58 protein-coding genes (1 of these 58 running past the window's edge) are annotated in these 56898 nt (G+C 60.5%); 37 read left to right on the forward strand and 21 right to left on the reverse strand.

Annotated elements, in window-relative coordinates:
• The 16 genes from pyrH to GTP69_RS18475 form a co-directional block, all read left to right on the forward strand.
• Window positions 1–623 carry the 3' portion of a UMP kinase gene (pyrH, locus tag GTP69_RS18400; protein WP_161056221.1) on the forward strand. Its footprint begins 94 nt before the window's first position, so only the last 623 of its 717 coding nucleotides appear in the window; the start codon falls outside the window, past its left edge; the stop codon is at window positions 621–623.
• 33 nt (window positions 624–656) lie between these two features.
• Window positions 657–1217 (forward strand): ribosome recycling factor, encoded by a 561-nt coding sequence (gene frr / locus GTP69_RS18405; RefSeq protein ID WP_161056222.1) that lies wholly within the window; start codon window positions 657–659, stop codon window positions 1215–1217.
• 155 nt (window positions 1218–1372) lie between these two features.
• A complete protein-coding gene (uppS, locus tag GTP69_RS18410) occupies window positions 1373–2125 on the forward strand; it encodes a polyprenyl diphosphate synthase (protein WP_110849724.1) in 753 nt (250 codons plus the stop codon).
• Complete coding sequence (locus tag GTP69_RS18415) at window positions 2125–2964, forward strand: phosphatidate cytidylyltransferase (RefSeq protein WP_161056223.1); 840 nt, start codon at window positions 2125–2127, stop codon at window positions 2962–2964. Before uppS ends, GTP69_RS18415 begins: the two co-directional genes overlap by 1 nt.
• 10 nt (window positions 2965–2974) lie before the next feature.
• Window positions 2975–4168: a 1-deoxy-D-xylulose-5-phosphate reductoisomerase gene (gene ispC, locus GTP69_RS18420; protein ID WP_161056224.1), complete on the forward strand. Its 1194-nt coding sequence runs from the start codon at window positions 2975–2977 to the stop codon at window positions 4166–4168.
• The gene (gene rseP, locus GTP69_RS18425) at window positions 4165–5520 is read left to right on the forward strand and encodes an RIP metalloprotease RseP (protein WP_161056225.1); all 1356 of its coding nucleotides are present in this window, start codon (window positions 4165–4167) and stop codon (window positions 5518–5520) included. Before ispC ends, rseP begins: the two co-directional genes overlap by 4 nt.
• A gap of 39 nt (window positions 5521–5559) precedes the next feature.
• The gene (bamA, locus tag GTP69_RS18430; protein ID WP_161056226.1) at window positions 5560–7896 is read left to right on the forward strand and encodes an outer membrane protein assembly factor BamA; all 2337 of its coding nucleotides are present in this window, start codon (window positions 5560–5562) and stop codon (window positions 7894–7896) included.
• Between the two features lie 49 nt (window positions 7897–7945).
• On the forward strand, window positions 7946–8470 hold the full coding sequence (locus GTP69_RS18435; RefSeq protein ID WP_229258019.1) for an OmpH/Skp family outer membrane protein: 525 nt from the start codon (window positions 7946–7948) through the stop codon (window positions 8468–8470).
• A gap of 21 nt (window positions 8471–8491) precedes the next feature.
• Entirely contained in the window at window positions 8492–9544 is a 1053-nt protein-coding gene (gene lpxD / locus GTP69_RS18440; RefSeq protein ID WP_161056227.1) for a UDP-3-O-(3-hydroxymyristoyl)glucosamine N-acyltransferase, read from the forward strand.
• A complete protein-coding gene (gene fabZ, locus GTP69_RS18445; RefSeq protein ID WP_161056228.1) occupies window positions 9541–10041 on the forward strand; it encodes a 3-hydroxyacyl-ACP dehydratase FabZ in 501 nt (166 codons plus the stop codon). The genes lpxD and fabZ overlap by 4 nt, the downstream gene beginning before the upstream one ends.
• Window positions 10042–10043: 2 nt before the next feature.
• Window positions 10044–10835: an acyl-ACP--UDP-N-acetylglucosamine O-acyltransferase gene (gene lpxA, locus GTP69_RS18450; protein ID WP_161056229.1), complete on the forward strand. Its 792-nt coding sequence runs from the start codon at window positions 10044–10046 to the stop codon at window positions 10833–10835.
• Complete coding sequence (lpxB, locus tag GTP69_RS18455) at window positions 10819–11985, forward strand: lipid-A-disaccharide synthase (RefSeq protein WP_161056230.1); 1167 nt, start codon at window positions 10819–10821, stop codon at window positions 11983–11985. Before lpxA ends, lpxB begins: the two co-directional genes overlap by 17 nt.
• A complete protein-coding gene (gene rnhB, locus GTP69_RS18460) occupies window positions 11982–12602 on the forward strand; it encodes a ribonuclease HII (protein WP_161056231.1) in 621 nt (206 codons plus the stop codon). Before lpxB ends, rnhB begins: the two co-directional genes overlap by 4 nt.
• A complete protein-coding gene (locus GTP69_RS18465; RefSeq protein WP_161056232.1) occupies window positions 12599–13384 on the forward strand; it encodes a TrmH family RNA methyltransferase in 786 nt (261 codons plus the stop codon). Before rnhB ends, GTP69_RS18465 begins: the two co-directional genes overlap by 4 nt.
• Before the next feature lie 18 nt (window positions 13385–13402).
• Window positions 13403–14602 carry an EAL domain-containing response regulator gene (locus GTP69_RS18470; RefSeq protein WP_161056233.1) on the forward strand — a complete coding sequence of 400 codons (1200 nt, stop codon included), beginning with the start codon at window positions 13403–13405 and terminating at the stop codon, window positions 14600–14602.
• 64 nt (window positions 14603–14666) lie between these two features.
• Window positions 14667–17081 carry a catalase gene (locus GTP69_RS18475; RefSeq protein WP_161056234.1) on the forward strand — a complete coding sequence of 805 codons (2415 nt, stop codon included), beginning with the start codon at window positions 14667–14669 and terminating at the stop codon, window positions 17079–17081.
• 83 nt (window positions 17082–17164) lie between these two features.
• Here the strand turns inward: GTP69_RS18475 and ppsR are convergent, their stop codons facing one another.
• Entirely contained in the window at window positions 17165–18013 is an 849-nt protein-coding gene (ppsR, locus tag GTP69_RS18480; protein WP_161056235.1) for a posphoenolpyruvate synthetase regulatory kinase/phosphorylase PpsR, read from the reverse strand.
• A 154-nt stretch (window positions 18014–18167) separates the two neighbouring features.
• On the opposite strand from ppsR, the gene ppsA reads away from it, so the two are divergent.
• From ppsA to GTP69_RS18500, 4 genes are all read left to right on the forward strand, one after another.
• A complete protein-coding gene (ppsA, locus tag GTP69_RS18485; RefSeq protein ID WP_161056236.1) occupies window positions 18168–20597 on the forward strand; it encodes a phosphoenolpyruvate synthase in 2430 nt (809 codons plus the stop codon).
• Between the two features lie 142 nt (window positions 20598–20739).
• Window positions 20740–21162, forward strand: coding sequence for an NfeD family protein (locus tag GTP69_RS18490; protein ID WP_161056237.1), 423 nt, complete (start codon window positions 20740–20742; stop codon window positions 21160–21162).
• Between the two features lie 21 nt (window positions 21163–21183).
• Window positions 21184–22134, forward strand: coding sequence for an SPFH domain-containing protein (locus tag GTP69_RS18495; RefSeq protein ID WP_161046136.1), 951 nt, complete (start codon window positions 21184–21186; stop codon window positions 22132–22134).
• Between the two features lie 9 nt (window positions 22135–22143).
• On the forward strand, window positions 22144–22551 hold the full coding sequence (locus tag GTP69_RS18500) for a DUF4259 domain-containing protein (protein WP_161056238.1): 408 nt from the start codon (window positions 22144–22146) through the stop codon (window positions 22549–22551).
• A gap of 6 nt (window positions 22552–22557) precedes the next feature.
• On the opposite strand, the gene GTP69_RS18505 is transcribed toward GTP69_RS18500, so the two are convergent.
• The 5 genes from GTP69_RS18505 to GTP69_RS18525 all read right to left on the reverse strand — a co-directional run bounded on the left by GTP69_RS18505 (window position 22558) and on the right by GTP69_RS18525 (window position 26992).
• A complete protein-coding gene (locus tag GTP69_RS18505; RefSeq protein WP_161056239.1) occupies window positions 22558–23634 on the reverse strand; it encodes a TIGR03118 family protein in 1077 nt (358 codons plus the stop codon).
• Window positions 23635–23704: 70 nt separating this feature from the next.
• Window positions 23705–24400, reverse strand: a complete 696-nt coding sequence (locus tag GTP69_RS18510) for a TorF family putative porin (protein WP_371868006.1) — start codon at window positions 24398–24400, stop codon at window positions 23705–23707.
• Window positions 24397–25707, reverse strand: coding sequence for a S8 family peptidase (locus GTP69_RS18515; RefSeq protein ID WP_371868007.1), 1311 nt, complete (start codon window positions 25705–25707; stop codon window positions 24397–24399). Before GTP69_RS18515 ends, GTP69_RS18510 begins: the two co-directional genes overlap by 4 nt.
• A complete protein-coding gene (locus tag GTP69_RS18520) occupies window positions 25704–26429 on the reverse strand; it encodes a zf-HC2 domain-containing protein (protein WP_371868008.1) in 726 nt (241 codons plus the stop codon). The genes GTP69_RS18515 and GTP69_RS18520 overlap by 4 nt, the downstream gene beginning before the upstream one ends.
• An 8-nt stretch (window positions 26430–26437) precedes the next feature.
• On the reverse strand, window positions 26438–26992 hold the full coding sequence (locus GTP69_RS18525; protein ID WP_161056242.1) for an RNA polymerase sigma factor: 555 nt from the start codon (window positions 26990–26992) through the stop codon (window positions 26438–26440).
• A gap of 87 nt (window positions 26993–27079) precedes the next feature.
• Between GTP69_RS18525 and GTP69_RS18530 the strand changes: the two genes are divergently transcribed.
• Entirely contained in the window at window positions 27080–27916 is an 837-nt protein-coding gene (locus GTP69_RS18530) for an NAD-dependent protein deacetylase (protein WP_161056243.1), read from the forward strand.
• Here the strand turns inward: GTP69_RS18530 and GTP69_RS18535 are convergent.
• From GTP69_RS18535 to smpB, 3 genes are all read right to left on the reverse strand, one after another.
• On the reverse strand, window positions 27913–28467 hold the full coding sequence (locus GTP69_RS18535) for a FlgO family outer membrane protein (protein ID WP_161056244.1): 555 nt from the start codon (window positions 28465–28467) through the stop codon (window positions 27913–27915). The two genes, GTP69_RS18530 and GTP69_RS18535, sit on opposite strands and share 4 nt — an antisense overlap.
• Window positions 28467–29162, reverse strand: a complete 696-nt coding sequence (locus GTP69_RS18540; RefSeq protein ID WP_161056245.1) for a hypothetical protein — start codon at window positions 29160–29162, stop codon at window positions 28467–28469. The genes GTP69_RS18535 and GTP69_RS18540 overlap by 1 nt, the downstream gene beginning before the upstream one ends.
• A gap of 163 nt (window positions 29163–29325) precedes the next feature.
• Window positions 29326–29775 carry an SsrA-binding protein SmpB gene (gene smpB, locus GTP69_RS18545; RefSeq protein ID WP_161046128.1) on the reverse strand — a complete coding sequence of 150 codons (450 nt, stop codon included), beginning with the start codon at window positions 29773–29775 and terminating at the stop codon, window positions 29326–29328.
• Window positions 29776–29850: 75 nt separating this feature from the next.
• On the opposite strand from smpB, the gene GTP69_RS18550 reads away from it, so the two are divergent.
• From GTP69_RS18550 to GTP69_RS18560, 3 genes are all read left to right on the forward strand, one after another.
• Window positions 29851–30285 carry a type II toxin-antitoxin system RatA family toxin gene (locus GTP69_RS18550; RefSeq protein WP_161046127.1) on the forward strand — a complete coding sequence of 145 codons (435 nt, stop codon included), beginning with the start codon at window positions 29851–29853 and terminating at the stop codon, window positions 30283–30285.
• Window positions 30275–30565 carry an RnfH family protein gene (locus tag GTP69_RS18555; RefSeq protein WP_161056246.1) on the forward strand — a complete coding sequence of 97 codons (291 nt, stop codon included), beginning with the start codon at window positions 30275–30277 and terminating at the stop codon, window positions 30563–30565. The genes GTP69_RS18550 and GTP69_RS18555 overlap by 11 nt, the downstream gene beginning before the upstream one ends.
• A gap of 401 nt (window positions 30566–30966) precedes the next feature.
• Window positions 30967–31224 (forward strand): hypothetical protein, encoded by a 258-nt coding sequence (locus tag GTP69_RS18560; protein ID WP_161056247.1) that lies wholly within the window; start codon window positions 30967–30969, stop codon window positions 31222–31224.
• Here GTP69_RS18560 and GTP69_RS18565 read toward each other — a convergent pair.
• The gene (locus GTP69_RS18565; RefSeq protein WP_161056248.1) at window positions 31221–32432 is read right to left on the reverse strand and encodes an esterase/lipase family protein; all 1212 of its coding nucleotides are present in this window, start codon (window positions 32430–32432) and stop codon (window positions 31221–31223) included. The genes GTP69_RS18560 and GTP69_RS18565 overlap by 4 nt on opposite strands.
• Window positions 32433–32559: 127 nt before the next feature.
• Here GTP69_RS18565 and GTP69_RS18570 point away from each other — a divergent pair, with 127 nt between their 5' ends.
• Window positions 32560–33399 carry a substrate-binding periplasmic protein gene (locus GTP69_RS18570; RefSeq protein ID WP_161056249.1) on the forward strand — a complete coding sequence of 280 codons (840 nt, stop codon included), beginning with the start codon at window positions 32560–32562 and terminating at the stop codon, window positions 33397–33399.
• 42 nt (window positions 33400–33441) lie between these two features.
• On the opposite strand, the gene GTP69_RS18575 is transcribed toward GTP69_RS18570, so the two are convergent.
• The 6 genes from GTP69_RS18575 to GTP69_RS18600 all read right to left on the reverse strand — a co-directional run bounded on the left by GTP69_RS18575 (window position 33442) and on the right by GTP69_RS18600 (window position 41742).
• On the reverse strand, window positions 33442–35685 hold the full coding sequence (locus GTP69_RS18575; RefSeq protein WP_161056250.1) for a beta-glucosidase family protein: 2244 nt from the start codon (window positions 35683–35685) through the stop codon (window positions 33442–33444).
• A gap of 32 nt (window positions 35686–35717) precedes the next feature.
• The gene (locus GTP69_RS18580; RefSeq protein ID WP_229261034.1) at window positions 35718–38090 is read right to left on the reverse strand and encodes a GH36-type glycosyl hydrolase domain-containing protein; all 2373 of its coding nucleotides are present in this window, start codon (window positions 38088–38090) and stop codon (window positions 35718–35720) included.
• 9 nt (window positions 38091–38099) lie between these two features.
• A complete protein-coding gene (locus tag GTP69_RS18585) occupies window positions 38100–39443 on the reverse strand; it encodes an MFS transporter (RefSeq protein WP_161056251.1) in 1344 nt (447 codons plus the stop codon).
• A 96-nt stretch (window positions 39444–39539) separates the two neighbouring features.
• Complete coding sequence (locus tag GTP69_RS18590) at window positions 39540–40043, reverse strand: gluconokinase (RefSeq protein ID WP_229261035.1); 504 nt, start codon at window positions 40041–40043, stop codon at window positions 39540–39542.
• A 106-nt stretch (window positions 40044–40149) separates the two neighbouring features.
• Window positions 40150–41178, reverse strand: a complete 1029-nt coding sequence (gene gntR, locus GTP69_RS18595; RefSeq protein WP_161056252.1) for an HTH-type transcriptional regulator GntR — start codon at window positions 41176–41178, stop codon at window positions 40150–40152.
• A 75-nt stretch (window positions 41179–41253) separates the two neighbouring features.
• Window positions 41254–41742, reverse strand: a complete 489-nt coding sequence (locus GTP69_RS18600; protein ID WP_161056253.1) for a DUF4124 domain-containing protein — start codon at window positions 41740–41742, stop codon at window positions 41254–41256.
• Between the two features lie 142 nt (window positions 41743–41884).
• On the opposite strand from GTP69_RS18600, the gene GTP69_RS18605 reads away from it, so the two are divergent.
• Window positions 41885–42100 carry a hypothetical protein gene (locus GTP69_RS18605; RefSeq protein ID WP_161056254.1) on the forward strand — a complete coding sequence of 72 codons (216 nt, stop codon included), beginning with the start codon at window positions 41885–41887 and terminating at the stop codon, window positions 42098–42100.
• A gap of 28 nt (window positions 42101–42128) precedes the next feature.
• Here GTP69_RS18605 and GTP69_RS18610 read toward each other — a convergent pair whose 3' ends face one another.
• Window positions 42129–43808, reverse strand: a complete 1680-nt coding sequence (locus GTP69_RS18610; protein WP_161056255.1) for a LamG domain-containing protein — start codon at window positions 43806–43808, stop codon at window positions 42129–42131.
• A gap of 127 nt (window positions 43809–43935) precedes the next feature.
• Here GTP69_RS18610 and guaB point away from each other — a divergent pair, with 127 nt between their 5' ends.
• The 3 genes from guaB to GTP69_RS18625 all read left to right on the forward strand — a co-directional run bounded on the left by guaB (window position 43936) and on the right by GTP69_RS18625 (window position 48666).
• Entirely contained in the window at window positions 43936–45399 is a 1464-nt protein-coding gene (guaB, locus tag GTP69_RS18615) for an IMP dehydrogenase (protein WP_161056256.1), read from the forward strand.
• A gap of 59 nt (window positions 45400–45458) precedes the next feature.
• The gene (gene guaA, locus GTP69_RS18620; RefSeq protein WP_161056257.1) at window positions 45459–47069 is read left to right on the forward strand and encodes a glutamine-hydrolyzing GMP synthase; all 1611 of its coding nucleotides are present in this window, start codon (window positions 45459–45461) and stop codon (window positions 47067–47069) included.
• A gap of 400 nt (window positions 47070–47469) precedes the next feature.
• Window positions 47470–48666 carry a tyrosine-type recombinase/integrase gene (locus GTP69_RS18625; protein ID WP_161056275.1) on the forward strand — a complete coding sequence of 399 codons (1197 nt, stop codon included), beginning with the start codon at window positions 47470–47472 and terminating at the stop codon, window positions 48664–48666.
• Between the two features lie 5 nt (window positions 48667–48671).
• Here GTP69_RS18625 and GTP69_RS31855 read toward each other — a convergent pair whose 3' ends face one another.
• Complete coding sequence (locus GTP69_RS31855; protein WP_371868011.1) at window positions 48672–49016, reverse strand: helix-turn-helix transcriptional regulator; 345 nt, start codon at window positions 49014–49016, stop codon at window positions 48672–48674.
• Window positions 49017–49320: 304 nt separating this feature from the next.
• Window positions 49321–49593 (reverse strand): site-specific integrase, encoded by a 273-nt coding sequence (locus GTP69_RS18635; protein WP_161056259.1) that lies wholly within the window; start codon window positions 49591–49593, stop codon window positions 49321–49323.
• 137 nt (window positions 49594–49730) lie between these two features.
• Between GTP69_RS18635 and GTP69_RS18640 the strand changes: the two genes are divergently transcribed.
• The 8 genes from GTP69_RS18640 (at window position 49731) to GTP69_RS18675 (ending at window position 55434) form a co-directional block, all read left to right on the forward strand.
• Window positions 49731–50195, forward strand: a complete 465-nt coding sequence (locus tag GTP69_RS18640; RefSeq protein WP_161056260.1) for a hypothetical protein — start codon at window positions 49731–49733, stop codon at window positions 50193–50195.
• A 72-nt stretch (window positions 50196–50267) separates the two neighbouring features.
• Window positions 50268–50798, forward strand: coding sequence for an Imm42 family immunity protein (locus GTP69_RS18645; RefSeq protein ID WP_161056261.1), 531 nt, complete (start codon window positions 50268–50270; stop codon window positions 50796–50798).
• Window positions 50799–50862: 64 nt separating this feature from the next.
• Window positions 50863–51267, forward strand: a complete 405-nt coding sequence (locus tag GTP69_RS18650) for a hypothetical protein (protein WP_161056262.1) — start codon at window positions 50863–50865, stop codon at window positions 51265–51267.
• Between the two features lie 395 nt (window positions 51268–51662).
• A complete protein-coding gene (locus GTP69_RS18655; protein WP_161056263.1) occupies window positions 51663–51932 on the forward strand; it encodes a hypothetical protein in 270 nt (89 codons plus the stop codon).
• A 496-nt stretch (window positions 51933–52428) separates the two neighbouring features.
• Window positions 52429–52881, forward strand: coding sequence for a hypothetical protein (locus GTP69_RS18660; RefSeq protein WP_161056264.1), 453 nt, complete (start codon window positions 52429–52431; stop codon window positions 52879–52881).
• Window positions 52882–52964: 83 nt separating this feature from the next.
• Entirely contained in the window at window positions 52965–53375 is a 411-nt protein-coding gene (locus GTP69_RS18665; RefSeq protein WP_161056265.1) for an ankyrin repeat domain-containing protein, read from the forward strand.
• A 360-nt stretch (window positions 53376–53735) separates the two neighbouring features.
• On the forward strand, window positions 53736–54779 hold the full coding sequence (locus GTP69_RS18670) for a hypothetical protein (protein WP_161056266.1): 1044 nt from the start codon (window positions 53736–53738) through the stop codon (window positions 54777–54779).
• Window positions 54780–54876: 97 nt separating this feature from the next.
• Entirely contained in the window at window positions 54877–55434 is a 558-nt protein-coding gene (locus GTP69_RS18675) for a hypothetical protein (RefSeq protein WP_161056267.1), read from the forward strand.
• Window positions 55435–56061: 627 nt separating this feature from the next.
• Here the strand turns inward: GTP69_RS18675 and GTP69_RS18680 are convergent.
• Together GTP69_RS18680 and GTP69_RS31390 are read right to left on the reverse strand one after the other, a co-directional pair.
• Window positions 56062–56526: a tyrosine-type recombinase/integrase gene (locus tag GTP69_RS18680; protein ID WP_371868015.1), complete on the reverse strand. Its 465-nt coding sequence runs from the start codon at window positions 56524–56526 to the stop codon at window positions 56062–56064.
• A 102-nt stretch (window positions 56527–56628) separates the two neighbouring features.
• Window positions 56629–56898, reverse strand: a 270-nt coding sequence (locus GTP69_RS31390; RefSeq protein ID WP_229261042.1) for a hypothetical protein, incomplete at its 5' end; no start/stop codon positions are given.

Below are 56898 nucleotides of genomic sequence, written 5' to 3' on the forward strand. Positions count from 1 at the left end.
AACGGACGGTGGCCGACGTGGCCGAGGTCGCGAAACTGGGCGTGGAACTGGCGATCGTCATTGGCGGCGGCAATATCTTCCGCGGCGTGGCGCCTGGCGCCCAAGGCATGGACCGCGCCACCGCCGACTACATGGGTATGCTGGCCACCGTGATGAACGCGCTGGCCCTGGCCGACGCCATGCGCCACGTTGGCGTCACCGCGCGCGTGATGTCGGCGATCGGCATCGAGCAGGTGGTCGAGCCGTATGTGCGCCCGAAAGCGCTGCAGTACCTGGAAGAAGGCAAAGTCGTGGTATTCGCGGCCGGCACCGGCAACCCGTTCTTCACCACCGACACCGCCGCGGCGTTGCGCGGTTCGGAAATGAGCGCCGAGATCGTGCTGAAGGCCACCAAGGTGGATGGCGTGTACACTGCCGATCCAAAGAAAGACCCGAACGCGACGCTGTACAACTCGATCAGCTTCGATGAAGCGATTTCCAAGCACTTGCAGGTCATGGACGCCACCGCCTTTGCGCTGTGCCGCGACCAGAAACTGCCGATCAAGGTGTTCTCCATCACCAAGCCGGGCGCGCTGATGCGCGTCATCATGGGCGAGGATGAGGGTACACTGGTTCACGTTTAAATTTAGATATTTCAGATATACAGGAGAGCAGCAATGTCCGCAGCTGACGTTAAAAAGAACGCCCAAGACCGCATGACCAAATCGCTGGAAACCCTGCGCGGTGACCTGGCCAAAGTCCGTACCGGCCGTGCCCACACCGGCATCCTCGATCACGTGACGGTCGACTACTACGGTAGCCCGACCGCCATCAGCCAGGTGGCCAACCTGACCTTGGTCGACGCCCGCACCATCGGCGTGCAGCCGTTTGAAAAGAAAATGGCCGGCGCGATTGAAAAAGCCATCCGCGATGCCGACCTGGGCCTGAACCCGGCCGCGCAGGGCGACATGATCCGCGTACCGACCCCACCGCTGACCGAAGAGCGCCGCAAGGAAATGGTCAAGCTGGCCAAGGGCGAAGCGGAAGACGCCAAAGTCGCCGTGCGCAACATCCGCCGCGATGCCAACGAAGGCTTGAAAAAGCTGGTCAAGGACAAGGCGATTTCGGAAGACGACGAGCGTCGTGGCACCGATGAAGTGCAAAAACTGACCGACAAGTTCATTGCCGATATCGACAAGATGGTTGGTGAGAAAGAAAAAGAAATCCTGACGGTGTAAGCACCGCGTCGTTCCCGCGCAGGCGGGAATCCATAGGCCGCGTGGCGACACGCTCGGCATGGATTCCCGCCTTCGCGGGAATGACGTTTCTGTGGGCGCAACTTGTCTTTTTGCCTCACACCTGCAATACTTTATACTTTGGCATCGACGTTTTCATGAAATATACGAGTTCGACTACCGAGGTTCCAGACGCACCTGCCGTACCGCGCCATGTGGCCATCATCATGGACGGCAACGGACGCTGGGCAACCAAGCGCTTCCTGCCGCGGGTGGCCGGACACGCCAAGGGCGTGGACGCCGTGCGCACTGCTGTGGAGTCCTGCGCCCGCCGTGGCGTCGACTATCTGACCTTGTTCGCCTTCAGCTCCGAAAACTGGCGCCGCCCGGAAGAAGAAGTGTCCCTGCTGATGCGCCTGTTCGTGACGGCGCTGGAGCGCGAAGTCTCCAAACTGCACACCAATAACATCCGCCTGCGCGTCGTGGGCGACCTCAGCCGTGCCGACCAGAAGTTGCAAGGCATGATTGCCGCCGCCGAGCGCAAGACCGCCGCCAACACCGGCATGACGTTGACCGTCTGCTTCAACTACGGCGGCCGCTGGGACATCATGCAAGCCGTGGCGCAGATGGTCAAAGCCCATCCCGGCGCGAGCGACTTCAGCGAAGAGCAACTGGCGCCGCACCTGGTCATGGCCTACGCGCCCGAACCCGACCTGTTCATCCGCACCGGCGGCGAACAGCGCATTTCCAATTTCCTGCTGTGGCAGCTGGCTTATACCGAGCTGTTTTTCACCGACACGTACTGGCCGGATTTCTCCGCCGCGTGTCTCGACGAGGCGATCGCCTCCTACCAGCACCGCGAGCGGCGATTCGGCCGCACCGGCGCGCAACTGGCTGAAAAGACAAACTGATGCTGAAAACGAGGATTATTACCGCTCTGGTGTTACTGGCGGTGCTGCTGCCGGTCCTGTTCTTCAACTATTTCCCCGCGTTTGCCCTGGTGGTGACGCTGTTTGTCGGCGCCGCCGTATGGGAAGGCGCCCGTTTGTTCGGCTTGGGCGAAAGCCGCGCGCGCGTGGCCGGCTTCATCGGCGGCGTGCTGTTCGTCGCGCTGATGTACTCGGCCAAGCCGGGTGCGGTCAACGCGCTGTATGGCGTGGCCGCCTTGCTGTGGCTGATCCGCTATACGCCGACGCTGGGCCTCGGCCTGCCGCCGCTGGACGGCGCCGCCAACTGGTCGCTGGCGATCACCTTTACCTTTGCCGTGTTTGCCGCCTTCTTCGCGCTGGTCGGCCTGTACCTGAAGTCGCCGCTATATTTGCTGTCGGTGATGGTGCTGGTGTGGATCGCCGACATCGGCGCCTACTTCTCCGGCAAGGCCTTCGGCAAGCGCAAGCTGGCGCCGAGCATCTCCCCAGGCAAGTCGTGGGAAGGGGCGATCGGTGGCGCGCTTGCGGTGCTGGTGCTGGCTTCGCTGTCGATCATCCTGGCCAACGGCGCTGCGCCGTGGCTGCAAGACACCTTCGCCTGGAAGCTGCAAGCCCGCTTCGGCTGGGTTCCGGCGCTGCTGGTGCTGCTGGTGATCGTGGTGTTCTCCGTCATCGGCGACCTGTTTGAATCCCAACTCAAGCGCCGCGCCGGCATCAAGGACAGCAGCAACCTGCTGCCTGGCCACGGCGGCGTGCTGGACCGTGTGGACGCGCTGATCCCGGTGCTGCCGATGGCTGCGCTGGTCACGTCCTGGCTCTGAAAGAATTCCCATGCAACGTATTACCGTTTTAGGCGCCACCGGTTCGATCGGCGTATCCACGCTGGACGTGGTGGCGCGCCATCCCGGCCGTTACGCCGTCTACGCGCTGTCGGCGCATAGCCGGGTTGAAGAACTGGCCGCGCAGTGCGTGCAGTTCCGTCCGGCGCGCGCGGTGGTCGGCACTGCCGCCGCCGCCGACCGCCTGGCGGCGCTGCTGCGCGCCGCCGGCGTCAAGACCGAAGTGGAGTGGGGCGAGCAGGCCTTGTGCAGCATCGCCAGCGCGCCGGAAGTCGACAGCGTGATGGCCGCCATCGTCGGCGCGGCCGGCCTGGCGCCGACCCTGGCCGCAGCGCGCGCCGGCAAGAAGATCCTGCTGGCCAACAAAGAAGCGCTGGTGATGTCCGGCCAGCTGTTCATGGACGCCGTGCACGAATCGGGCGCCGTGCTGCTGCCGATCGACAGCGAACATAACGCCATCTTCCAGTCGATGCCGCAATTCGGCGGCCGCGTGCCGGCGGTGCGCGAGCAGGCGGCCGGCGTCGCCAAGATTCTGCTGACCGCTTCCGGCGGCCCGTTCCTGACGCGCGACGTCGCCACGCTGGACGCGGTGACGCCGGAGCAGGCCTGCAAGCACCCCAACTGGTCGATGGGCCGCAAGATTTCGGTCGACTCGGCAACCATGATGAACAAGGGCCTGGAAGTGATCGAGGCGCACTGGCTGTTCGGCGCGCCGGCCGACCAGATCGAAGTGGTGATCCATCCGCAGTCGGTGATCCACTCGATGGTGTCCTACGTCGACGGCTCGGTGCTGGCGCAGCTGGGCAACCCGGACATGCGCACGCCGATCGCCCACGCGCTGGCCTACCCGGAGCGCATCGCTTCCGGCGTGGCGCAGCTGGACCTGACCCAGATCGCCACGCTGCAATTTGAAAAACCGGACTTTACCCGCTTCCCGTGCCTGGCACTGGCGTTCGACGCGCTGCGCGCCGGCGGCACCGCACCGGCGCTGCTGAACGCGGCCAACGAAGTGGCGGTACAAGCCTTCCTCGACCGCAAAATCGGCTTCCGCCAGATCGACCGCGTGATCGCACAAGTGGTGGACACACTGCCGCACGGCGACGCCCACAGCATCGACGCGGTGCTGGCGCAGGACGCCGCCGCGCGCGCCGCCGCCGAAGCCTGCATCGCCGGACTGGCAGCATGATCTTCCTGCAAAAAGTGCTGGCGTTCGTCTTCTGCCTGGGTTCTCTGGTGGTGCTGCACGAGCTGGGACATTACCTGGTGGCGCGCTGGTGCGGCGTCAAGGTGCTGCGCTTTTCGGTCGGCATGGGACCGGTGGTGTGGTCGCGCCGCTTCGGCAAGGACCAGACGGAATGGGCGATTTCCGCGCTGCCGCTGGGCGGCTACGTCAAGATGCTGGACGCCCGCGAAGGCGAGCTGACCGGCTTGCCGGAGTCCGACCTGAAACGCGAATTCACGCGCCAGAACGTGTGGAAGCGCATCGCCATCGTGGCCGCCGGCCCGATCGCCAACTTCCTGGTTGCCATCGCGCTGTACGCAGGCCTGTTCATGCACGGCGTGGAAGAACCCACCAGCAAGATCAGCGTCAAGGCCGAGAGCCAGGCCTGGCAGGCCGGCCTGCGCAGCGGCGACAGCGTGGTGTCGATCAACGAACAGCCGGTGCACGTCTGGTCCGAACTGCGCTGGCAGCTGGTGCAGGCGGCCATCGACAAGCAGTCGGTGCGGGTGGCGCTGGAACGCGCAGGGCAGGGCCACGTCAACCTGACGCTGGCCGCCAGCGCGCTGCAAGGCTTGAACCTGGAAGGCGACGTGCCAGGCCAATTGGGCCTGGACGTGGCGCGGCCCTTGCCGGTGGTGCTGCGCGTGCTGCCGGGCGGTCCGGCCGAACGGGCCGGCCTGCAAGCTGGCGATCTGCTGACCGCCGTTGACGGCGTGGCGGTGGATAACAGCCCAGCCTTCATCGAAAAAATCAGCGCCGCCGCAGGCAAACCGGTGCTGCTGGCGATGCAGCGTCACGGCCAGCCGCTGACGGTCAGCGTGGTGCCGGCGGCGGTGGAAGCAAAAACCGCTCAAGGAACTGTAACAGTCGGTAAGATCAACGCGGAGATTGCAAACCGTCCGGATATGATCAAGGTGCCATCATCCCCTCCCGCGGCAGTCGCCAAGGCGGTCGCGCGGGTCTGGGAGACTTGTACGATGACGCTGAAAATGATCGGCAAAATGGTCACCGGCGAGGTCTCGCTGAAGAATGTGACGGGCCCGATCACCATCGCCGATTATGCCGGCCAGACCGCGCAGATGGGCATGGAGTATTACCTGAGCTTCGTCGCCTTCATCAGCATCAGTCTGGGTGTGATGAATTTGCTTCCGATTCCCGTTCTAGACGGGGGGCATTTGCTGTATTATTCGCTGGAAGTTTTAACTGGGCGTTCTGTGCCGGAGCGCGTTGGTGACATCGCGCAGCGTCTCGGCATGGGCTTGTTATTGAGCCTGATGCTGCTGGCGGTGTTTAACGACGTTGCCCGGCTGCTGTAGCTGTACTGTGTAGTTCTCGTTGATTAGCCATTGAAACCGATGAAAAGATATTCTGATCGTATTACCTCTACTTCCTTGCGCCGCAGCCTGATCGGCGCCGCTGTCCTGGCACTGTGCAGCGGCAGCGCGCTCGCTGTCGAGCCCTTCGTCATCAAAGATATCCGCATCGAAGGCATTCAGCGTACGGAAGCCGGTACGGTCTTCAGCTATCTGCCGGTGCGTGTCGGCGAAACCTTCAACGACGACAAATCGGTCACCGCCATCAAGGCGCTGTACGCCACCGGTTTCTTCAAGGACGTCAAGCTGGAACAGGACGGCCAGGTGCTGGTCGTCCTGGTCGAGGAACGCCCGGCCATCGCCAAGGTGGACTTCACCGGCACCAAGGAATTTGAAAAAGACACGCTGATCAAGGCGCTGAAAGACATCGGCGTCGGCGAAGCCAAGACCTTCGAAAAAGCCTCGGTCGATCGCGCCGAGCAGGAATTGAAGCGCCAGTATCTGTCGCACGGCCTGTATGGCGTCAAAGTCGAAACTACCGTCACGCCGCTGGAACGCAACCGCGTCAACATCAACTTCGTGGTGGACGAGGGCGAGATCGCCAAGATCAAAGAGATCAACATCGTCGGCAACAAGGTGTTCTCCGACAAAGAGCTGAAAGAAAACCTGGCGCTGAATACCGGCGGCTGGTTCAGCTGGTACACCAAGGCCAACCAGTACTCCAAGACCAAGCTGACCGGCGACATCGAGTCGCTCAAGTCTTTCTATCTGAATCGCGGCTACATCAGCATGAACATCGATTCCACCCAGGTCTCGATCACGCCCGACAAGAAGGACATCTACATCACCATCAACATCACCGAGGGTGAGCAGTACAAAGTCAAGAACATCAAGTTCGAAGGCGAGACCTTCGGCCGCGAAGAAGAACTGCGTTCGCTGGTGCTGCTGCGCAGCGGCCAGACCTACTCGGGCGAGCTGCTGACCGCCACCAACAAACTGATTTCGGACCGCCTGGGCACCTTCGGCTACGCCTTCGCCAACGTCAACGCGTCGCCGGACATCGATGTCGAGAAGCGCGAAGTGTCGTTCACCTTCTTCATCGATCCGGGCAAGCGCGCCTACGTGCGCCACATGAACATCGCCGGCAACACCTCGACCCGTGACGAAGTGATCCGCCGCGAGTTCCGCCAGTTCGAATCGAGCTGGTACGACGCCAACAAGATCAAGCTGTCGCGCGACCGCGTCGACCGTCTGGGCTACTTCAAGGACGTGACGGTCGATACGCCGGAAGCGCAAGGCACCTCCGACCAGGTCGACGTCAACCTGACCGTGACCGAGCGCCCGACCGGTAACTTCCAGATCGGCGGCGCGTTCTCGCAGTCGGAGAAGTTCTCGTTCCAGGCAGCGATCCAGCAGGCCAACTTTGCCGGTTCCGGCACCACGGTGGGCCTGGAGCTGAATACCTCGAAATACAGCCGCACGATTTCGTTCTCGCAGACCGACCCGTACTACACCGACGACGGCGTCTCGCGCGGCTACGAGCTGTATCTGCGCACGCAACAACCGCCGGCGCTGAACATCGGTTCCTACACGATTAAACAGCAGGGCGGCCGCATCAGCTACGGCGTGCCGTTCTCGGAAGTCGACACCGTGTTCTTCGGCATCGGCCTGGAACGCTCGAAGATCACCACCGACGCCACCTCGCCGACCCGCTTCCGCGAATACGTGACCACCATTACCGGCATCGCCAACGGTATCGGCACCGCCGCCACCAACGCCGTGCCGCTGACCATGGCGTGGGCGCGCGACAGCCGTGACTCGGCAGTGACGCCAACCATCGGCCGCTACCAGCGCGCCAACCTGGAGCTGGATCTGGTCGGCCAGCAGAAATACTACCGCGCCGTCTACGAGCAGCAGTGGTACAAGCCGCTGTTCTCGAAAGTGACGCTGGCATTGAAAGGCGAGTTCGACTACGGCCATGGCATTGGCAACAGCAGCTACCCGGTATTCAAGAACTTCTACGCCGGCGGTATCGGTTCGGTGCGCGGCTATCTGAGCTCGTCGCTGGGCGCGGTCGACTACACCTACGGCGATGCCCTGGGCGGCGCTTCGCGTATTATCGGCAATGCCGAGCTGCAGCTGCCGTTCCCAGGCTCCGGCCAGGACCGCAGCCTGCGCTGGTTCGGCTTCCTCGATACCGGCCAGGTCTATCAGGAAGGTCAGAAGATGCGCGCTTCCGAGCTGCGCTACTCGACCGGTCTGGGCATCAGCTGGATTTCGCCGGTGGGGCCGCTGAAACTGAGTTATGCTAAGCCGTTGAACGCCAAGACCGGCGACCGTCTGGAACGCTTCCAGTTCCAGATGGGTACGGGCTTCTAAGTTCGCTACTAATGCATAAAAGTAATATTTTTTATTTCGGAGAAATAAGTTGAAGACTGCATCCGCAACCATGACCAAATATTTCGCCATGCTGGCACTGGGCTGGTGTGCATTGGCGCCGGTGCAGGCCCAGACCTCGGCCTCGCGCATTGCCTGGATTAGCCCGGAGCGCATCTACAACGAATCCAAGCTGGCCAAGCTGGCCGAAGAAAAGTTGAAGGAAGAGTTCAAGGGCCGCGAGAAGGCCATGAGCGAGATGGCGGCGCGCCTGAAGACGGCGTCCGACAAGCTGGAGGCGGATGCGCCGACCTTGACTGAGGCCGACCGCATCAAGCGCCAGCGCGACGTGTTTGAACTGGACAAGGAATACCAGCGCCGCCAGCGCGAATTCCGCGAAGACGTCAGCCAGCGCACCAACGAGGAGCGCCAGGCGATCTCGGAAAAAGCCACCAAGATCATCAAGCAGCTGGCCAATGTCGAAGGCTTTGACATTGTGCTGCAGGATGCCGTCTGGGCCAGCAGCCGCATCGACATCACCGAGAAGGTGTTGGCTGCGCTGGATAAAGACAAGTAAAACTCAAGATTGGATCACCCGATGGGCACTCGACTAGGAGCATTGGTCGAACGCTTGGGCGGACAGCTGGTAGGCGATGCGAACCTGGAAGTCTCCGGGATCGCGCCACTGGCGGATGCCGGCGTTTCGCACATCAGCTTTCTCAGCAATAGCAAACTGCGCGCCGAGGCGTTGCAGAGCAAGGCGGCGGCACTTATCGTGTCGGCCGCCGATGACGCTTTTATCGCCGCCGGCTACCATGGTGCGCGCATCGTCGTCCCGAATCCGTATGTGTACTTCGCCCGCGCGGCCCAGTATTTCGAATCCTTGACGGCGATCGTGCCGTCGGCCGGCGTGCATGCGTCGGCGGTGGTGGCCGATAGTGCGCAGGTGGCGGCTTCGGCCCACATCGGCGCGCGCGCGGTGATCGAAGACGGCGCCGTGATCGGCGAGCACGCAGTGATTGGCGCCGGCTGCTATGTCGGCCGCGAGGCGGTGGTGGGCGAGGGCACGCAGTTCTTCGCCAACGTCACCTTCCACGCGCGCTGCCAGATCGGCAAGCGCGGCATCATTCACTCGGGCGCGGTGATCGGCACCGACGGCTTCGGCTTTGCCAACGAGGGCGGCGTCTACATCAAGATTCCGCAGACCGGCCGGGTGATGATCGGCGACGATGTCGACATCGGCGCCAACACCACCATCGACCGTGGCGCGCTGGCCGATACGGTTATCGAAGATGGCGTCAAGCTGGATAACCAGATCCAGATCGGCCATAACTGCCATATCGGCGCGCACACGGCGATGGCCGGCTGCGTCGGCGTGGCCGGCAGCGCCAAGATCGGCAAATACTGCACTTTCGGCGGCGCCGCCATGGTGCTGGGCCACCTGACCATCGTCGACAAGGTGCACGTGGGCTCAGGCTCGATGGTGTCGCGCTCGATCCTGGAACCTGGCCAGTACACCGGCTTCTACCCGCTGGCGAAAAACGCCGACTGGGAAAAATCGGCGGCGATTGTCCGCAATTTGTCCGCCATGCGCGATAAAATCCGCGCGCTGGAAAAAACCATTAAAACACGAACTGAAAACGAATCATGACCACTACTCCCGACACCGCCGCCGCCAAGACCATGGACATCTGCGAGATCAAGGCCTACCTGCCGCACCGCTATCCGATGCTGCTGGTCGACCGCGTGCTCGCGTACGAAGAGAACAAGTCCATCACCGCCATCAAGAACGTGACCGTCAACGAAGAATTCTTCAACGGCCACTTCCCGCACAAGCCGGTCATGCCGGGCGTGCTGATGATCGAGGCGATGGCGCAGACGGCGGCCCTGCTGTCGTTCAAGACCATGGGCATCAAGCCGGATGAGAACTCGGTGGTGTACTTCGTCGGCATCGACAACGCGCGCTTCAAGCGTCCGGTCGGTCCTGGCGACCAGCTGAAGATGGACATCGAAATCGTGCGCGTGTCGCGCGGCATCTGGAAATACAAGGCAGTCGGCACGGTCGACGGCCAGACCGCTGTCGAAGCGGATCTGATGTGCACCATCCGTAATGCGGCCGACGCATCGCAGCCGGCCGCAGGACAGTAATCATGGCCAAGATACACGCCACCGCTGTCGTCGACAGCAAGGCCGAACTGCACGACAGCGTGGATATCGGCCCGTATTCCGTGGTCGGCCCGAACGTCGTCATCGGTTCCGGCACGGTGGTCGGCCCGCACGTGGTGATCGAAGGCCACACGACCATCGGCAGTGACAACAAGTTCTTCCAGTTCTCGTCGATCGGCGCCGCGCCGCAGGACAAGAAGTGGAGCGGCGAGCCGACCCGCCTGACCATCGGCGACCGCAACACCATCCGTGAATTCTGCACCTTCAACACCGGCACGGTGCAGGACAAGGGCGTGACCTCGCTCGGCAACGACAACTGGATCTCGGCCTACGTCCACCTGGCGCATGACTGCGTGGTAGGCAGCAATACGATCTTCTCGAACAACGCGCAGATCGCCGGCCACGTGGAAATCGGCGACTGGGTGATCATGAGCGGTTTCGCCAACGTGCACCAGTTCTGCAAGATCGGCGCGCACGCGTTTGTCGGCATGAGCACCTCGCTGACCCAGGACGTGCCGCCGTTCGTGCTGTTGAACGGTAATCCGGCATCGGCCCATGGCGTCAATATCGAAGGCCTGAAACGGCGCGGCTTTACGCGTGAGCAGATCAACGGCATCCGCGCGGCCTACAAGATCATCTACCGCTCCGGCCACACGCTGGAAGAAGCCAAGGCGGCCCTGATCGCCGAAGAAGCGACGGTACCGGCCGACGTCGCGCTGCACATGCGCGCCATGCGTGAATTCCTCGATACCGCGAGCCGTGGCATCGTCCGCTGACACGCCGCTGTCCCTGGCCCTGGTGGCCGGCGAGCCGTCCGGCGACATGCTGGCGGCTCGTTTGCTTTCGGGCCTGCGTCCGCACCTGCCGGAAGCGCGCTTCCACGGCATCGGCGGACCGCAGATGATGGCGCAGGGCTTCGAATCGCACTGGCCGATGGACCAGCTGACCGTACGCGGCCTGCTGCCGGTGCTGCTGCGTTACCGCGAACTGAAAGGCATCCAGAGCGCGCTGCGCGACCAGTTGCTGGCCGACCGGCCGGCGGCCTTCATCGGCGCCGACTATCCGGGCTTTAACCTCGGGCTGGAAATGCAGCTGAAGGATGCCGGCATCCCGACCGTGCATTACATCGGGCCGCAGATCTGGGCCTGGCGCGGTGGCCGCATCAAGAAGATCATCAAGGCGGTGTCGCACATGCTGGTAGTCTTCCCGTTCGAGGAAGAGATTTATAAAAAGGCCGGCGTGCCGGTCAGCTATGTCGGCCATCCGCTGGCCGAACTGATTCCGCTGGCGCCGGACGAAGGCGCCGCGCGGCGCGCGCTCGGTTTGCCGGAAGACGCCAACGTGGTCACCATCATGCCGGGCAGCCGCATGTCGGAGATCAAGTACAACACGGTGGCCTTCGTGCAGGCGGCGCGGCTGCTGAAAATTCGCGACCGTTCCTTGAAGTTTGTCGTGCCGATGGCCGGCGAACGCCAGCGTGCGTACTTCCTTGAGCTGATCGCGCAGGCGGGCTTGCAGGACATCGAGCTGCAACTGCTGGACGGCCAGTCGCACACCGCGATTGCGGCGGCTGATGCGGTAATGGTGGCCTCCGGCACGGCGTCGCTGGAAGTGGCGCTGTTCAAGAAGCCGATGGTCATCGCCTACAAGATGGCTGAACTGGAGTGGCAGATCCTGCGCCACTTCGGCTACCAACCGTGGATCGGCATGCCGAATATCCTGGCGCGCGAATTCCTGGTGCCCGAGCTGCTGCAACACGCCGCCAACCCTGAAGCGCTGGCGGATGCGATGTGGAAGCAGCTGAGCGACGCGCCGCATCGCCTGCGGCTGGCGCAGCGCTTCACCGACATGCATCACAGCCTGCTGCGCAACAGCGCAGCGGAGAGTGCGGCGGCGGTGCTCCAAGTTATAGAAAGATCAAAGTGAACAACCAAAACCTCGGCCTGTTTGACGACCTGCCGGCATCGGCCGATGAAATCATTTGCGGCGTGGACGAAGCGGGCCGCGGCCCGCTGGCCGGCCCGGTGTTCGCGGCCGCCGTCATCCTCGACGTGTCGCGTCCCATCGAAGGCCTGCGCGACTCGAAAAAACTGACCGAAGCCAAACGCGACATGCTGGCGCCGCTGATCAAGCAGCACGCGCTGGCGTGGGCGATTGCCGAAGCGTCGGAAGAAGAAATCGACAAGCTGAATATCCTGCAAGCGTCGATGATGGCCATGCGCCGCGCGGTGGAAGCGCTGAGCACCGTGCCGACCCTGGCCCTGATCGACGGCAACCGTTGCCCGGTCATGAAAATCCAGAGCATCGCCATCATCGGCGGCGACGACAAGGTGGACGCCATCTCGGCCGCCTCGATCCTGGCCAAGACCGCGCGCGACGCCGCGCTGGTGGTGCTGCATCAGCGCTATCCAGAATACTGCTTCGACCAGCACAAGGGCTACGGCACCGCGCTGCACCTGGAGCGCCTGCGCGCGCACGGCCCGTCGCCGGTGCATCGCCGCTCGTTTGCGCCGGTGCGCAAGCTGCTGGAGGTGAGCCTGTGAAGACGATTACTTCGCGCGACAACGCGCAATACAAGGAACTGGTCAAGCTGGCCGGCAGCCAGTCGGCACGCCGCAAGGCCGGCCGCACGCTGCTGGACGGCGTGCACCTGTGCCAGTCCTTTCTGCAACTGCGCGGCATGCCGGAGCAGTGCGTGGTCAGCGAAAGCGCGCTGCACAATCCGGAAGTGATGGAGATTGTCGGCCAGCTGGAAGCGCAACGCGCGCACGTGCTGGCGCTGCCGGATGCCCTGTACAACGGCATCAGCCAGGTCGAACATGGCGTCGGCGTGATGTTCTCGATCGCCACGCCGGAACGCGAGGTGACGGCGCCGGTGAGCGTATCGGCGGTGCTGCTGGACGGCGTGCAGGACCCCGGCAACGTCGGCTCCATCCTGCGCAGCGCGGCGGCGGCAGGCGTGACGCAAGTATATTGCAGCGCCGGCACGGCCTTCTGCTGGTCGCCGAAAGTGCTGCGGGCCGCGATGGGCGCGCACTTCGTGCTGGATATCTTTGAAAACGTCGACCTGGCGGAGCTGGTGCGCAACGCCAAGGTGCAGACGCTGGCGACCAGCGGCTACGCCACCCAGCGCCTGTACGACGTCGACCTGCGCGCGCCGACCGCCTGGCTGTTCGGCCACGAAGGCCAGGGCGTGGCGGACGATTTGCTGTCGATGGCCACGCATCAGGTGGTGATCCCGCATCTGGGGCAGGTGGAATCGCTCAACGTGGCCGCCTGCGCGGCAGTATGCTTTTTCGAGCAAGTCAGGCAGAATCTGACGTAAGCACACATTGGAGCCGTCATGGATATCGCGCAGTTGCACTTTCTGGTAGCCGAAGGGGATCATGTTCAACGCCATGCGCTGGCTGATATCCTGGTGCACCTCGGTGTCGGACGGATCACGCAGGCGCCGGACGGCCACACGGCGCTGCGCCATTTCAGCGCCGGCATCACGCCGCCGGTGGACATCGCCATCATCGACCTGGCCTTGCCGGGCATGGACGCGCTGGAACTGATACGCCGCCTCGGCGAAGCGCACTGCAAGGCCGGCGTGATCGTGGTCGGCGCGCAGACCAACGCCGTGCTGTTCTCGGTGGAGACCATGGCCGACGCGTATGGCGTCAACGTGCTGGGTGCGATCGGCAAGCCGGTGATCGGCAGCCGGCTGGTGGCGCTGATCCAGAACTATCTGCAACCGTCCGAAGCGCATGCCTTGCACGAGGCGCCGCCGACGCTGTCGTTTGCGCAAGTGGGTCAGGGCTTGCAGAACCGCGAATTCGATCCCTTCTTTCAACCCAAGATCGAGCTGGAAACCGGGCAGGTAAAAGGCCTGGAGATGTTCGCCCGCTGGCGTCACCCTCTGTATGGCGTTCTGGGACCGGCGTCCTTCATGCCGGCGCTGGAAGAGGCGCGGCGCGTGGACTTCCTCGACTGGACCATGATCGAAAAATCGGTGCTCGCATGCCGCAAGCTGCATGACCTGGGCATACCGATTTCGGTCTCCATCAATGTGGACCACAGCACGCTGGCGCACCCGCAATTCATGGACCAGATCATGTCCTGCCTTGAGCGCCACCAGATCATGTCCGACTACATCACCTTCGAGATGACCGAGTCGGCGGTGCTGAGCACCGACGCCCACTTCCTCGAACGGCTGCTGCGCCTGCGCATGAAAGGCTTCGGCCTGGCCATCGACGACTACGGGACTGGCCGCAGCAACCTGCAACTGCTGGCGCGCATTCCATTTTCCGAGCTGAAGATCGACCGCAGCTTCGTGGACGGCGCCTCCAAGCGCGCCGCCATCGGCACCGTGCTGCGCTCCTGCCTGAACCTGGCGCGCAGCCTGGACCGCCGCTCGGTGGCGGTAGGCGTCGAGACCAAGCAGGATTGGGACTTCCTGCAAGGCCTGGGCTGCACCTACGCCCAGGGCTACTACATCGCCAAGCCGATGCCGGTGGAAGACTTCCCGGCCTGGCTGTCCGACTGGCAGCATTTCTTCTGACCGCAATCAAATACAGCTAGCGGCATCCGCGCACACTCGACCTCTGCCCACAATGGAGGTCGACATGGCTAAACGTAAATCCAACGGCGGCGCGCTGGACGGCGCCGGTTCCATCCTGAGCACAGTCGCCGGGCCGGCCGCAGCGCCGCATCCGTCGCGCCTGGGGCCACCCAATCCGATCGCCGACCAGCTGCTGGAGAAAGTCACCGGCGATGAGAAGCTGGCCGCCGAGATGCCGTTCAATCCCACCAAACCGCTGGAGTATGGCGAAGCGGCCTACACGCCGCATACCGGCGCCACCCACGCGCCGCTGACGCCCATCGCCACTGCCAGCACCAGTACCGAAATCGTCGGCTCGGAGAAAGTCGGCGACGGCCAGCCGGACATCGGTGACAACGCCATCAATCGCCCGCTGGACCGGGTGCGCGTCGATGATACCGGCCGCGAACTGACCACCAATCAGGGCGTGCCGGTGGCCGACAACCAGAACTCGCTGAAAGCCGGTCTGCGCGGGCCGACGCTGATGGAAGACTTCATCCTGCGCGAGAAGATCACCCACTTCGACCATGAGCGCATTCCCGAACGGGTGGTGCATGCGCGCGGCTCTGCGGCGCACGGCTACTTTGAAAGCTACGAAGATCTGCGCGGCCTCACGCGCGCCGCGCCGTTTGCCGCCGCCGGCAAGCGCACGCCGGTGTTTGTGCGCTTTTCCACCGTGGCCGGCGAACGCGGTTCCGCCGATACCGTGCGCGATGTGCGCGGCTTCGCCGTCAAGTTCTATACCGATGACGGTAATTGGGATCTGGTGGGGAACAATATTCCCATCTTCTTCATCCAGGATGCGATGAAGTTCCCGGACCTGATCCACTCGGTCAAGCCGGAGCCGAACAACGGCATGCCGCAGGCGGCCAGTGCGCACGATACGTTCTGGGATTTCGCCTCGCTCAGTCCAGAGATCGCGCACATGCTGTTGTGGCATACGTCCGACCGTGCCATCCCGCGCAGCTACCGCATGATGCAGGGCTTCGGCGTGCACACCTTCCGGCTGGTGAACGACAAGGGCGAATCGGTGTTCTGTAAATTCCACTGGACGCCGCTGGCGGGCACGCATTCGCTGGTGTGGGACGAGGCGGCGCGGCTGACCGGCGCCGATCCTGACTACCACCGGCGCGATTTGTGGGAAGCCATCGACGCCGGGCAGTTCCCCGAGTGGGAGCTGGGCCTGCAAGTCTTCACCGAAGAACAGGCGGCGCAGTTCCCCTTCGATATCCTCGACCCGACCAAGATCGTGCCGGAGGAAATGGTGACGGTGCGGTCGGTAGGCAAGCTCGTACTGGACCGGAATCCGGATAACTTCTTCGCCGAAACCGAGCAAGTAGCCTTCTGCGCGGCGCATGTGGTGCCGGGTATCGACTTCACCAACGACCCGCTGCTGCAAGGGCGGATTCATTCGTATATCGATACCCAGATCAGCCGCCTGGGTGGCGCCAACTTCCACGAGATCCCGATCAACACGCCGGTGGCGCAGATTCATAACAACCAGCGCGATGGCATCCACCGCCAGCAGATCAACCGTGGGCGGGTCAGTTACGAGCCGAATTCGCTGGCCGGCGGCTGTCCGTTCCAGGCTGGCGCGCGCGGCTTTGTCAGCGTGCCGGAGCCGTCACAGGGCAGGGAGGTGCGTGGCAAGCCGGAGCTGTTTGCCGATCACTACTCGCAGGCGCGCCTGTTCTGGATCAGCCAGAGCGTAACCGAGCAGCGGCACATCATCAACGCCTTCCGCTTCGAGTTGACGCGGGTGCAGACGCCGGCCGTGCGCAAGCGCGTGCTGGCACTGCTGGCCAATATCGACGCGGCGCTGGTGGCGGGCGTGGCGGACGGTCTGGGCATGGAAGTGCCGCCGCCGCTTCCGTTGGCCACCGATCGGCCACCGTACGATTATCCGGCGTCGCCATCCTTGTCGCTGTTTGCGCGGCCGGGTAACACCGGCATCCGCACGCGGCGCGTGGCGTTGCTGGTGGGGCCGGGCGTGGACGGCGCGCAGACGCGCAAGCTGTATGCGGCATTGCTCGAGCAGGGCGCGGTGCCGCGTTTAGTGGGCCAGAAGATAGGCGCGCTGGCGTCGTACACCGATGCACCGCTGGATGTGGAGATCAGTTTCGAGACCGGGCCGTCGGTGCTGTGGGATGGCGTGATTATTCCGGATTGCGCCGATGCGCGCGACGCCTTGAGCCGCGATGCGGCTGTGCTGGAGTTTGTGAAGCTGCAGTACCGGCACGGCAAGCCGCTGCTGGCGTTGGGCAGCGGCGCCGAGCTGCTGAAGGCGGCCAAGATCCCGCGCAAGCTGCCGCATGGCGTGCCGGACCCCGGGGTGATCATGGTGGAGTCCAGCGAAGCTGCGGAGGGGCTGAACCGGTTTGTGTCGGTGCTGGCGCAGCAGCGCATCTACGCGCGCGAGACCGATCCCGCGCGCGTCTAACCCGCGTGCTTTAGCCTCGACGCCGGCGTTACAGCTTAGGGGTCTGACCCCGTACGGGGTCAGACCCCGCCTGGCGGTGCGGGTCAATACTCGCGGCGATCCGGCTTGATCTCTTGCAAGATCGTCGTCGAGATTTCCTCGATCGACTTGGTGGTGGACGACAGCCAGCGGATGCCTTCGCGCTTCATCATCGCCTCCGCCTCGTTGACCTCATAGCGGCAGTTCTCCAGCGCCGCATACTTGCTGCCCGCGCGCCGCTCGTTGCGAATCTCGGACAGCCGCTCCGGCGTAATGGTCAGCCCAAAAATCTTCGTCTTGAACTGATACAGCGACGACGGCAAGCGTCCGCGCTCGAAATCATCCGGAATCAGCGGGTAGTTGGCCGCCTTGATCCCATATTGCATCGCCAGATACAAGCTGGTGGGCGTCTTGCCCGAGCGCGATACGCCGACCAGGATCACATCCGCCTCCGATAGATTCTTGTGCGACTGCCCGTCATCGTGCGCCAGCGAGAAATTAATCGCCTCGATGCGGTTCTTGTACTCCTCGCTGTCGACGATGTTGTGCGAGCGGCCAATCGTGTGCGTCGACTTCACGCCCAACTCTTGTTCAAGCGGGGCGACAAATGTCTGGAACATGTCCATATACATGCCCTTGCACTTGCGGATCACGTCCGACAGTTCGGTATGCACCAGCGTCGAAAACACGATCGGCCTTTGACCATCGTTTTCAAACGCCTCATTGATCTTGCGCACCGCATCGTAGGCCTTATCCAGCGTGTCGATGAACGGCAGCCGCACCTGGCGGAAGCGCAATTCGAACTGGGTCAGCACCGAGTGACCAAAGGTTTCCGCAGTAATCCCGGTCCCGTCGGAAACAAAAAAGACGGTGCGGGCGGCGGACGGTAGGGGTGGTCGTTGTTCTTGTGTCATGTAGAGGAGGCTATCGGTATTGTGAATCGTCAATTCGCTTCGCAGGCTGTAGAATGAGCGCCAACAGGATGCATTGTGCGACACGGCCACCAGAATGACAAGAACATGGGTCTGTCGCCCGCCGGAAAGATTTCTATCTCAAAAAGGTGTAATTATGTCCAACGTAGCATTGAAGGAGCAAAACAACGAAGCAGTCTATGTTGCCTCGTTTGAACATTTGCGCATGACGGATGTCGAATCCGTCGGCGGCAAAAACGCCTCGCTCGGCGAGATGATCAGCCAATTGGCGGGCGCCGGCGTGCGCGTGCCAGGCGGCTTTGCGACCACCGCGCAAGCATTCCGCGACTTCCTGTCGCACAGCGTGGATGGCGGCAAATCGCTGGCCGATCGCATCGCCGATCGCCTGGCCGATCTGAACATCGACGACGTGCGTTCGCTGGCGCAGGCCGGCGCCGAGATCCGTCAGTGGATCATCGAGACGCCATTCCAGCCGCGCCTGGAACAAGAGATTCACACCTACTACAAACAACTGGTGGCCGATTCGTCGACCGAAATGTCGTTCGCGGTGCGCTCATCGGCAACCGCCGAAGACTTGCCGGACGCTTCGTTCGCCGGTCAGCAGGAGACCTTCCTCAACGTGGTCGGCATTGAAAATGTGCTGGACGCGATGAAGCACGTCTTCGCTTCGTTGTACAACGACCGCGCGATTTCGTACCGCGTGCACAAAGGCTTCACCCACGCCGAAGTAGCCCTGTCGGCCGGCGTGCAGCGCATGGTGCGCTCCGACCTGGGCGCCGCTGGCGTCATGTTCACCATCGACACCGAGTCCGGCTTCAAGGACGTGGTTTTCGTCACCTCCAGCTATGGCCTGGGCGAGACGGTGGTGCAGGGTGCGGTCAATCCGGACGAGTTCTACGTCCACAAACCGATGCTGGAAAAAGGCAAATCGCCTGTCATCCGCCGCAACATCGGCTCCAAGCTGCTGAAGATGGAATTCACTGCGGAAGCCAAGGCTGGCCGTTCGGTGAAGACCGTTGACGTGCCGGTTGAACTGCGCAACCGCTATTCGCTGAACGACGAAGAAGTGGTGGAGCTGGCCAAGTACGCCGTCATCATCGAAAACCACTACGGCCGTCCGATGGACATCGAGTGGGGCAAGGATGGCCGCGACGGCAAGCTGTACATCCTGCAGGCGCGTCCTGAAACCGTGAAGTCGCAGCAGAAGGCGACCGACGTGCAGCAGCGCTTCAAGCTGAAATCGAGCGGCACGGTGCTGGCCTCTGGCCGCGCCATTGGCCAGAAGATCGGCGCCGGTCCGGTGCGCGTGATTCACGACCCGGCCGACATGGAACGCGTGCAGCCAGGCGACGTGCTGGTAGCCGACATGACCGACCCGAACTGGGAACCGGTGATGAAGCGCGCTTCCGCCATCGTTACCAACCGTGGCGGCCGTACCTGCCACGCGGCGATCATCGCGCGTGAACTGGGCGTGCCTGCGGTGGTGGGCTGCGGTGACGCGACCGAAGTGCTGAAGGACGGCACCTTCGTCACCGTGTCGTGCGCTGAAGGCGACGAAGGCAAGATCTACGACGGCCTGCTGGAAACCGAAATCTCGGAAGTGGCACGCGGCGAACTGCCTAAGCTGCCGACCAAGATCATGCTCAACGTCGGCAATCCGCAGCTGGCCTTCGACTTCCAGTCGGTGCCGAATGCCGGTGTCGGACTGGCGCGCCTGGAGTTCATCATCAATAACAATATTGGTGTGCACCCGAAAGCGATCCTGGAATATCCGAACATTGATGCGGACCTGAAGAAGGCTGTGGAGTCGGTCGCGCGCGGCCACGCTTCGCCGAAAGCCTTCTACGTCGACAAGCTGGCCGAAGGCATCGCCACCATCGCTGCCGCGTTCTGGCCGAAACCAGTCATCGTGCGCCTGTCGGACTTCAAGTCCAACGAGTACAAGAAACTGATCGGCGGTTCGCGCTACGAGCCGGATGAAGAAAATCCGATGCTGGGCTTCCGCGGCGCGGCACGTTACCTGGCGGCCGATTTCGCCGGCGCGTTCGAAATGGAGTGCGCAGCGATGAAGCGCGTGCGTAACGACATGGGCCTGACCAACGTCGAGATCATGGTGCCGTTCGTGCGCACGCTGGGCCAGGCTGAGAAAGTCGTCGACCTGCTGGGCAAGAACGGCCTGGTACGCGGCGAGAACGGCCTGCGCCTGATCATGATGTGCGAAGTACCGTCCAACGCGATCCTGGCGGAGCGCTTCCTGGAGCATTTCGACGGCTTCTCGATCGGTTCCAACGACCTGACCCAGCTGACGCTGGGCCTGGACCGCGATTCCGGCATGGCATTGCTGGCGGCCGACTTCGACGAGCGCGACGACGCCGTCAAGGCGCTGCTGTCGCAGGCGATCCAGGCTTGCCGCAAGCAGGGCAAGTACATCGGCATCTGTGGCCAGGGTCCATCGGATCATCCGGACTTTGCCGCCTGGCTGATGGAGCAGGGCATCGAATCGATGTCGCTGAATCCGGACTCGGTGATCGACACCTGGCAGAAACTGGCGTCGCTGCAGAAGTAGTTGACGTAAACGGAAAATGGTATAGACTAGAGTTATCGAATTAAGTAGCAAAAAACTCTATCAATACCATCTGTCCAGCAGTAAAAACCCTCGCAGCCCATCTCGGGACGCGGGGGTTTTTGCATTTCAAAAGGAGACAATCATGAGCGACTGGAGCTACTGGCTGGCTGCCGCCGGCGTCACGGTGATACTGGAACTTTTCAGTGGCACCTTTTATTTACTGATGATTGCCATCGGCCTGGTGGCCGGCGCGGTTGCCGCCTTCCTCGGCCTGGGCGAAGTGGTGTCGCTGCTGGTGGCGGCCGTGGTGGGCGTGGCGGCCACCGTCGTGCTGCGCCGCAGCCGCTACGGCAAGCAGCAGCAACGCGTGCAGGCCGAGCGCGACCCCAACGTCAATCTCGACATCGGTCAAACCGTCAATGTGCCAGCGTGGCAGGATGGCGCAGCGCGCGTCATGTACCGCGGCGCGTTATGGGATGTGGAATTAGCGCCCGGCAGTAACGCCGCACCGGGCCCGTACACGATACGCGAAGTACGCGGCAGCCGCCTGATTGTGGCGGCTTAAGATTAACTCACGGAGAAATTCATGGACATCAGTATTGGTAATGTCACCTTCATTCTGTTTATTCTGGCTTTAGTGTTTGTTTTTAAAACCATCAACGTGGTGCCGCAGCAGCACGCGTGGGTGGTCGAGCGTCTCGGCAAATACCACGCCACGCTGGGGCCGGGTCTCAACATCGTGATTCCGTTTGTTGACCGCATCGCCTACAAGCATGTGCTGAAGGAGATCCCGCTCGACGTGCCGCCGCAGGTCTGCATCACCAGGGACAACACGCAGTTGCAGGTGGATGGCATCCTGTATTTCCAGATCACTGATGCGATGCGCGCCTCGTACGGCTCGTCCAACTACATCGCCGCGATTACCCAGCTGGCGCAAACCACGCTGCGTTCCGTCATCGGCCGCATGGAGCTGGACAAAACGTTTGAAGAGCGTGACCACATCAACACCGCGATCGTGAATGCGATCGACGAATCGGCCGCCAACTGGGGCGTGAAGGTGCTGCGCTACGAGATCAAGGACCTGACGCCGCCGAAGGAAATCCTGCACGCGATGCAGGCGCAGATTACCGCCGAGCGTGAGAAGCGCGCGCTGATCGCAGCGTCGGAAGGCCGCAAGCAGGAGCAGATCAATATCGCCAGCGGCGAACGCGAAGCGCAGATCGCCCGTTCGGAAGGCGACAAGCAGGCCGCAATCAATCGCGCGCAGGGCCAGGCGGCGGCGATCATCGCGCTGGCGGAAGCCAATGCCAACGCGCTGCGCCAGGTCGGCGCCGCAATCCGCGAACCGGGTGGCGAGGATGCGGTCAACCTCAAGGTGGCGGAACAATACGTCGGCGCCTTCGGCCAGCTTGCCAAGACCAATAATTCGATTATCATACCGGCCAATCTGGGCGACATGAGCGGCCTGATCGCCACTGCCATGCAAGTGGTGAAGACCCAAAAAGACGCGCCGCTCGTCAAGCCCGCCAAAGCATAAGGAGCAGGTATGGGTACATGGGCGGTAGACGCATTCGGCAATGACTACGCACAGGACTGGGCGCAGGACTTGCACGAAACGAGCAATCTGGATGCGGTGGCGGACACCCTCGACACCGCGCTGGACACGGCGGGCGAACTGGACGCGCCGTTCGCCGCCGAAGCGCTGGTGGCGATCGAGGTGCTGGCCCGCCTGCAAGGCAAGGGCGGCCCGCGCACCGACGACAGCGCCCCGGTAGACGAGTGGGTCGAAGCCCGCAAGCCCAAAGCCAAGCCGCGCGCCGACCTGGCCGAGAAAGCGGTGCGCGCACTCGACCGCATCCTGTCCGAGGAATCCGAACTGCGCGCGCTGTGGGAAGAGAGCGAGCACTACGAGGCTTGGCGCGCTTCGGTCGAAGACTTGCGCGCCCGCCTGTAGCCGTCATCACATCATGTCGAGCCGGCCGTACAGGCCGTGCGCCTCATCGCCGGGACCGGCGGTGAAGAACATCGTGTTGGTCGGCTGGCTGTTGACGCCGGGGCCGAAGGCGATCCCCCATAGTCCGTCGATCACCACCGCGCTGCCGTCGGCCTTGGTGACGGTCCCGGTCATGACGCCGGTGGCGGTGTCGTAGGCGTTGATCTTGCCATCGCCGAAGTTCGCCACCAGCAGTTTGCCGCTGTAGGTGCCGAAGTTGGACGGCGCCACCGCCATGCCCCACGGCGCATTCAGCGCGCCGCCCCGTACCAGTTGCCTGACCAGGTTGCCGGCGGTGTCGAACACATCGATCGCGCCCAGGCCCGCGCCTTTGACGTCGTCGTCACCGTTGGTTTCCCGTTGCGCGTAGCTGACGTAGATGCGGTCGCCGACCGTCTGGATGCCGAACGGCGCATAACCGGCCGGCAGCGACGCGTCCTTGAAGCCGCCTGGCAGCGTCGCTTTATTGAACGCGGCGTCGTAGACGTCGATGCGGTTGTTGTGGAAATCGGTGGCGTACAGGTAATTGGCGCTGTTGTAGGTGGCGATGGCCAGTCCCTTGTACACTGCCTGCGCGCCGGCGCCGTCCACCACGGTCAGCGCATTGTTGCGGTTGACCGTCGGCGACCAGGCGGCGATGCTGCCGTTTTCGCCGGCAAAGATGAACGGGCTGGCGGCGCTCACGCCGTTCTGCGTGATCTTGAAGTCGCTGCTGCCGTTGAAGACGATGCCGGTCGGCGCGACCGGCGTGGCCACCACCAGCGATTGCGGCACGCCGTTGCCGTCATACAGCGTGGAGCTGCTGCTGCCGTTGTTGGCGACCCAGACGAAGCCGGTCGGATTGAAGGCGATGCCCCATGAGTTGATCAGTTTGGCGTCGGTGTGGGCGGCGCTGGCGCCGCTGTCGACCACCAGGCTGGTGACGGTGAACAGGGTGTTGCTGGCCATCGGTGGCTGGGCGACCGGCGGGGGACTGCTACCGTAATCACTGCCGCCGCAGGCGGCCAGGCTGGCGGCCAGCGAGAAGGAGAGAACTGTGCGCATGGCGTTTCCTTTCGTTTGGACTGGTTGATGCGCTGTTAATTCCAGTCCGCGCCCGCGTGGTTCCCTTTTTTCAGAACGCGTAGCTGGCGCTCATGCTCCACGATTTGGACGGATGGAGCGGATACCAGCTGTAGCGCATGCCGTCGTCCTGGCCCTGTTCGCGCGCCAGCTGTAAGGTCCAGTCGCCCAGAGGGACGCTGATGCCCAGCCGGGCGTCATAGCGCGAGGTGGCGGGTATGCCGGGCCACACGCCCTTGCTGAGATTGCGCAGCAGGCCGGCATGCGCAATCAGGTTGACGGAGGGGTGCAGGGGATAGAAGAAGTTGGCTTCCGCATACACCGTGTGCGCCGGGTAGCCGAGGTAGCGCGGCGCGTAGTACAGCCGGCCGCTGAAGCGCTCGCCGGACAGGCCGCCATAGCACTCGTGGAAATCGTTGGTATGCAGCTGCGTGTAGGCGGTGTGGCTGCAACCGAGTTCCCAGCTCCAGCCGGACCGCAGCCGCTGCGCAAAGCCTGCATAGCCTTGCAGCTTGTAGCCGGTCTGCTCGCCGATGGTCACGGCGCTGGCGAAGCCGCCCAGGTACCAGCCGCTGGCGCTGTCCAGGTTGAGCGTCAGCTGCGGCACTGCGCCGCTGTTGCCTGGCGACTGCCCGCGGTAGCGGTATTCCGATTGCAATGCAACGCTGCCGCTCAGTTCCACTTGCGCCATGGCGCTGTGCAGCGGCAGCAGCGCCAGCCAGGCGAACGCGCGCCACGTTGCTGTCACGGTGCGGCGCCGCTTTGTGACAGGGGGAGCGTGCACTGGCAATGGCGGACGAGGCGGGAGATGGTGGCGCATGCGTCGATGTTACCAGCGTTGAGCGTCGGCGCCGGTTGCAGTAGCTGGCGCAATTGTGCGGGCGAGGTGTCGGGCTGTAGTTCGTCGAGCAATGCCAGCATGCCGGAGACGTGCGCCGCCGCATACGAGCTGCCGTTGACAAAGGTCCAGCGGCCGCCGGGGGCGCTGGTGGGAATGTCGTTGCCGGGTGCGAACAGGGGCGGCTCAGGCCGCGTCTGACCAACGGCGCGATTGCTGCTACCGTTGCGTGTTTGCGAGGCCACCGCCAGCACGCCGCGGTGGCCGGCCGGGAAGGCCGGGCCGGCGTTCTGCGGGTCGACCGCGCCCACCACGCCGATGCCGCGCTCCAGCGCTGCGTCCAGCAGACGGTCCAACAGCCTGTCGGGCGGACCGGACAGGCTGAGGTTGATGACCCTGGCGCCATTCAGGATGGCGTAGTTGATGGCCTTGGCGAGGGTGAAGCTATTACATCGGGTGGCCTGGTCGGGTAATTGCCAGCAGGCCCGCAAACCCATTAGCCGCGCCTGCGGCGCCACCCCAAGGATGCCGCCGTTGCCGGCCTTGGCAGCGATGATGCCGGCCACCGCCGTGCCGTGGTTTTCCGCCGGCGTCGGCCCGGCATCGACAAAATTGCTGTTGACGTCCAACTGGCCCAGCAGGTCGGGATGGCTGGCGTCGATGCCGCTGTCGACCACGGCGACCTTGATGTTGCGGCCGGTGGTATAGCGGTGCAGTTCGGCCACGTGCCAGTAGCGGGCGGCCGGCTGCACCGGGTACAGGGCGTCGCCGGCGGGCGCGGTGTCCGCCTGGCCCAGGCCGCTGAAGCTTGCCACCGGCTGGGCCCACGCCACCTGCGGATCCTGCGTCAGCACGGCGATCATGTGTTCGGCGCTTTCGTGCGCTGGATAGCGCATCACGTAGCAGTCGATGCCCAGCACCGGCATCGGCCAGTCGTCCAGCAGCGCCAGGCCGTGCTGCTGCGCCAGCTGCTCGGCGCGGCGGTGGCGCGCGCTGCGGCCGCTGTCGTCCAGGTAGCGGCCGCCGTAGCTGGCGTCCGGACGGTAGTGGGCGGCGGGCAGGCGCAGCATCACCAGCAACTGATGCTCGCCGCTATCGTTGGCGACGATGGTGACTGCTGGCTCCGCTGGTGTGTCGTCCTGGGCATGCGCTGCGCCAGCCGCAAGCCATGTCAGGCAGGCAAGGCACAGTAACAGCCGGCTGCAGACGGTGTTCACGGTGTGCCGCCGTCCAGCGGCGCCACCAGCTTGACGGCGGACTCGGCGCGCAGAGCCTGCAATGCCTGGTCGCGGCCAGCCGCTGGCACGCTGAGCAGGTAGGCGTCGGTGACGGTCGGGCCGTCGACCACGCGGGCGTTTTGCGCTTGCAGGATGCGGCGCAGTTCGCGTTCGCTGGTGTCGGGCTGGAATACCACCACCATATTACCCTTGGCTGCGGCGCCGGCGCCCAGCGTGCGGTAGGCAGCGGAATCGGCATCTGGCCGCAGCACCAGCGCGCCGAGACCGATGATCGCCACCCATTGCGCGGCCACCGCCCAGCGCAGCCACGACGGCTGATTGGCGGCCGGCGTGCGCCACCACGGCAGGCGGCGCGGCGCGCTGTCGACGCGGTCTTCAGCGCCATCGTTGGCGGTTGGGGCGTCAGGTGCGGCGGCGGCCAGCGGGAGTGCTGGCGAGGCGCCGTTTCGTTCCTGTGGGCCGAGCGCCGGCAATAGTCTGGCCAGTGCGCCTTCCATATCGACGCCGGCCGGCAGGCTGCCTGCCTCGGCGGCTGCTTCGGCACGCATGCCATGCTCCCATTCCAGCTCATGGCGGCACTGCCCGCAGCTTTGCAGATGCTCGTGCACGCGCCGCGCTTCGTCCGCCGACAGTTGCGCCGACGCATACCACGGCAGCAACTCCTGCACCGCCTGGTGCACCGGGATATCCAGTCTGAACACGCGCCCGTTCATTGGCTGTTCTCTCTTTCGTTCCACAACAAATCCTTCAATCGGTGCCGCGCATGAAACATGCGCGTCTTGACCGTGTTCAATGGGCATTCGACAATCTCGGCGATGTCGGCATACGCCATATCGTGATAATAAGTCAGCACCATCACCGCCCGCTGCGCCGGTGGCAGCGCGTCCAGCGCGTCGGCCACGGTCTGCTGCAATTGCTGGCGGCTCAGCACTTGTTCCGGCTGGCGGTCGCCCTCATCTTCGTACAAGGAGGCATCCGACTCGACCGGGTCGTCGGTCAGCTTCAGACCCTTCAGCGTCTTGCGGTAGGCAATCGCGAAAATCCAGGTGGAGGGCTTGCAGCTGCCATCGAAGCTGGCGGCTTTTTGCCAAACGACCAACATGGTGTCATTGACCACTTCCTCGATCAGCGCCGGATTGCGCGCCATGCGGCCGGCAAAACGCGACAGGCGCGGGAAATACGCGCGATACAGCGTTTCGAAGGCGTGCCTGTCCCCAGCGGCGATCCTGCCCAGCAGTAGTGCGTCATCTGAATCCAAGGCCATCCACTTTCTCCATTTGTCCGGTTAATACCTTGCCGGACGCAAATGGTTCTACAAATCGGGAAATAATTTTTAGGCTACCATGCGCATATGAACCTGAACCAGCAAATCGACCATTTGAACACTTTCCTGCAGCGCCATGAGCGCGTGCTGGTGCTGACCGGCGCCGGCCTGAGCACGGCGTCCGGCATTCCCGACTACCGCGACAAGGACGGCGTGCGGCGCGGCCGCAGTCCGATCCAGGGGCCGGATTTCCGCAAATCCGAGGCTGTGCGGCGCCGTTACTGGGCCCGCAGCATGGCCGGCTATCCCACCCTGGCCGGCGCCGCGCCGAATGCCGGCCACCATGCGCTGGCGGCGCTGGAGCAGGCGGGCCGCATCCATAGCATCATCACGCAAAACGTCGATGGGCTGCACACGGCTGCCGGCAGCCGCAAGCTGATCGAGCTGCATGGCAACATCCACGGCGTGCTGTGCCTGGAGTGCCGCGCCGTCCATCCGCGCGCCGCGATCCAGGATTGGCTGGCGCAAGCGAATCCGTCGCTGGTGCCGACCGGGCCGGCTGGCGAGGTGGTGCCGGAAGCCCGCCCGGACGGGGATGCGGAAGTGGAACTGGACGAATTCCAGGATTTCCAGCTGCCGACCTGCGCGGCCTGCGGCGGCGTCCTGCAGCCGGACGTGATCTTCTTCGGCGATAACATCCCGCCGCAGCGCACCGCCGACGCCCTGCAATGGGCCGACGAGGCCGATGCCGTGCTGGTGGTCGGCTCGTCGCTGATGGTGTTTTCCGGCTACCGCTTCGCCAAGCTGGCGGCGCAAACCAACAAGCCGATCGCGGCCATCAACCTGGGCAAAACCCGGGCGGACGACCTGATCGGCTTGAAAGTGGAGGCGTCGGCAGTGGAGATCCTGCCGCTGCTAGTTTAGTTCCGCTGCAACATCGAGCGGACGATGGCTTCCTTGGCCAGCACGTAATCGGTCCCGGCCAGCACGAAGTTGGTGTTCGGCTGGATCACCTTGATGTTGATGAACACCATGTCGCTGGTTTCCGCATACGAACCGACCACGATGGCCTGCGCGTTGTGGCTGGTGGCCACTTCGCCGATTTCGCGCGTTAGCATCAGTTCGCCCTGGTTGCGTTTCAGGTAGACACTGTTGCGCAATTTCATTTCCAGCATGCTCAAGCCGCCTTGCGCCATGCGGGTCGACACCTGCTCCGACACCAGTCGGCCCAGGGTGGTGGTCTGGTCCAGTGCATCGATGTTGACCATGGTGGCGACGATCAGCGGTTTGTCGGCCACCAGCTTGCCGCTCAGTTGCTGCAACAGCGCGTCAGCGGCCTTGTAGTTGGCGTTGATGAACTGGTTGGACGAAATGGTGGAGTAGTTGCCTTCTTCACTTTTCGGCGTCGAGGAGCAGGCCGCCAGAAGCAGCGGCAGGACCAGCACGCCAGCGCGCGCCAAGGATTTCGTCAGCATCAAATATCTCCGCGCACCTGGAAGGTACGGGTCAGTTTAGGTTCTTCGGGCTTGGGATCGACAATGCCGTACAGGATACGGTCGCTGTCGGCCACGTAGTAGGCGGAAGTGTTGCGCGCCAGGTAGCGGTACTGGTCGGACACGGAGACGGTGACGATGATCTCGGTCTTCGGCGTATCACCGGGGGCGAACTGGGCGTTGAACCAGTCGTAGGCATCCCAGGCGCCGGCGCCCACAGCCACGTTGGCCAAGACCGGCGCTTCGATTTCGCTCAACAGCCAGACGCCGCTGCCGAGAATGGCGCGGTCGCCGTGGTAGCGGTATTGCGGGCGGTTGGCGCTGAAGGTCACTGCCTGCACGTCCATCTCGACCTTGAGCGAACCGGCGGCGGTGCGCGACACCACATAGCCGTCATTCACCAGCGAGGTGGTCAGCTGGGTCGCCAGCGCGCGCTGGAAGGCCGACGGATCTTTCGGTTCATTGATGTAGACCGGGCGCGGCGGGCTTTTCTTGAGCTCGGCCACCACGCGCTTCTCGATGCTGTCGGAAATCACGCCCCAGTGGTAGGCGGCTTGCAGCTTGGCTTGCTTGGTGGTGGGGAAGTTGGCGGCCAGCGGCGTGGGCGTGTAGCGCGATGCGCATCCCGCCAGCAGCGTTAGCCCGGCTGCCAGAGCCATTGCAGTTTTCAGCGCCATGATAGCCTCGTCCTCAAAAGTCCAGTCTGCTCGCGGCCAGCCGGTGGCCGCGAATGTAAAATCATTCTGCACCCAGTTTAGCATGGATGTTTCTAATTAGAAATTCTCCGGGCGATAAAAAACCCGGTACGGGACCGGGTTGTGTACGGGGCGCGCAACAGTTTTAGCGGCGATTGGTCTTCATCGCCGATTCGACCTCGCGCTTGCCGTCGCGATCTTTCTCTGTGGCACGTTTATCGTGCATTTTCTTGCCCTTCGCGAGGCCGATTTCACATTTGACGCGGCCGCCCTTGTAGTGCAGGTTGAGCGGCACCAGGGTGTAGCCGGAGCGCGTCACCCGGCTGATCAGCTTGTCGATCTCCTGGCGGTGCAGCAGCAGTTTGCGGGTCCGCACGGCTTCCGGGCTGATGTGGGTGGAGGCGGTCGGCAGGGCGCTGATGTGGGCGCCGAACAGGTACAGCTCGTCGCCCTTGATGGTGACGTAGGCTTCCTTGATCTGGACGCGGGCATCGCGGATCGCCTTGACTTCCCAGCCTTCGAGCACGATCCCGGCTTCGAAGCGGTCTTCGATGAAGTAGTCAAAAAAGGCTTTTTTGTTGTCGGCTATGGTCATGAGTGGGTATCGGTTAAACTACTGCTGCGCGCCGTGAGACGCGAATAATTCAACATCATAGCAAATGGTTAGACAATGGCAGTAGTACACAAATCAGTTTTCCTTGGTTATAGCGCACAGCAAATGTTTGATCTGGTGGCCCGGATCGAGGACTATCCCAAATTCCTGCCGTGGTGCGGTGGTGTCGAGATCCGTGAACGCAATGGCAACACGGTAGTGGCCAGCGTCGGCATCAACTATCACGGCGTCAAGCAGAGTTTTACCACGTCGAACGAAAACACGCCGCCGGATCAGATCAAGATGAAGCTGGTGGACGGTCCTTTCAAGTGCCTGGACGGCGTATGGACGTTTAAAGCGCTGCGCGAGGATGCCTGTAAGATCGAGCTGGATTTGCGCTATGAGTTCTCCAGCGGGCTGCTGGACAAGCTGGTGGGGCCGGTGTTTGGCATGATTGCCAACAGCATGGTGGATTCCTTCTGCAAACGGGCGGAAACGGTGTATGGCGGCTGAGACTTTCGCGATCCAGGTGTGCTATGCCAGCGACGGCGCGCAATTCCTGCGCGACCTGCAGGTGCCGGCCGGCACCACGCTGGAGCAGGCCGTCGCCCTGAGCGGCGTGTTGCAGGAAGTGCCGGGCCTGGACCTGAGCCAGCTACAAACCGGCATCTACGCCAAGAAAAAGCCGCTCGACACCATCCTGCGCGCCCACGACCGCATCGAACTCTACCGCCCCCTGATCGCCGACCCCAAACACGCCCGCCGCCGCCGCAAAGCCCCCGCGCCCGGTTGATGTAGATCACAGGGGCTCATGCATCTCGGCCCATCATAGGCTATCAACGCCTCGACGGTGGCCGCCATGACATCCCAACAATTGCGTCCTGTGCAGTTTGCTTATGCGGCAGACTTCTCTCGTCATTTGTACGAGTGCTTGAGTGCGATTGAGTTTCGAGCGTTGAAGGCGCTGCTAACTGAAGAGCCAGAGATTGGCAAAAAATTGTCAGGCTCACGAAACTCACGGGGGCTTGATTACTGTGGCTGCATTATTTATTACTCTTACGAACCGTTGTTCCATGCTGCGTGTTTTCTGGAAGTGCTCAGAGTTGAACCGCAGATTGTACGTTCGCTGCCGTTTCTCCAGCGATTTCGGAACTTTTTCAAAGGTTAGATGTCGAACTTTTAGGAGGTGACGTTATGGATACTAAATCGGTGTTAAAAGGCATTGAGGAGTTTCGCCAATACTTGCTCGGCGAGGCTCCGATGCTCGTCGGCGGCGTAGACGATGACATTAAGGATTTAGTTCCCACATATTTCACTGGCGAGCCGAATCCCAATGCTGAAATATGGAAGTTTTTTGAGTACGTCAATGCCAATCCTGAGCGGTTTGAAATGGAGTTAAAACAGCATTATCTGCAAGTTCTTAGCGCACGGCGCTCTCGCGTAGTTGGCTAACGCAGGTTGTGCAATAGAAAATCGCGGGTGGCGGGTTGGCGAAAGAAGTCGGTGTGCCAGACGGTGGTTTGTTTTTGTTCGGCGCTGCCGAAGCTCAGCATGTGGTCGGTGTCGGGCGCGGCGTTTGGGAGCAGCACGCTGTCGTAGGGGACGACCATGTCGTTGGCGCTGTCGATCAGCACGCTGCTGAGCAGGGAGCCGGCATGTTCCAGCACGGAATCGCCGTAGTCGAAGTTGGCGCGGGCGTAGTAGTTGCTGGCGCTGGTCAGCAGTGTGCCGCTGCGGTTCAGCAGCTCGATCAGCGCCGAGTCGCTGGCCAAGGCTTGTACACTCGGCTGCGCAAAGCCCAGCGACACCACCATTCGCGCCAGCCCGATCACCAGATCCAGCGCCATGCTGCCGCTGAACGACGCCAGCAACGCTGCCACGTTGAGAAAGTGCTTGATCTCTTCCGGTGAAGCCAGCGGCGATCCCTGGTTGGCCGCCGCCACAAACATCACCTTGCCAACCTTGGCGATGCGTCCGGCGCGTGCCCGAACGATGTCGGCCATGCCGTCGGTCAGCAGCGAACGCACTACCAGCCCGCCGCGACTGTGGCATAAGATGTCCACCTCCCAGCCCGCATTCGCCGGCAGCCGGTGCAGCAGGTTCATGGCGTTCTGCTGCGGCGTGCGGCCGATGGTCCAGTGGTCGTAGCCGAACACGCGGCCTTCGTAACGTTCCAGCAGCGGTTGCAGATCGAGGTCGCCAAACGCGCCTTGGGTCGAACTGAATACGCCGTGCACCAGCAGCAATACCTTGCGCCCGCGCGCCGCGCCGAGTTCGGCCGGGGTCGCGGTCTGGCCGTAGCCGTGGCGCAGCGCCAGCAGACGTTCCGGCTGATGGTGCGCTTCGATCTTGTCGATCATCGCCTGCGTCATCTGCACCCCGGCGTTAACCGTGGCTTGCACGATCCAGTCCCAGCCCGATTGCGCCGACAGCGTGAGCCCCGACGCCGGGCCGGCTTCACCCGGAAATACGAATTGCACGCAGCCGCTATCCTGGTGCCGCACGATGTGCAGCTCGCTGTCCGATATCAAGGCCGCCGGCAGCGGCGGCGTGCCCAGCATCGGCTGCAAGTCCGGCATGGCTGCCAGCAGGGCGTGATCGTCCATCGCGTCCTGTAAAGCGCGCTGCAATTCGGCTTGCTTGTTGGGAGTGAGTGGCATGCGCCAAGTGTACCGCTGTCTTCGAGCAGCGCCTTGCACTGTTGCAAAGAAGGTTTGCAGGCGTGAGGCTTTCTCGCGCCATTACCCGCGCATAAGATACACTCATCGTTATCCACCGCAAGAGTTCATGATGAGACGCAAGCAGTTGCTCCTGGTCGCCAGCTTCTGGTTTAGCCTGCCCGTTGCGCAAGCGGAGTCCGCGTGTCCGACCGTCACGCGCGTCGGGCTGAGCGATCTCGGCTACACCTCTTACCGCGAGCAGGGCCGGATTGGCGGCATCGCCGTCGATATCGCCAATGAGGTGGCGCGCCGCACCGGCTGCAAGTTCGAATTCCATTGGTATCCGCGCCAGCGTCTGTTCATTGAGCTGGCAGCGGGACACGTCGACATGACGATGGGCTCGTTGCGCCTGCCGGAGCGCGACGCCTACGCCAGCTATCTGCCTTACGCCTGGCTGCAATACGATCTGGTGCTGACGGAGCCGGACGGCAGCCCGTTTGTCAGCCTGAGTGACTTTGTCGCGCGCGGCACGGGACGGCTCAATGTCACGCGTGGCGTGGCCTACGACAGCGCGATCGAAACCCAGCTGGCGCTGCTGGCCGCCGCCGGGCGACTGGAAGTGGTGAACGATTTCGAGACCGTGTTCGGCAAGCTGGAAATGGGCCGCGCGGAAGGCACATTGGCCTCGCCGCCCATCTATAACAAATACCTGAAGCAGATCCACCTGTCAACGCCAGCCGTGATTGTGCCGCTGCCGGAATCGGCGCCGCAGTTCACCGGTATCTATTTGTCGAAGCAGACCATTTCGCCAGCGGCACGCCGGCATTATGCGGCGGCGCTGAAGACCATGACAGAAGAGCAGCGCGTGCGCGACATCTACGCCAAATATTTTGATGAAGCCACCGTCAAGCGGCTGTTCCGGCCAGGACCGGCGACGCTGGTGGCGGCGTTGTCGGCGGCGGAGTGAGGAACGCTGCACGGCCCGCAAGCCGTGCAGCATGCGCCGCGATTAGCGGCCGTTGACGTCTACCGTCTTGGCGGCCAGCTTGACCTTGACGCTGGCAGCTGGCTTGGCGCCGGCCGATTCGGCCAGCGTCACCAGGTACTCGCCGGCGGCGATCTTCCAGGTCTTGCTGGCGCTGTCGTACACGCCCAGCAGACGCGGATCGATCTTCACCGTGGCCTTGCCGCTGGCGCCGGACTTCACGGCCAGCTTGTCCCAGCCGCCGAGGCGCTTAGGCGCTTCCCAGCCGCCGCTGACCGGCGACACGTACACCTGGCCCACCGACTTGCCATCGCGCTTGCCGGTGTTCTTGATGCTGAAGCTGACCTCGATACCGTTGCCGGCTGGCTTGGCGCTCAAACCCTCAAGCGCAAAGCTGCTGTACGACAGGCCGTAACCGAACGGGAACAGCGGCTTGTGGCCCTTCAGGTCAAACCACTTGTAGCCGACTGCCGCGCCTTCGATGTTGTAGTCGGTGGTGACCTTCTCGATGATGTTCTCATCCTTGGTCTTGGCATCGCCATCCAGCTTAGGACGCGGCAGCTGCGCCAGCGAAGCCGGGAAGGTGGCAGGCAGACGGCCGGACGGATTGACTTCGCCACTCAGCACGCGCGCAATCGCGGCGCCGCCGTTGGTGCCCGGATACCAGGCTTCCAGCACCGCGCCAACGTCGTTCAGCCATGGCATCACCACCGGGCCGCCGGTTTGCAGCACCACCACGGTTTTCGGATTGGCCTTGGCCACGGCGGTGATCAGGTCATCCTGCTTGTTCGGCAGATTGAGGTCGTCGCTGTCAAAGCTCTCGGCCATCCACTGGTTGCCGAACACGATGACGACATCTGCGCCGGCTGCCAGCTTGGCGGCGGCAGCGACGTCCTTGCCGTCGTTGTAGGTTAGCTTGGCCTTGGTCAGCGCAGCCAGTTCGCCCATCGGCGACGAGCGGTGATAGACGATCGGGCCTGGGAAGTAGGCCGGGCCTTCATTCGGCACCGCCGAACCGCCTTTCGGATACACTTGCGCCGAACCGCCGCCCGACAGCACGCCGACGTCCGCATGGCCGCCGATGATGAGGATATTGCGCGCGCTGGCCGCCAGCGGCAGCAGGTCGTTCTGGTTCTTCAGCAGCACGATGGCTTCTTCGGCGTCGGCTTGCGTCACCTTGCCGTGCGCGGCGAAGTCGATGCCGGCATCCGCCGACGTCGGCGTCGACACCGGATGCTCGACCACGCCGTGCGCGAACATGGTGCGGGTGATGCGCTTGACCATGTCGTTCAGGCGCGCTTCCGGCACGTGGCGGTTGACCACTGCTTCCTTCAGCGCTTCATTGAAGTAGCCCGATTTATCGAACGGGAAGCCGGACTGCTGGTCCAGGCCACGGTTGGCGGCCGGGATGGTGGAGTGGGTCGCGCCCCAGTCGGACATCACGTAGCCAGTGTATTTCCAGTCCTTCTTCAGCACTTCGTTGAGCAGGTAGTCGTTCTCGCAGGCGTAGTCGCCGTTGACGCGGTTGTACGCGCACATCACCGAACCCGGATCGCCGCGCTCGATGGCGAATTGCAGCGCCAGCAGGTCCGACATGCGGCCGGCCTTGTCGGCGATCTTGACGTTGATGTGATTGCGGTTGGTTTCCTGGTCGTTGAAGGCGTAGTGCTTGACGGTCGAAATGATGTGGTTCGACTGGATGCCGCGAATCTGTTCGCCGACCATCACGCCTGCGAGCAGCGGATCTTCACCGCCGTATTCGAAGTTGCGGCCATTGCGCGGTTCGCGCATCAGATTGACGCCGCCGGCCAGCAGCACATTGAAGCCGGTGCTGCGTGCCTCGCTGCCGATCATCGCGCCGCCGGCGAAGGCCAGTTGCGGATTCCACGTGGCGGTGGTGGCCAGGCCGGAAGGCAGGGAAGTGCGCTCATACGGTTTCTTGGAGACTGCTTGCGTGGCGACGCCAACGCCGGCATCCGACTGCCACTGCGGCGGCAGGCCAAGGCGCGCGATGCCCGGCACATAGCCGGCGGAATCGGGACGGCCTTCTTTCGGCTGCTCGTATTTCTTCGGCGAGAATTCGGTGGAGAAGTAGGCGAACACGGTCTGGATTTTTTCATCCAGCGTCATCGCCTTCACCAGCTGGTCGGCGCGCACGTCGGGCGACTGCTTGGCGTCGAGCCAGGGTTGCGGTGCGTCTGCGGCGTGGGCGCCGGTCAACATGAGTGGATAAGCCAGTGCCAGAGACAGCCAGAGACGCTTCTTCATACGATACAGTGTCCTTATAATTTTAAGTTAATTTAGCGTGGGATGAGAACCTCCAACGCGTATGCTCCGCCCGCAACGATACCTTTGATAACGTTTTCAGTCAAACGCTTACCGTCTTGCCACACCTGTATTTCGTCGACGTCGGCGCGTTGTATAGACACGTTGAAGGTCGCGTGGCGGAACTGGCGCACCACCTTGATGCCGTCCCAATGCGACGGCAGTTGCGGCTTGATGGTCAGGCCGTCGCTGCTGCCCTTCAAGCCGCACAGGCCTTCGACGAAGCACAGGTAGACCCACGACACGGTGCCGGTATTGAACAACTGGCTGGAACGGCCGGCGGTACGCGGATACTCGTGGTATGCGCCGCGATAATAGTTCGGGATGAACACCGGCAGTTGGCCGCGTTGCAGGTAATCGGCTTCGCTCGGGCCGGGCAGCATGCGGCGCAGCAGCTCGTAGGCACGGTCGCTTTCGTTGATCGTGTACAGGCTGTAGATGTAGAAGATCGCCGCGTGGTTGTACACCGCGCCGTTCTCCGCCGATCCCGGGTGCTTTTGGGTGACGCGGCCGACATCGTCGCGCATGGCGCTGAACGGCGGCGCAAACATCTGCACGCCGTACGGCGTCACCAGCTGTTGCTCCACTTGCGACACCATCGACGCGCGCTGGCCGGCATTGGCGGCGCCACCGAGAATGGCCCAAGCCTGCGGGTTAAGCCAGATGCGGCCTTCCTGGTCCTTGCGAATGCCGAAGGTGACGTTGTTGTCGGTGATGCCGCGCGCGAACCAGTCGCCGTCCCACAGATGTTCGTTGGCGGCGCGGTTGACGCTTCGCGCGCCGGCGCGGAAATGCTTGGCGCTTTCGGCCAGCGAGGAACTGGCGCCGCTGGTCTCGCAAATCTCGGCCCACAGATTGAGCGCGTAGGCGGTGGCCACGGTCAGCCAGCCGGACACGCCGCGGCCCTTGTAGCCGACCATGTTCATCGGATCGCACCAGTCGCCCTGGGCGATGTAGCTGAGGCCACGCTTGTCGCGCGCCTGTAGCAGCCAGTCCATGGCGCTGCTCACACGTTCGGAGACGGTGAGGGCGATGCCGGTTTCCGTGCCCACCACGTCTTCGTTGAGGATGTCGTAGTCGGCGGTTTCGTCGAGGTAGACCTTGAGCGCCACCGGCAGCCACACGCAATGGTCGGTGTGCGGCACCTGGTTGATGTATTTGAGCTCCGCGCCTTCGGTCAGCAAAATCCCGTCCGGCATGGCGCCAGTGGCTTCCTGCTGCGACAGCGCGTGCAGGAAGGCTTTGCGCATCACACTGGGCTTGATGAAGCTCATGCCCATATTGTCCTGCAGGTAGTTGCGGGTTTGCGGATCGGTGCTGAGGCGATTGACGTCGCCGTGGTAGAACACCTGGCGCGGCAGCCAGTGATTGACGAAGTTGTCGAGGTCCGCGTCCGGCGTTTCGATGCGCAGGCATCCATGGCCGCTGGCGACGTAGGCGGCGTAGTCGTCGGCGGTGGACTGGAATGCCTTGGCGCTCAGGTACTTGGCGCGCACCGCCTGGATTTCGGCGTCGTCAAACGCGGGGCCGAACAGGAAGCGGTAGTCGCGCGCTTCGCCATCGGCCAGCGTGACGCGGTACTGCACGGTGGCGGTCGGCGTTTCGTAGCGCGCGTCGCTATTGCCCATCTGCTCTGCGGTGATGGCGGATGGCGCATGCAAACCGCCTTCGCCTTCAAACGCCGACTGGCGCACCTCCCATGCATCCGGCGCTTGCTCGCACAGGAAGTAGGTCTTGTCCTTGAAGTCCTTCTGTTTGAAGTAGTCCGCCACCTTTTGATATGGCGTGACGCTGCTGGCCACGACGCCGCCCAGGTCCGGGCGATACTCGCCCGACTGGTTCATCCACGACATATAGCCGACCGGGAAATAGGGGTAGAGACTTAGCTTGCGCGCGCGGCCCGACAGATTGGTCACGCGCAGCGACCATAACTCCACCACGTCCGCCACCGGCAAACCAAGAGTTAGTTCCACCCGTATGCCCAGGTGCTCGACGGTCCATGCCAGATTGGCCTTGCCAACCGAGAAGGCGTAGCTGTCCACCTTCGCGCGCACCGGCTCATATGGCGCCGAGAACACCTCACCGGTTTCCTCATCCTTGATGTAGAAGAAGCGGCCCGGATGATGGGCGTAGTAGTTCTGCTCCGGCTGCATGAAGGTCTTGGCCTCCAGATTGGGCGCGTGCGCGTACTTGGCAGGCTCCGGCTGCATGAACTGCGCGGTGGCGTAGCCGCGGCAGGTGACCTGTATCATCATCTTCTGATTCCACAGGAAGCCCGCCGCCTGTGGCATCGCGGTGGGGCTGTTCAATTCGTAGCGGTCGCCGTTGTGGGTTGGGCGTAGCATCATCACTCTCCGTCAGATCTTGCGCGCTTCCAGATCCGCCTGGATCTGCAGCAGCTTGTTGTTATCGAGGTTATAGAAGAACATCACGGCCACCGCAAGCAGCGCGAAGGCGGCCGGAATAAAGGACATCAGCCAGACGATGCCCGCCTGCGAACCGGCGCTTTGCACGGCGTTGGCGACGTAGCCCAGCTGGGTGAAGATCGAGCCGATCACCGCGACCGCAATCGCGGTGCCCAGCTTCTGCGAGAAGGTGGCGGCGGCGAAGGTCATGGCGGTGGCGCGGCGGCCGGTGCGCCATTCGTTGTAGTCGGCGGTGTCGGCGTACATGGAGAAGGCCAGCGGTGACTTGGGGCCGAGCGCCAGGCCCATGCCGATCTGCAGCGCGAACATTAGCCATACCTGGTCCTTCGGCACGAAGAAGAAGGCCGACGACAGCACGGCGGTAATCGTCATCAGTATCATCATCAGCTTCTTCTTGTCGACGAAGCGCGTCATCAACGGCGTGAGCGAGGCGCCGGCGGCGGCCGACAGCATATAGGCCGGCACAAAGGTCGTCATCAACTCGGGCCGCTGCACCACGTACTTGAAGTAGTAGGCCGCGCTGCTGGTACGCAGCGTGATGGTGATCATGATAATCAGCGCCAGGAAAAACAGCGCCACCCAGGGACGGTTCTGCGACAAGTCGCGGACGTCCTGCCAGACGTTGCTCTGCTGCGTGGAGACCGGCACGATGCGCTCGCGCGTGTTCAGGAAAGTCAGCACGAACAGCAGCGAGGCAAACACGCTCCACGTCAGCATGGTGAGCTGCCAGCCCAGCTTATCGTTGCCGCCGCCCAGCCAGTGCACCAGCGCCGGCGTGGCCGCCGTCACCACGGTGCCGCCGGCGAAGGCGAAGATGAAGCGCAAGCCGTTGACGGTGGAGCGCTCCTGCGGATCGGCCGACAGCACGCCGGACAGGGCGTTGTACGGGATGTTGATGCAGGTGTAGCAGACCATCATGGCCAGGTAGCTGCCGTAGGCCCAGATGATCTTGCCGTCCGCTGACAGGTCGGGCGTGGTGTAGGTGAGCACGGCGGCGCAGGCCAGCGGCAGCGGCACCCAGATCAGATAGGGGCGGAACTTGCCCCAGCGCGTGCTGGTGCGGTCGGCGGCGGCGCCGATCATCGGATCGGTGAAGGCGTTGATGATTTTGATCGTGAACATCATCGACGCGGCGGCGGCGGCAGAAATGCCGAACACGTCGGTGTAGTAAATCAGCAGGAAGGTGGCGATATTGGTCCAATAGAAATTGAAGCCCATGTCGGCCACGCCGTAGCTGATTTTTTCCCGCCAGGTCAGTTGTTTGTTCACTGTCATCGTCAAGCGCATGTAAAAGCAGGCAGCAAGGTTATCACTGCCTGAACGGAACGGGTTGCCGTTCCGGAGAGAGCCTGTTTTTGATAGCGGTAACTATCATGTGTGCAAAATCTGTTGGACCAGCTCGGCCGGCGGCTTGCCGATGTCGAGCACGATGCCGGCTTCGTCATCTTGCAGTGGTTCCAGCGCGGCCAGTTGGCTGTCCAGCAGCGTGGTCGGCATGTAGTGATCCTTGCGCGCGGCCATGCGGCTGGCGATCAGTTCACGCGGTCCGGCCAGATGGGCGAAGCGCAATTCCGGATCGGCGCTTCGCAGCAGGTCGCGGTAGCGGCGTTTCAGCGAAGAGCAGGACAGCACCAGACCACTGTTTTTGAGGCGGGCGTCGCGGATTTGCTGGTGCAGCGCCTGCAGCCAGTCGGCGCGGTCGCTGTCGGTCAGCGGCACGCCGGCCGTCATCTTGGCGACGTTGGCGTAGGAATGGTAGGTGTCACCTTCCAGAAAGGGCACATCCAGCGCACCGGCCAGCTGCAATCCGACCGAGCTCTTGCCGCAGCCGCTGACGCCCATTACCACCCAGCGAGTTTGTGTTTGATTAGTCATTGATTTGCAAATACATGATAGCGCTAACAGTTTCCAGCGAGTTTAGACAAATTGGAAAAATTGTAAAGGAATATCGATGCTGCGCCGCAGCAGCGGCGCCGGGAGGCTAGGCGCTCTCGCGCGCCATCAGCGTAAAGCCGAGGTCGACCTGCTTGTTGACAGGATTGTCACCCTTGATGACCGAGCGTAGCAGGGTGGCCGCCTCGAAGCCGATGCGGTAGCGCGGCGTGCCAATGGTGGTCAGCGACGGATTCATCCACGCCGAGGCGGGCAGGTCGTTGAAACCGCAGATCGCCAGTTGCGACGGCACCGCGATACCGCGCCGCTGGCACTGGTAAATAGCGCCGTGCGCCAGGTCGTCGTTGCAGCAGAAGATGGCGTCGCAATCCGGCGCCTGCGCCAGCATTCGGCCCACCAGCTCGGCGCCGAGGGCGATGGTGGACGGCTCGGCGACCATCACCTCCAGCTTGACGTCGGCCAGGCCGGCTTCCTGCATCGCCTTGCGGTAGCCCTCGGCGCGGCGCAGCGTACGTTCGTCCAGCTGCGCGCCGATGAAGCCGATCCGCTTGTGGCCTTTGTCTAATAGATAGCGCGTCATCGCGTGGCCGGCCTGGAATTGCGAGAAGCCGACCGTCAACTGCTCCGGATCGCTGGACATGTCCATCATCGACACCACCGGCATGCGCAGCGTGGACAGCATCTGCTGCACACGCGGGCTGTGGCTCAGGCCGGACAGCAGCATGCCGTCGGGATTCGATTGCAGGTAGGTGTTGATCAGCTTTTCCTCTTCCTTGTCGGAATAGCGGGTGTTGCCGATCAGGATCTGGTAATCATCGGCGTCCAGCGCGTCCTGGATGCCGGCCAGCACTTCGGTGAACACGGCGTTGGACAGTGACGGCACCAGCACCGCGATCACCTTCGATTGCGACGAAGCCAGCGCGCGGGCGGCACGATTTGGTACATAGCCCAGCTCGACAACGGCCTTGTCCACCCGGTCGCGCAGCGCCTGCGACACCATCTCCGGCTGGGTAATGGCGCGCGAGGCGGTCATGGTCGCCACCCCGGCCTTGTTGGCCACCATCGCCAGCGTGATGCGGCCACTGGCGCGGCTCTTGCCCGCTTGAGTCTTCGTCATTGATGAAACTTGATTAATGTTGATATTGATGCTGATAGCGATATCATACGGCAGGAAAGCCGAAAGTAAGAGAGGTTATTTGCATTCGGCTAACACTTTTTGCGTGTTTTTACGCAATTCTTCGCGCTGTGCGTCGTCCATATAGCTGCGTTCGCCATTTTTATCGAAACTGCTGAGGCGCACGCCCTGGTCGATCGCCTGCTGGTTCTTGCGGGCGGCGTCGCAGTTGGCGGCTTGCTCGGCCTTGTTGCGGGCCTCGGCGGCCGCGCGCTGGGCGGCTTCGGCGCTTGCCTGCTTGCGTTTGTTGAAGTCGTCATTGCGTTCGGCCAGCGTGGGGGCGGACGCGGTTGCCGGCCTGGCGGCCGGCTCAGCCTCGGCTGGCGCATAGGGATTGAATAGCGGCTTGCCAGGCGCCTTCAGGATGCGCTTTTCAGGGATGTTGGGCGGCGGAGGGCGGTCGGACAGTTGCTTGACGCCTTTGTCGTCCACCCAGATGTACTGCGCCACGGCCAGCGATGAGGCGGCCAGCAGCAGTGTGGCAAGCAGGATGTGGCGGTGATTCATGAGGCGCTCCAGTGTAGACGTGCGCAGATTTCGCCATGATTCATGACAACTGTCAACTGCACCCCAGTACAGCCTGCGCACTGCGCCGTCCTGGCGATTGATGCGCTAATATAATGCAACCCTCACACCATAGGAGATTGGCATGCCATTTTACAAGGTTTGGTACAGCAACAAATCTGAGCCGCTGGAATTCTCCAGCGCCTCCCGCGTCCCTGATGCGCAGATCCTCGACCGCGTGTTCGCGCACGAGAACCTGACCGCCGACGCGGCGTCGACGCTGGGCCAGCGCATTGCCGCCAACAATCTGGGGCCGGTGCGCTATACCGAAGACGAAGGCGAGCCGTACACCATCGAATAGCGATCGCGGCTTTCCCTGCCGCCCAGTTCTACAATTCCCAGGTTTTAATCGTGTGAACCGTCAGGAACTGGCCGGTGGCCTGCGCATCGTTCTGCGGGAAGAACAAGCCGGAGGCATTGTTGCCACTCAGCGATCCGCAGGCCAGGTTGATGCCCAGTTGGTGCGGCAGTCCCTGGGCGGTCACCCAGTCGGACTCAGACACCGCAACGCCATCGAGATAATGCACCACCTTGTCCCGGGTCCAGATGACGCCGACGGTGCGCTTTTGGCCATTGGCGAGGGGCTTCGGCAATACCAGATACGCTGCATCACGGGTCTGGATGCCGCTGTTGCTGTTGCCCGACGGGTTGCCGGCCCAGAATCCGCCACGCGGCGACGCCACCTTGCGCTGGTAGGGCTGGGTGTGCAAAAAGCCGGTCCAGGTCGATGGGCCGTTGCTGAGGCGCGTGAACAATTCAAACACGTCCACTTCCGGCGACGGCGACTGCGCGACCCGGATGCGTTCGGGATTGAAGCTGTAGAACCACACGGCCGGCCAATATCCCCACAGCATGCCCGGGGTGGCGGCCATGGCCTTCTCAATCGCCGGCTTGGCGTAGTAGCCGCCGCCGGGGAACTGGGGCATGGCCGGCATGGTGATTTCGACCTCCAGCGCCTGGACCTGGAAGCCTGGCCGCTGCGGCCCGTACGCCCGCTTGCTCCAGATTTGACCCGAACTCAGTCCCGGCACGAACAGCACGCCGTCGCCGGTATTGTCGCCGCCCGGCGTCAGCACTTTCAGAGGGCGGCCAAAGCGCACCGGCTTGTCGAACGTGACCGACAGCCGGTCGGCGGCAACCGACGCCACCCGGGCGCGATCGGCTGCTCGCGGGTCATTGTAGTAACCGGGATCGCCATTGACGCCCATCGCAAACATGCCGGGCACCACGGTGGACGCCAGCGGTGTCTTGAATTTGAGGGTGGTCATGCCGCCATTGCTCACTTCGGCCGCTACCCGCGCGAAGGCAAACGTGGTGAAGGTGACGTGCCAGTTGCCCTTGTAGGCAGTCTTGATGCCGGAGCTGACCGCTTCAAACGTGATGGTGCCGGCGCCGGCATCTTTGTCCACTACCACCGCAATGCCGGAATTGCTGCCGCCGGTAATGCAGGTGCCCACTTCAATCTTGGCCAGGTCGGCTACGGTCAAACCGATGTCGGCCAGCCGGGTTGGCGCCGAGGCGCCCTCGGCGCCGGCATTGAAGCCATTGCCGGTGGTGACGACGTTGCCACGCAGGTAGGAATTGAAGTGGCCGCCGCTGAGTACGGCCTGCAGACGCAGGCCATCAGCTTCCAGCACATGGTTTTGCGGGTTGAATTCGGTGGCGTAACGCTGCACTTCGCTATTGATGGTGACAGGCCCGGTGCCGCCCTGGTGGGCGCCGTTGGGGCCGAAATCGCCTTCCAGCGGGTTGAAGCGCGCGGCGACATCGGCCAGCGTCTTGATCGCAGCGCTGACCGCCGTGCCGCTGGGTACTGCGCTGCTGCCGAAGCGCAGGTCTTCGGTCAGGGTGAGGCCGGTCACGGCAGCCTCAAAATCCGGCTTCAGGCCGGCGAAGGCAAAGGTTCCCGCTGCGGCGGACGCACTGCTGACGCCAGCCAGCGGCAGCAACGGAATGCTGGACAGGTATCTGACGACGTTGCGGCGGAGTAGGTCAGGTTGCTTGTACATGACGACGGAACCTTTGAAGGTGTTAGGATCTGGCTATTATTACCGAGATCGCGAGATGGGCGCAGTCTGTTGCAGACAATTAATCTCAATCCCTGTATAATGCCGCTTTGCGCCTATAGGAAATGCTATGCGTCTACTTCAAAAAGCACTCACATTCGATGACGTGCTGCTCGTCCCAGCGTACTCCAACGTCCTGCCTGCGGATACGTCCCTCAAAACCCGTCTGACCCGCAATATCAGCCTGAACATCCCCCTGCTGTCGGCGGCGATGGACACGGTCACCGAAGCGCGTCTGGCGATCGCCATGGCGCAAGAGGGCGGTATCGGTATCATTCACAAAAACCTGAATCCGAAAGATCAGGCCCGTGAAGTGGCGCGCGTCAAGCGCTTCGAGGCCGGCGTGCTGCGTGATCCGATCACCATCCCGCCGACCATGAAGATCCGCGACGTCATCAAGCTGACCGAGCAATACGGCATTTCCGGCTTCCCTGTGGTTGAAGGCAAGGAAGTGGTCGGCATCATCACTAACCGCGATCTGCGTTTCGAGCAGGAACTGGACGCCGAAGCGCGCGCCAAGATGACCCCACGCGACAAGCTGGTGTACGTCAAGGAAGACGCCGACACCACCGAAGCCAAGCGCCTGATGAACAAGCACCGCCTGGAGCGCGTGCTGGTCGTCAACGACGCATTCGAGCTGCGCGGCCTGATCACCGTCAAGGACATCCAGAAATCGCACGAGCACCCGCTGGCGTCGAAAGACTCGCAGGGCAAGCTGCTGGTCGGCGCCGCAGTCGGCGTTGGCGCCAAGGATGAAGAGCGCATCGACCTGCTGGTCGCCGCCGGCGTGGACGTGCTGGTGGTCGACACCGCCCACGGTCACTCGCAAGGCATCCTGGACCGCGTAAAGTGGATCAAGACCAAGTACCCGCACGTGGACGTTATCGGCGGCAACATCGCCACCGCCGCCGCTGCCAAAGCACTGGTGGAATACGGCGCGGACGCAGTCAAGGTCGGCATCGGTCCTGGCTCGATCTGCACCACCCGTATCGTTGCTGGCGTGGGCGTGCCGCAAATCACCGCCATCTCCAACGTTGCTGAAGCACTGGAAGGCACGGGCGTGCCATGTATCGCCGACGGCGGCATCCGCTTCTCGGGCGATATCTCGAAAGCGCTGGCAGCCGGCGCCTCGACCGTGATGATGGGCTCGATGTTTGCCGGTACCGAAGAGGCGCCAGGCGAAGTGATCCTGTATCAGGGCCGTTCGTACAAATCGTACCGCGGCATGGGCTCGCTGGGGGCGATGTCGGATGGTTCGGCCGACCGCTACTTCCAGGACGCCACCATGAAGGCCGACAAGTTCGTGCCGGAAGGTATCGAAGGCCGCGTAGCCTACAAAGGCTCGGTGCTGGCGATCATCTTCCAGCTGGTGGGCGGCGTGCGTCAGTCGATGGGTTACTGCGGCTGCGCTACCATCGATGAACTGCGCAACAAAGCCGAGTTCGTCGAAATCACCTCGGCCGGCATGCGCGAGTCGCATGTGCACGATGTGCAGATCACCAAGGAAGCGCCGAATTACCGTTCGGGCGACTAAGACCTTGCAAACGCCGGCCGACGCCGGCGTTTTTCTATATTCAACCTGGTTCAAACTCCATGCACTCTAAAATCCTCATTCTCGATTTCGGTTCCCAAGTGACCCAGCTGATCGCGCGCCGCGTGCGCGATGCCGGCGTGTTCTCGGAAGTGTATCCGTATGACGTCAGCGACGAATTCGTGCGCAACTACGGCGCCGCCGGCGTGATCCTGTCGGGCAGCCACAGCTCGACGCTGGAAGGCGACGCGCCGCGTGCGCCGGACGCCGTGTTCGACCTGGGCGTGCCGGTACTGGGCATCTGCTATGGCATGCAAACCATGGCGGCCCAGCTGGGCGGCAAGGTAGAGAACGGCAAAGTGCGCGAATTCGGTTACGCCGAAGTGCGCGCGCGCAACCACACCCGCCTGCTGGACGGCATTGTCGACTTCGTCACCGACGAAGGCCACGGCATGCAAAAGGTCTGGATGAGCCACGGCGACAAGGTGCTGGACATGCCGCCAGGCTTCGTGCTGATGGGCGACACGCCGTCGTGCCCGATCGCCGCCATGGCCAACGAAGAGAAAAGCTTCTACGGCGTGCAGTGGCACCCGGAAGTCACGCACACCGAGCAGGGCAAAGTCATGCTGAGCCGCTTCGTGCACGAAATCTGCGGCTGCAAATCGGACTGGAACATGCCGGATTACATCTCGGAAGCGGTCGAGAAAATCCGCGCGCAAGTCGGCACCGATGACGTGATCCTGGGCCTGTCCGGCGGCGTCGATTCGTCCGTAGCGGCAGCGCTGATCCACCGCGCCATCGGCGACCAGCTGACCTGCGTGTTCGTCGACCACGGCCTGCTGCGCCTGAACGAAGGCAAGATGGTCATGGACATGTTCGCCAACAACCTGGGCGTGAAAGTCATCCGCGTCGATGCCGAAGACCAGTTCATGGGTCACCTGGCCGGCGTCAGCGATCCGGAGCAGAAGCGCAAGATCATCGGCCGCGAATTCGTCGAAGTGTTCGACAAGGAATCGGGCAAGCTGGTCAACGCCAAATGGCTGGCGCAGGGCACCATCTACCCGGACGTGATCGAGTCGGCCGGCAAGGGCAAGAAAGGCCAGACCATCAAGTCGCACCACAACGTCGGCGGCCTGCCGGAGCACATGAAACTGTCGCTGCTGGAGCCGCTGCGCGAACTGTTCAAGGACGAAGTGCGCAAGCTGGGCGTCGCGCTGGGCCTGCCGCATGACATGGTCTACCGTCATCCATTCCCGGGCCCGGGCCTGGGCGTGCGCATCCTGGGTGAAGTGAAGAAGGAATACGCCGACCTGCTGCGCCAGGCCGATGCCATCTTCATCGAAGAGCTGCGCAACACGCCGTACGAAGCCACCATTGTGCCGGGCTTCGATCAGGACGCCGTGCCGAAGAACTGGTACGACGCGACTTCGCAAGCGTTCGCCGTATTCCTGCCGGTGAAATCGGTGGGCGTGATGGGCGACGGCCGCACCTACGAATACGTGGTGGCGCTGCGCGCCGTGCAGACCCAGGACTTCATGACCGCGCACTGGGCACACCTGCCGCATTCGCTGCTGGGCAAGGTAAGCAACCGCATCATTAACGAAGTGCGTGGTATCAATCGCGTCGTTTACGACATTTCCGGTAAGCCACCTGCGACTATCGAGTGGGAATGATTGTCAGTCTGGCGAACACGAGCGAATAAGCGCAGCTCATCCAAGATAAGCCCCTGATTTCAGGGGCTTTTTTTATGTGCAATCTCCGTTACCGGCAAAGTCCGGCAGCTACAAGCAACTCTTGTTCATGGCATTTTTGATGGCTTTTTTATGAACCAGCATTCACGTACGATGTCTAAGCCTTATTGATGATGCGAAAAATACCCTGTTTTTGATGGTATACGATCGATAAGACGTTGAATTTGCTGAAGAAGTTGACGGGGGTATCACGCGAAAGCCGTGTTGGTATACCGGCTCGGGAATTTCCACCTGGGCTCGTTTTAACCCGTTGATTCTCCAACACTTTCTCTGAATATCCAGCTTTCTAACGAAATACCATCATTCAGCCACGGAGGCTATGATGCTAAGCGATACCAAGTTGCGGAATCTCAAGCCGCGTGACGCGGACTATAAAGTCGCTGACAGAGATGGACTGTATGTGCTGGTTACCAAAGCCGGCGGCGTCTCGTTCAGATATAACTACCGTCTGCATGGCCGACAAGAGACACTCGTATTCGGGCGTTATGGTCCCGGTGGCTTAACACTGCTGGAAGCACGCGAGCGGTTTGCCGAAGCCAGGAAGCGGTTGTCCATGGCGGAGTCGCCGTCACGTGTCAAAGCGCGTCAGAAGTTAAATATTGCAGAGCAGGAGAATTTCGCCATCTGGGCCGCGCGGTGGTTGGACAAGTATCGGATGGCGGAGTCTACGCGCGACATGCGGCGCTCCGTATATGAACGAGATTTGGCAAGACCTTTCGGCCGGTTGTTACTTTCGGAGATCACCCACCATGAACTGCGTGGGCTGTGCGACCGCATCGTGGAGCGGGGGGCTCCCGCCACGGCAGTCCACGCGCGGGAGATCGTGATGCAAGTGTTTGAGTATGCGCGTCAGCGTGGCATCGATGTGGAGAATCCAGCTGACAGAGTCAAGCCGTCCAGTATCGCCCGCTTTGTGCCACGAGATCGTTCACTGAGCCCGCCAGAAATTCGGCTGCTTTACCAATTCATCGAGCATGTCAGCTGCGCGGCACCGTTGCGATTGGCCATCAAGCTTTTGCTACTGACATTGCTCAGGAAGTCTGAACTGGCAGAGGCGACTTGGTCTGAAATAGACTTCAGCAATGCGCTATGGACGATCCCGGCTGAGCGGATGAAACGCCGAAATCCCCATCATGTGTATTTGTCGAGCCAGGCGTTAGAAATACTGTTGGCCTTGAAGATCTGCGCAGGCGGGTCAGAATTTATTTTCCCTTCCCGCTACGATCCCGATCAACCTATCTCGCACGTCACGCTGAATAGGATTGTGTATGCGGTGGAGGAGCAGGCACGGACACATGATCGCCAGTTGGCCCCGTTCACCGTCCACGATCTGCGGCGTACCGGATCGACACTCTTGCACGAGGCGGGTTTTAACAGTGACTGGATAGAAAAGTGCCTAGCGCATGAGCAGCGGGGCGTCAGAGCAGTCTACAACAAGGCGGAGTATGCAGTGCAGCGCCGCGACATGCTGCAGAAGTGGGCTGATATGATCGATGAGTGGGTAGGTGTGACGGCTTGACCTGACTATTTGGTACGCAAATCCGTCCCCGGCGCTTGGAGCTGACCTGCAGTTTGACGCCGGCGCTGGATCCATTGATCGACTTCTTGGAGGTCCCACGCGACATGGCGGGCACTGATCGCGAATCGCCGTGGGAACTCTCCGCGTTTTTCCATGTCGAGTATTGTCCTTTCCGAGAGGGGGACCTTTTGCAATAGTTGTTTTCTGTTGATGAGTACCAGGCCGGGATGTTGTGCTGCGAACGGGCGGGCGGCTATTGCACTAGGTGTATTCGGGTCACCCTGTTGCGGTGCTGTGTGCTTAGCGATCAGGTCGGTAGCCATGGTTGTACGAGCTGGGCAATTGGTCATTCGCGCCGGATAAGGCACCGCCTGCGATATGGCGATTCGGTCAGACTTATTCTGGCCTTTTTTGATTGCCGTGTTCTGAGGCAGATCAGCACATCGAGATGCTGTCGGTGGAGGGGCGGACCTGCTTAAGCAGATTGAAATGGCTTGCGCTAGTTCTCTTGTTTAAGCTCTGAGCTGTGAGCCTGTTGTTCATTTGCGCGCAGGGTTGACCCAGTATGATTGACCCGCTTTTTGCGCCGCAAGCCTGGAACGGATGCTTTGCGCCTCAAGTCGTATGGGTCACCTGGCGCAGCAAAAACTATGCCTAAGGTTGGGTCACAATCTCGCGCAAATCAACATGAACGGGCTGTTTTGTTTTTTGCTGCATCACGGTCGCTCTGCTGGCCACGTGACTGCCGTGAACAACATCGAGAACGCGTACTTGTACCAAGTCACAACCGCGCCGCTTGCTGTCGATCGCTATATTGAAGAGTGCCAGATCTCGCCGGCGCCCGTAGATTTGAAGCCGGACTCGAATAGCCCAGATCTCACTGATGCGGAGCGGCGCCTTCTGGCCGACAATTTTGCCTTGTTCCATGGCACCCCCTACTCGGAAGCGAAAGTTTTTGTGTTCATGATAGAGCTCCTTGTGTTGGAGCTCCACTATGCGCCGGCTTCATCAGTAAGGCTTTTCCCACGTTAGAATTTGCGCATTTTCACATAGGCAATAGTGCTATGCTGAGCCCATCGGTCGCAGTCAGCCAAGAGCGGCCTCTCAAGTTTAGAATTTTTCCTAATCAAAAAATGACAAAGATGATCAAGAAGGGAGTTTTGGGTCTCGCGATTATTGCAGCTTCACCACATGCTTTGGCCCAATACGCCAATGTGGAGGGCACTTACTCATCCCCTGGAGGCTTATTTTTGCAAGTGATTGTGCTCGACAGTCAGAAAGGTGATATCGCCGCTACGACGACCGTTGTGCAGGGGGCCTGTTCTGGTACTGTCGCAGGTTTAGGAAAAGTCGTAGGAAGAAAGATGACATTCACTCCTTTTGCCAAAGAAGAGAATGGTGAGGCTTGCACAATCACTGTCGAGTTCGATAAGCCATTTAAGCATGGAAAAATCAAGGGTGAGTCCTGTATGGTCTACTCCGGCGCTGCGTGTGGCTGGGAAGGCGGTACGGTGACGAAGGGAAAATGATTCCAGCGCCACCTAGCGGCCATGAGCCGCCGCTCGCAATTGGCTCCAAGTATTTAAACCCATGACAAACGAATGACTTCAGAAGGATCGATTTATAGGCACTTTGGGGACCAGGCCCAATTCGCCATTGTTTGCGCTCATGAACCGTTTGGAAGTGAGCCGCGCCACGTGTTTGGCAGAATGTGCATTCGCGCAGGCGATAAGGTACTAGGTGATTTTGACGAGCCGGCCTGCATGCTGAACGTGACTGCGAGCCACCTTCAGGCAATCCTGGAGCACCTTCCACAGATGGATTGCGCCCTTTTTCACGACCAGAGCGATGCAGTAACATGGGACCTCATCGACAAGGCGCTTTACCTTGACGATGACCGCTCTACAGAAGAAGTTGTCGCGGATTCTAAACGCTTTTCCCGATACGACTTTCTGACTAACGGCGGTGAGTCGTTCGACAATTCGAAATCCTTCATAGTTCGAAACGGAGGCAGTGTACGATTGCTTTTTAAAAGAGGCGATGATGCTTTGGAAAGCATGAAAGTAGAAGTCGGAACATTTTGCGCGGTTGTTCGAGGGTTCCTTGACTGGATTGATCAAGGCGGGAACTAGCGGCCAACTCGACGGCATGCGGCCAGAAGCTGACGGAGACTTTAAGGTTCAACTTGGAGCGTAAATGCAGGTAGCAATCAAGGTTGGCAAGTGTTGTTTGCTTCTACTGATCGGGATTTCTATTGCGATCCTATGGGTGTATTGCCATGGATTTCTGCCTCATGAGTTTTATGGTGGCAAGGCGATCAATCCCGATGCTGAACGGCTTGGTGGCATGATTACGCTTGCGGTCCTCTTTGCCGCCCCGGCTTGGCCAATTTATCGACTGTTTCCGGGTCGCACGGTTTTGGCTTCAGCGATAGTTGGATGGATACCCTTAGCGCTATCTTTAATTCTTGCGTACCAAACCAACATGGCGGTAAAGAGCGATCTCTCGTTAAATCTGGCGGCTGTGGACGGCGTGCTTTGCGGGGTGGCAATCATCTTAGGTGCGTGGACTGTTAAAGCAATATCGAAACCGATTTTTTAGAACAGTCCAGGTTCGGCCAGGAGCGGACTGTCGCAACTACCGCCTAATCAATCAGCGAAAATGTTTATTTACGTCTTAGTCTTTACCTGTTTAGCGCTGGCAACATTGTTCATTGTTGGTGTCTCGTTCGCCATCGCTGGGGATGGCAATAGAGCGCTATGGTTGCCGGTAATGCTAGTTGAGATGACGGTATGAGGCTTCTTCACCCATAGCGTATGGGAAGCTGCCACTCAGAGTTCTGGCGGGTATCTTGCATTGATATTTTGGTCGCTTAGTTTTCCTCTATTATTGTGGTTAAGTGCTCGCTACTTTAAGAGATGGAGAGAGCGATTTTGACCGGAAAAGGGCCAATAGCTGCCGCTGAGTTGTCATTGGAGTTGTTTAAAGGAGGGGGCGTGAGTAATTCAGAAGTATACGCTGTAGTCCTATTCGAGGCTGCTGCCGAAGAGCTTGGAAGTCTCGTTGCGCTGTGGCTCAAGCGCAATGATATGGGGAGCTATCTTTACGCGAAAAAGATAGACCCCAATGGGCCGTATTTTCATATGGTTCTCGAAAACACGACCCCTGATGGTACTGCTCTTGAGATGGATTTCAAAATTCCTCACGGATTCATTAAAGCAATTTTCCATGCGGCTGATAGAAAATCTCTCGGGTTTTTAGCGTAAATTCCTCTCTATGAAATTGTAGTTCTAGGCTGATATCGGCCACAAGCAGTCGTCCATTAATCATTAAATAATCAAATATGGAAACTCACGTAAAAACGATATTTGAATTACCCGAATTCGATACCGGACAGTACGAGGGAAGTGAATTACATATGGTCGATGGGAGTGCTGCACTTGTTCTTCACGTCGCTGAACTTCCTGACCTTGAGATGCGATTCACGAATGTTCGATGGCATCGCTATACGCAGTTATATTGTTGCGAGACTTCCTGGATTGCGCATGCGTATTTCAAGCTAATTGAGGTATCCCCCCTGGAAGAGCTTGCTCGATTTTTGCAATCCGATCGTTCGACCCGACGAGCGTATAAACAGTTACACCATTTCAGAATTTTTCTAGATGAAACAGGCTGCTACGAGTTTTTCGCTGAGACCGCAGCTTTCAGAGAATTAAAATAGTAGGCGGCTTCCGGCCAACAGCGGACAGAAACAAATATAGATTGAAGAGAATGATCCCATTTGGACTAGACCAGAACCAATTTTCCCAGAGGCTTATACGGTCGCTAGAAGACCTATCGGACCATTCGATTCAGTGCATTCGCGGCTTTCTCCTTCAGCCTATTCCTGCTGCCGTCCAAAGCGTTGAATTCCAACTGTTCGTCGATGCCGAGAACTGTGGTGCACCCTCCATCTGGGCATATTTTGTTGACGATAATTTGAAGTCCAGCGAACGTTCGCGCGAAGTGGCACTAAACCTTGATGAGTTAGAGGAAATGGATGACAGATACTTCACTGACTTCAAATTCAGCGGCGTGAACTTGATGGCCGACGTCTTAAAGTCTTGGTTCGCTGATTGTTGGTGGAAGGCAGGTGGCGGTGACTTTGGAGTGCCAGCGGTGCTCGATGTTCATGATGGCTTTGGTGATCGCCGGAGTATCCAGCTAACCAAGTAGAATTGGCTGCGGCATTTGACTGGCTTCGGCCAGCAGCAGACATACAGACGCGATCAGAATGAGTGAAGGGACAGAAGTTTCCAATGGCACTTCGTGAAGACTGGTTTGAAGCCGAGCAATTGCATCGTGCTGCACGTGATGGAAACCTCAGTGAAATATCACACCTCGCCAGTGAGGGCTTTGATATTGATGCATTTGATGACTTGAGCCGTGCCCCATTGCACTATGCCGTTGAGGGTGACAGTTATCAAGCGGCTCAGCTTCTCTTAGAGCTTGGTGCTAACGTGAATCGGCATGAAGAGGAGTTGATTGGAGAAACGCCTTTGAGCCTGGCAGTTCAGGGAGAATATCCTGAAATTGTTGAGTTGATGATGGCGCATGGCGCTGATCCTGACATCCAAGGTTGGGTAGGTCTGACCGCACGAATACGAGCAAAAAAGCGTCGCGACGATGCTGGCCGACATATTGCGGTAATTATCGAATCGTTCGGCTAACGGCCAAAAGCAGACTACCTTGATTTGAAGGAACCACGATATGGGTGGAGAGGTTTTAATCTATATGGCAGCGGGGATTGGCTTGGGTATCTTTGTATTTCTGATCGTGGGATGTATAAAGCCAAGTACAAGGCCATATGCGTTGCCGACACTTGTCCTTTCAGTATGTGGCGGAGTGTATGCATCTACAGATACGACATTGATAAATTTTCCATTTATTTTCTTTTCGGGATTTTTTGTGGCGTCACTCGTTTTTGGCGCACAAGCCCATTCAATCCGTTGGTTAACTGAGCGAAATCCATAGCTGTTTCGCGCTCTTTTCCGCTCTCGGCCAAGAGCCTACGTTCATAGGATATCTCCATGCCAACCTTTCGCGTCGATATCAGAGTTAAATCAGAAATCGTATTCCCAACTTCTGACGATTTTATTGTGGTAGAGTATCTTGATTCTAAATACAAAATTACACTCAGGAATGCTCCAGCGCTAGAAAACAAGATTGTTAGAAGTTTAGATGCCACAATAATGGGTGAGGCTGAAAGTATGGATGAGGTAGGCCATGACTTTCGTGCTATTTTAGCGAGGTGGTTAGATAACCTTGCTTATGTCTGCCAATGCAGTCTAGTGATTGAAAAAGTATGGCGGGTTGTCGAGTGGGAGCCGGGGCAGAAGAAAAGAAAATTCAAGGCACTCAATGTATTAGATAAATTTCCCGAAACAATTCTCTCGGGAAATATAATAAAAACAGCGAATGCTTTGGCTCAAAGCGATTTGCCCCCACATGTGAGACGGGCGCTTCAATGTTTTAGAACCGCCTTATTGTTATTTTCTCAGGAAGACAGATTCATGCAATTTTGGACTGCTGTCGAAGTTCTGGCAAATGGTTCAAAAGAAAAAAAATCAATACCGATACCTTGTGGAGAATGCGGTGGTGCAATTAGCTGCAAATCTTGCGGGGACTCACCCACTCGCGTCCCCATGGCGACGCAGGCAATTCGGGATTTATTTTTTACTATCGGAGTTCCGGATGCTGGAGCGAGCTTCAAATTATTATCGAAGGTGAGACATGGGATTACTCATGGTCGTACCAATGATTCAATCGAGGCAGAAACTGGTCAATCTCTAGCTGACGCCGTCCAGTTGATGGGAATGGTCGCATGTAATATGGTTCGCAAGTTTGTTCCAGAGGCGATTTTTGATTTCACTCCAACATTTAAGTCTTGCGGAGGACCTTATTTATCCGGCCAATTGATTGGTGGGCCCTTAGGTGAATTTGAGCAGCCAGAGGGCCAAGACTTTCCTGATGAGGCATCAATTCCTGATGTGAAAATTGATTTGATTATCGTCGACGAAAGTTCAAACCATGTTAGCAATATCAAAGTTACTAGAGCGAACGGACACAATTAGATAGGACCGTTCACACCGAAACGAATTTTTGCACTGCAAAGATTGGGTTTCCCCTTAAGCAGATGTGATTAATATTCTTTGCGCTTGGAAAAGTAAAGTGGACACTACCAGTCGAACGATGTATGCGCTTTCGTACGGAATCTTCACCCCTGATGATTTGCTAAAAAAGCTTCGCTTAGATGGCGATAGGCTCACAGATGACCCTCATCCTTACGATATATTTAATTTTATAGTTACTGCTTATGTTCTCGCGGAATGGATAGAGAAATTCTATAGAGCTAGTGGCAAGGCAAAGAATTTTTCTGTAGCGAGTCGGAACAAAGAATGGACCATCCCCACTATATCTGATGAGTGGATTTTAGATACTACCTGCGTGCCAAATGTCGATAGTGGTATTAAACGCAATATAGTGAATTGCTTGTCAATCTGTGCGTACACTGCTAATGCAAGCAAGCACTTCCATTGGAAAGACAACGGAGCTGTCGCCGCGATAGGTAAGGAGCCACCCATCAATGACTATTATCAACACTTTTTCACTTCAACGGACAAAGACATGTATGTCGATTTCCAAGGCCAAAATTATGGCCTTAAGCAGATACGCGGAATATTGTTGCAATTCTACACAGGATTGATACTTTATTTTGAGCAGGATTGAGTGGTATTCTAAAATCGCTATCGATTATCTGGCTGGCTGCTTTGGGATGAGTCCAATAATAGGCGCGAAGGTCCGAGATGGGGCGCAAGCAGACCTAGCGGAGACGGTAAATCCTGAGTTGCCCAAGTCCACTTGCTGTTTGCTGTGAGCGATGTGGCGCTGCATTGGACTGAAAGCACGACGCCGTCCGTAATCTTCGTCTAGCACGGCGAAGCATGCAGCATCAAGGCCGAATTTGTCATCGGCGCGAGCCGACGCCAGATCGCGGTACGCTTTTGCTGTCCAGTGCTGCCGCGCGGAGGCGGTGGCGGTCGTCAGTCGCGCATGCAGCATCCTAGAACGAAAGGCCTAGCAGTCGTGACTGTGCAGTTGCGCGAGCGGACAACCAGCTTGGCCAACCGGCGGCGCTGTTGAACGGACCCAATCCCGACGCGACGGAGTTGAGTTTAACAGGCAGAAATTTGGGGCAAACTTGGGGCAATGGAGGATCATTTTAGCGCGCTACAGTGGCGCTGCTTCGGTAGCTCTTCAATAACGTTCCAGTACTGACGGTTGCTGAGCTACGCTGCTGTAGCACGAGTATCAAGTTCGAAACTTGCACTTCCCACCAGAATTCTTCTAGTGATATCAATCACTTAGCTCAAATACTGGGAATTCATTTCGGCGTTTGGGATCAATTTGGGAATAAAGTGCTAAGAGCTGTGCGCGCTTATTCCCGTCTAGTCCGCCTGTAATCCACCTGCTATAGTGCCTTTCGATCATCGCTGTATTTTCGTGCCCAAGCTGTGATGCAACATATAGCGTGTTTGCTCCTAACATCAGAAGACTACTGGCGAACGTATGGCGCGTCTGGTAGGGATTTCGGTACCTCACGCCAGCAGCCTTCAAGATACGCCTCCATCGTTGCCTAATGGCCTTGTCACCCGTCCAGCGAGTGTTGTATCGGGCATCCAGGAAGATTAAGTCGTCCGAAGTGTAATCTCGTTGATTTTGAAGCGCATCGTGCGCCATAAATCGTAGGTCCACTTTCCGATTGCTCTTGGAAGTTTTGCCTTTCTTCTGCTCAACCCCGTCGAAGTAGTTTCCAGAGATAGGACATCACCGCTTGGGAACTTGAAGGAACCGGCGAGCCATGCATGAATGTTACTCGCGACCTTCGAGATTTTATGTTTCAAACCAAGCATGGGAGCTGGATTAGTATTGCAAAACACTGGGAAGCCTTCCTGCTCCAATTTTGTCCTGCGGTCGCAAAAGTGTTGGAGGCAGATGCCAGTAGTTTCCTTTCCTGGCATGCTTTTGTTGAGCACGCTCTACGGCGCCTCGACAATCGATTCGAGGTGTGCGTTTGCTAGCTGAATTGACCCTGTCAGTTTGACCCGCCCGCCATACCCTGGCGAACGCTGCAACCCGGTCGTAAGACCCTTCAAAGCCCAACTCCTTTAGTTCTTCATGAAGCTGTTTCAA

This window comes from Duganella levis, from assembly GCF_009857605.1.
GTDB classification, from domain to species: domain Bacteria; phylum Pseudomonadota; class Gammaproteobacteria; order Burkholderiales; family Burkholderiaceae_D; genus Rugamonas; species Rugamonas levis.

Bases quoted from the DNA above. Each gene is read 5' to 3' on its own strand.
- GTP69_RS18490 (WP_161056237.1), top strand. From the start codon at position 20,740: ATGAGCGACTGGAGCTACTGGCTGGCTGCCGCCGGCGTCACGGTGATA.
- GTP69_RS18625 (WP_161056275.1), top strand. From the start codon at position 47,470: ATGCTAAGCGATACCAAGTTGCGGAATCTCAAGCCGCGTGACGCGGAC.
- guaA (WP_161056257.1), top strand. From the start codon at position 45,459: ATGCACTCTAAAATCCTCATTCTCGATTTCGGTTCCCAAGTGACCCAG.
- GTP69_RS18640 (WP_161056260.1), top strand. From the start codon at position 49,731: ATGCTGAGCCCATCGGTCGCAGTCAGCCAAGAGCGGCCTCTCAAGTTT.
- GTP69_RS18495 (WP_161046136.1), top strand. From the start codon at position 21,184: ATGGACATCAGTATTGGTAATGTCACCTTCATTCTGTTTATTCTGGCT.
- GTP69_RS18645 (WP_161056261.1), top strand. From the start codon at position 50,268: ATGACTTCAGAAGGATCGATTTATAGGCACTTTGGGGACCAGGCCCAA.
- GTP69_RS18550 (WP_161046127.1), top strand. From the start codon at position 29,851: ATGGCAGTAGTACACAAATCAGTTTTCCTTGGTTATAGCGCACAGCAA.
- GTP69_RS18605 (WP_161056254.1), top strand. From the start codon at position 41,885: ATGCCATTTTACAAGGTTTGGTACAGCAACAAATCTGAGCCGCTGGAA.
- GTP69_RS18500 (WP_161056238.1), top strand. From the start codon at position 22,144: ATGGGTACATGGGCGGTAGACGCATTCGGCAATGACTACGCACAGGAC.
- GTP69_RS18650 (WP_161056262.1), top strand. From the start codon at position 50,863: ATGCAGGTAGCAATCAAGGTTGGCAAGTGTTGTTTGCTTCTACTGATC.
- GTP69_RS18530 (WP_161056243.1), top strand. From the start codon at position 27,080: ATGAACCTGAACCAGCAAATCGACCATTTGAACACTTTCCTGCAGCGC.
- GTP69_RS18540 (WP_161056245.1), bottom strand. From the start codon at position 29,162: ATGGCGCTGAAAACTGCAATGGCTCTGGCAGCCGGGCTAACGCTGCTG.
- GTP69_RS18475 (WP_161056234.1), top strand. From the start codon at position 14,667: ATGGCTAAACGTAAATCCAACGGCGGCGCGCTGGACGGCGCCGGTTCC.
- ppsR (WP_161056235.1), bottom strand. From the start codon at position 18,013: ATGACACAAGAACAACGACCACCCCTACCGTCCGCCGCCCGCACCGTC.
- GTP69_RS18535 (WP_161056244.1), bottom strand. From the start codon at position 28,467: ATGCTGACGAAATCCTTGGCGCGCGCTGGCGTGCTGGTCCTGCCGCTG.
- GTP69_RS18600 (WP_161056253.1), bottom strand. From the start codon at position 41,742: ATGAATCACCGCCACATCCTGCTTGCCACACTGCTGCTGGCCGCCTCA.
- GTP69_RS18585 (WP_161056251.1), bottom strand. From the start codon at position 39,443: ATGACAGTGAACAAACAACTGACCTGGCGGGAAAAAATCAGCTACGGC.
- rseP (WP_161056225.1), top strand. From the start codon at position 4,165: ATGATCTTCCTGCAAAAAGTGCTGGCGTTCGTCTTCTGCCTGGGTTCT.
- bamA (WP_161056226.1), top strand. From the start codon at position 5,560: ATGAAAAGATATTCTGATCGTATTACCTCTACTTCCTTGCGCCGCAGC.
- GTP69_RS18670 (WP_161056266.1), top strand. From the start codon at position 53,736: ATGCCAACCTTTCGCGTCGATATCAGAGTTAAATCAGAAATCGTATTC.
- GTP69_RS18565 (WP_161056248.1), bottom strand. From the start codon at position 32,432: ATGCCACTCACTCCCAACAAGCAAGCCGAATTGCAGCGCGCTTTACAG.
- frr (WP_161056222.1), top strand. From the start codon at position 657: ATGTCCGCAGCTGACGTTAAAAAGAACGCCCAAGACCGCATGACCAAA.
- GTP69_RS18610 (WP_161056255.1), bottom strand. From the start codon at position 43,808: ATGTACAAGCAACCTGACCTACTCCGCCGCAACGTCGTCAGATACCTG.
- GTP69_RS18635 (WP_161056259.1), bottom strand. From the start codon at position 49,593: ATGGAACAAGGCAAAATTGTCGGCCAGAAGGCGCCGCTCCGCATCAGT.
- smpB (WP_161046128.1), bottom strand. From the start codon at position 29,775: ATGACCATAGCCGACAACAAAAAAGCCTTTTTTGACTACTTCATCGAA.
- uppS (WP_110849724.1), top strand. From the start codon at position 1,373: ATGAAATATACGAGTTCGACTACCGAGGTTCCAGACGCACCTGCCGTA.
- GTP69_RS18505 (WP_161056239.1), bottom strand. From the start codon at position 23,634: ATGCGCACAGTTCTCTCCTTCTCGCTGGCCGCCAGCCTGGCCGCCTGC.
- GTP69_RS18525 (WP_161056242.1), bottom strand. From the start codon at position 26,992: ATGGCCTTGGATTCAGATGACGCACTACTGCTGGGCAGGATCGCCGCT.
- GTP69_RS18415 (WP_161056223.1), top strand. From the start codon at position 2,125: ATGCTGAAAACGAGGATTATTACCGCTCTGGTGTTACTGGCGGTGCTG.
- GTP69_RS18470 (WP_161056233.1), top strand. From the start codon at position 13,403: ATGGATATCGCGCAGTTGCACTTTCTGGTAGCCGAAGGGGATCATGTT.
- GTP69_RS18665 (WP_161056265.1), top strand. From the start codon at position 52,965: ATGGCACTTCGTGAAGACTGGTTTGAAGCCGAGCAATTGCATCGTGCT.
- GTP69_RS18555 (WP_161056246.1), top strand. From the start codon at position 30,275: ATGGCGGCTGAGACTTTCGCGATCCAGGTGTGCTATGCCAGCGACGGC.
- GTP69_RS18580 (WP_229261034.1), bottom strand. From the start codon at position 38,090: ATGATGCTACGCCCAACCCACAACGGCGACCGCTACGAATTGAACAGC.
- ispC (WP_161056224.1), top strand. From the start codon at position 2,975: ATGCAACGTATTACCGTTTTAGGCGCCACCGGTTCGATCGGCGTATCC.
- lpxA (WP_161056229.1), top strand. From the start codon at position 10,044: ATGGCCAAGATACACGCCACCGCTGTCGTCGACAGCAAGGCCGAACTG.
- GTP69_RS18570 (WP_161056249.1), top strand. From the start codon at position 32,560: ATGATGAGACGCAAGCAGTTGCTCCTGGTCGCCAGCTTCTGGTTTAGC.
- fabZ (WP_161056228.1), top strand. From the start codon at position 9,541: ATGACCACTACTCCCGACACCGCCGCCGCCAAGACCATGGACATCTGC.
- guaB (WP_161056256.1), top strand. From the start codon at position 43,936: ATGCGTCTACTTCAAAAAGCACTCACATTCGATGACGTGCTGCTCGTC.
- gntR (WP_161056252.1), bottom strand. From the start codon at position 41,178: ATGACGAAGACTCAAGCGGGCAAGAGCCGCGCCAGTGGCCGCATCACG.
- GTP69_RS18560 (WP_161056247.1), top strand. From the start codon at position 30,967: ATGGATACTAAATCGGTGTTAAAAGGCATTGAGGAGTTTCGCCAATAC.
- ppsA (WP_161056236.1), top strand. From the start codon at position 18,168: ATGTCCAACGTAGCATTGAAGGAGCAAAACAACGAAGCAGTCTATGTT.
- GTP69_RS18590 (WP_229261035.1), bottom strand. From the start codon at position 40,043: ATGACTAATCAAACACAAACTCGCTGGGTGGTAATGGGCGTCAGCGGC.
- GTP69_RS31855 (WP_371868011.1), bottom strand. From the start codon at position 49,016: ATGACCAATTGCCCAGCTCGTACAACCATGGCTACCGACCTGATCGCT.
- GTP69_RS18575 (WP_161056250.1), bottom strand. From the start codon at position 35,685: ATGAAGAAGCGTCTCTGGCTGTCTCTGGCACTGGCTTATCCACTCATG.
- lpxD (WP_161056227.1), top strand. From the start codon at position 8,492: ATGGGCACTCGACTAGGAGCATTGGTCGAACGCTTGGGCGGACAGCTG.